General features: G+C 65.7%; 43 protein-coding genes and 1 pseudogene. 28 read left to right on the top strand and 16 right to left on the bottom strand.

The features are described 5' to 3' along the window. The coding region (locus CH256_RS15685) for a dihydroneopterin aldolase (protein WP_256989449.1) at window positions 1-262 on the bottom strand (262 nt) is incomplete at its 3' end. A 63-nt stretch (window positions 263-325) separates the two neighbouring features. Between CH256_RS15685 and folK the strand changes: the two genes are divergently transcribed. The 11 genes from folK to CH256_RS15745 all read left to right on the top strand — a co-directional run bounded on the left by folK (window position 326) and on the right by CH256_RS15745 (window position 11475). Then, a complete protein-coding gene (gene folK / locus CH256_RS15695) occupies window positions 326-868 on the top strand; it encodes a 2-amino-4-hydroxy-6-hydroxymethyldihydropteridine diphosphokinase (RefSeq protein WP_094670017.1) in 543 nt (180 codons plus the stop codon). Further along, a complete protein-coding gene (locus CH256_RS15700) occupies window positions 865-1335 on the top strand; it encodes a DUF3180 domain-containing protein (RefSeq protein WP_094670031.1) in 471 nt (156 codons plus the stop codon). Before folK ends, CH256_RS15700 begins: the two co-directional genes overlap by 4 nt. A gap of 90 nt (window positions 1336-1425) precedes the next feature. Continuing rightward, complete coding sequence (locus CH256_RS15705) at window positions 1426-2751, top strand: DUF6779 domain-containing protein (RefSeq protein WP_094670032.1); 1326 nt, start codon at window positions 1426-1428, stop codon at window positions 2749-2751. A gap of 114 nt (window positions 2752-2865) precedes the next feature. Next, on the top strand, window positions 2866-3777 hold the full coding sequence (locus tag CH256_RS15710; RefSeq protein WP_068053674.1) for a Rossmann-like and DUF2520 domain-containing protein: 912 nt from the start codon (window positions 2866-2868) through the stop codon (window positions 3775-3777). Beyond that, window positions 3774-4676 carry a pantoate--beta-alanine ligase gene (gene panC, locus CH256_RS15715; protein ID WP_094670018.1) on the top strand — a complete coding sequence of 301 codons (903 nt, stop codon included), beginning with the start codon at window positions 3774-3776 and terminating at the stop codon, window positions 4674-4676. The genes CH256_RS15710 and panC overlap by 4 nt, the downstream gene beginning before the upstream one ends. A gap of 9 nt (window positions 4677-4685) precedes the next feature. Then, window positions 4686-5117 (top strand): aspartate 1-decarboxylase, encoded by a 432-nt coding sequence (panD, locus tag CH256_RS15720; protein ID WP_068053679.1) that lies wholly within the window; start codon window positions 4686-4688, stop codon window positions 5115-5117. A 4-nt stretch (window positions 5118-5121) separates the two neighbouring features. Then, window positions 5122-5922 carry a type III pantothenate kinase gene (locus CH256_RS15725; protein WP_037195023.1) on the top strand — a complete coding sequence of 267 codons (801 nt, stop codon included), beginning with the start codon at window positions 5122-5124 and terminating at the stop codon, window positions 5920-5922. Window positions 5923-6095: 173 nt separating this feature from the next. Next, the gene (locus tag CH256_RS15730) at window positions 6096-6665 is read left to right on the top strand and encodes a cysteine dioxygenase (RefSeq protein ID WP_231893966.1); all 570 of its coding nucleotides are present in this window, start codon (window positions 6096-6098) and stop codon (window positions 6663-6665) included. A gap of 11 nt (window positions 6666-6676) precedes the next feature. Then, window positions 6677-7099: a rhodanese-like domain-containing protein gene (locus tag CH256_RS15735; RefSeq protein ID WP_068053696.1), complete on the top strand. Its 423-nt coding sequence runs from the start codon at window positions 6677-6679 to the stop codon at window positions 7097-7099. A gap of 36 nt (window positions 7100-7135) precedes the next feature. Beyond that, on the top strand, window positions 7136-8659 hold the full coding sequence (gene lysS, locus CH256_RS15740; RefSeq protein ID WP_068283965.1) for a lysine--tRNA ligase: 1524 nt from the start codon (window positions 7136-7138) through the stop codon (window positions 8657-8659). A gap of 275 nt (window positions 8660-8934) precedes the next feature. Then, window positions 8935-11475, top strand: a complete 2541-nt coding sequence (locus CH256_RS15745; RefSeq protein WP_094640916.1) for an ATP-dependent Clp protease ATP-binding subunit — start codon at window positions 8935-8937, stop codon at window positions 11473-11475. 134 nt (window positions 11476-11609) lie between these two features. Here CH256_RS15745 and CH256_RS15750 read toward each other — a convergent pair whose 3' ends face one another. Continuing rightward, the gene (locus tag CH256_RS15750; RefSeq protein WP_094670019.1) at window positions 11610-12938 is read right to left on the bottom strand and encodes a serine hydrolase domain-containing protein; all 1329 of its coding nucleotides are present in this window, start codon (window positions 12936-12938) and stop codon (window positions 11610-11612) included. 76 nt (window positions 12939-13014) lie between these two features. Continuing rightward, window positions 13015-14244 carry a lipase family protein gene (locus tag CH256_RS15755; protein ID WP_255183034.1) on the bottom strand — a complete coding sequence of 410 codons (1230 nt, stop codon included), beginning with the start codon at window positions 14242-14244 and terminating at the stop codon, window positions 13015-13017. Between the two features lie 101 nt (window positions 14245-14345). On the opposite strand from CH256_RS15755, the gene CH256_RS15760 reads away from it, so the two are divergent. Both CH256_RS15760 and CH256_RS15765 read left to right on the top strand, forming a co-directional pair. Next, the gene (locus tag CH256_RS15760) at window positions 14346-14783 is read left to right on the top strand and encodes an OsmC family protein (protein WP_068053702.1); all 438 of its coding nucleotides are present in this window, start codon (window positions 14346-14348) and stop codon (window positions 14781-14783) included. A gap of 175 nt (window positions 14784-14958) precedes the next feature. Beyond that, window positions 14959-17271 carry a putative bifunctional diguanylate cyclase/phosphodiesterase gene (locus CH256_RS15765; RefSeq protein WP_094670020.1) on the top strand — a complete coding sequence of 771 codons (2313 nt, stop codon included), beginning with the start codon at window positions 14959-14961 and terminating at the stop codon, window positions 17269-17271. A 6-nt stretch (window positions 17272-17277) separates the two neighbouring features. On the opposite strand, the gene CH256_RS15770 is transcribed toward CH256_RS15765, so the two are convergent. After that, complete coding sequence (locus CH256_RS15770; protein ID WP_068053714.1) at window positions 17278-17589, bottom strand: antibiotic biosynthesis monooxygenase family protein; 312 nt, start codon at window positions 17587-17589, stop codon at window positions 17278-17280. A 36-nt stretch (window positions 17590-17625) separates the two neighbouring features. On the opposite strand from CH256_RS15770, the gene CH256_RS15775 reads away from it, so the two are divergent. Together CH256_RS15775 and CH256_RS15780 are read left to right on the top strand one after the other, a co-directional pair. Then, on the top strand, window positions 17626-18363 hold the full coding sequence (locus tag CH256_RS15775; protein WP_094670021.1) for an alpha/beta fold hydrolase: 738 nt from the start codon (window positions 17626-17628) through the stop codon (window positions 18361-18363). Between the two features lie 5 nt (window positions 18364-18368). Further along, complete coding sequence (locus CH256_RS15780; protein ID WP_094670033.1) at window positions 18369-19178, top strand: alpha/beta fold hydrolase; 810 nt, start codon at window positions 18369-18371, stop codon at window positions 19176-19178. On the opposite strand, the gene CH256_RS15785 is transcribed toward CH256_RS15780, so the two are convergent. Further along, entirely contained in the window at window positions 19172-20536 is a 1365-nt protein-coding gene (locus CH256_RS15785) for an MFS transporter (protein ID WP_094670022.1), read from the bottom strand. The two genes, CH256_RS15780 and CH256_RS15785, sit on opposite strands and share 7 nt — an antisense overlap. 78 nt (window positions 20537-20614) lie before the next feature. Between CH256_RS15785 and CH256_RS15790 the strand changes: the two genes are divergently transcribed. Next, window positions 20615-21313: a TetR/AcrR family transcriptional regulator gene (locus tag CH256_RS15790; protein WP_094670023.1), complete on the top strand. Its 699-nt coding sequence runs from the start codon at window positions 20615-20617 to the stop codon at window positions 21311-21313. Here the strand turns inward: CH256_RS15790 and CH256_RS15795 are convergent. Then, window positions 21214-22098, bottom strand: coding sequence for an A/G-specific adenine glycosylase (locus tag CH256_RS15795; RefSeq protein WP_094670034.1), 885 nt, complete (start codon window positions 22096-22098; stop codon window positions 21214-21216). The two genes, CH256_RS15790 and CH256_RS15795, sit on opposite strands and share 100 nt — an antisense overlap. A gap of 90 nt (window positions 22099-22188) precedes the next feature. On the opposite strand from CH256_RS15795, the gene CH256_RS15800 reads away from it, so the two are divergent. From CH256_RS15800 to CH256_RS15810, 3 genes are all read left to right on the top strand, one after another. Beyond that, a complete protein-coding gene (locus CH256_RS15800; RefSeq protein ID WP_068053727.1) occupies window positions 22189-22815 on the top strand; it encodes a carbonic anhydrase in 627 nt (208 codons plus the stop codon). Between the two features lie 92 nt (window positions 22816-22907). Next, complete coding sequence (locus CH256_RS15805) at window positions 22908-23663, top strand: hypothetical protein (protein ID WP_094670024.1); 756 nt, start codon at window positions 22908-22910, stop codon at window positions 23661-23663. 15 nt (window positions 23664-23678) lie between these two features. After that, window positions 23679-24551 carry an SCO6745 family protein gene (locus tag CH256_RS15810; protein ID WP_094670025.1) on the top strand — a complete coding sequence of 291 codons (873 nt, stop codon included), beginning with the start codon at window positions 23679-23681 and terminating at the stop codon, window positions 24549-24551. On the opposite strand, the gene disA is transcribed toward CH256_RS15810, so the two are convergent. The 3 genes from disA to CH256_RS15825 all read right to left on the bottom strand — a co-directional run bounded on the left by disA (window position 24548) and on the right by CH256_RS15825 (window position 27839). Next, a complete protein-coding gene (disA, locus tag CH256_RS15815) occupies window positions 24548-25633 on the bottom strand; it encodes a DNA integrity scanning diadenylate cyclase DisA (protein ID WP_068053740.1) in 1086 nt (361 codons plus the stop codon). The genes CH256_RS15810 and disA overlap by 4 nt on opposite strands. 156 nt (window positions 25634-25789) lie before the next feature. Beyond that, window positions 25790-27187 carry a DNA repair protein RadA gene (gene radA, locus CH256_RS15820; protein ID WP_094670026.1) on the bottom strand — a complete coding sequence of 466 codons (1398 nt, stop codon included), beginning with the start codon at window positions 27185-27187 and terminating at the stop codon, window positions 25790-25792. A gap of 43 nt (window positions 27188-27230) precedes the next feature. After that, window positions 27231-27839: a hypothetical protein gene (locus CH256_RS15825; RefSeq protein WP_068053749.1), complete on the bottom strand. Its 609-nt coding sequence runs from the start codon at window positions 27837-27839 to the stop codon at window positions 27231-27233. Window positions 27840-28127: 288 nt separating this feature from the next. On the opposite strand from CH256_RS15825, the gene CH256_RS15830 reads away from it, so the two are divergent. From CH256_RS15830 to rlmB, 5 genes are read left to right on the top strand one after another with little or no spacing between them, the layout of a single operon-like run. After that, a complete protein-coding gene (locus tag CH256_RS15830) occupies window positions 28128-28616 on the top strand; it encodes a CarD family transcriptional regulator (protein ID WP_027494344.1) in 489 nt (162 codons plus the stop codon). Window position 28617: 1 nt separating this feature from the next. Further along, window positions 28618-29295, top strand: coding sequence for a 2-C-methyl-D-erythritol 4-phosphate cytidylyltransferase (gene ispD, locus CH256_RS15835; protein WP_094670027.1), 678 nt, complete (start codon window positions 28618-28620; stop codon window positions 29293-29295). Continuing rightward, entirely contained in the window at window positions 29292-29756 is a 465-nt protein-coding gene (ispF, locus tag CH256_RS15840; RefSeq protein WP_094640924.1) for a 2-C-methyl-D-erythritol 2,4-cyclodiphosphate synthase, read from the top strand. Before ispD ends, ispF begins: the two co-directional genes overlap by 4 nt. A gap of 23 nt (window positions 29757-29779) precedes the next feature. Then, the gene (cysS, locus tag CH256_RS15845; RefSeq protein WP_094670035.1) at window positions 29780-31195 is read left to right on the top strand and encodes a cysteine--tRNA ligase; all 1416 of its coding nucleotides are present in this window, start codon (window positions 29780-29782) and stop codon (window positions 31193-31195) included. After that, window positions 31195-32178 carry a 23S rRNA (guanosine(2251)-2'-O)-methyltransferase RlmB gene (gene rlmB / locus CH256_RS15850; RefSeq protein WP_068053760.1) on the top strand — a complete coding sequence of 328 codons (984 nt, stop codon included), beginning with the start codon at window positions 31195-31197 and terminating at the stop codon, window positions 32176-32178. Before cysS ends, rlmB begins: the two co-directional genes overlap by 1 nt. Before the next feature lie 2 nt (window positions 32179-32180). Here rlmB and CH256_RS15855 read toward each other — a convergent pair whose 3' ends face one another. Then, window positions 32181-32954, bottom strand: a complete 774-nt coding sequence (locus tag CH256_RS15855; protein WP_068053763.1) for an IclR family transcriptional regulator domain-containing protein — start codon at window positions 32952-32954, stop codon at window positions 32181-32183. Between the two features lie 144 nt (window positions 32955-33098). Here CH256_RS15855 and shiA point away from each other — a divergent pair, with 144 nt between their 5' ends. Both shiA and CH256_RS15865 read left to right on the top strand, forming a co-directional pair. Then, window positions 33099-34466: a shikimate transporter gene (shiA, locus tag CH256_RS15860; protein ID WP_068053766.1), complete on the top strand. Its 1368-nt coding sequence runs from the start codon at window positions 33099-33101 to the stop codon at window positions 34464-34466. Further along, window positions 34463-35299, top strand: coding sequence for a shikimate dehydrogenase family protein (locus CH256_RS15865; RefSeq protein ID WP_094670028.1), 837 nt, complete (start codon window positions 34463-34465; stop codon window positions 35297-35299). Before shiA ends, CH256_RS15865 begins: the two co-directional genes overlap by 4 nt. Here the strand turns inward: CH256_RS15865 and CH256_RS15870 are convergent. Genes CH256_RS15870 through CH256_RS15895 form a run of 6 tightly spaced genes read right to left on the bottom strand, consistent with a single transcriptional unit; the run spans window position 35289 to window position 40264 of the window. Then, window positions 35289-36143 carry a biotin-dependent carboxyltransferase family protein gene (locus CH256_RS15870; protein WP_068053772.1) on the bottom strand — a complete coding sequence of 285 codons (855 nt, stop codon included), beginning with the start codon at window positions 36141-36143 and terminating at the stop codon, window positions 35289-35291. The genes CH256_RS15865 and CH256_RS15870 overlap by 11 nt on opposite strands. Then, on the bottom strand, window positions 36140-36742 hold the full coding sequence (gene pxpB, locus CH256_RS15875) for a 5-oxoprolinase subunit PxpB (RefSeq protein ID WP_094670029.1): 603 nt from the start codon (window positions 36740-36742) through the stop codon (window positions 36140-36142). The genes CH256_RS15870 and pxpB overlap by 4 nt, the downstream gene beginning before the upstream one ends. Beyond that, window positions 36742-37500, bottom strand: coding sequence for a LamB/YcsF family protein (locus CH256_RS15880; RefSeq protein ID WP_094670036.1), 759 nt, complete (start codon window positions 37498-37500; stop codon window positions 36742-36744). Before CH256_RS15880 ends, pxpB begins: the two co-directional genes overlap by 1 nt. A 10-nt stretch (window positions 37501-37510) precedes the next feature. Beyond that, a complete protein-coding gene (locus CH256_RS15885; RefSeq protein WP_094670030.1) occupies window positions 37511-38389 on the bottom strand; it encodes a metal ABC transporter permease in 879 nt (292 codons plus the stop codon). Next, entirely contained in the window at window positions 38386-39219 is an 834-nt protein-coding gene (locus CH256_RS15890; RefSeq protein ID WP_094640928.1) for a metal ABC transporter ATP-binding protein, read from the bottom strand. The genes CH256_RS15885 and CH256_RS15890 overlap by 4 nt, the downstream gene beginning before the upstream one ends. A 31-nt stretch (window positions 39220-39250) precedes the next feature. After that, window positions 39251-40264, bottom strand: a complete 1014-nt coding sequence (locus tag CH256_RS15895) for a metal ABC transporter solute-binding protein, Zn/Mn family (protein WP_068053783.1) — start codon at window positions 40262-40264, stop codon at window positions 39251-39253. A gap of 409 nt (window positions 40265-40673) precedes the next feature. On the opposite strand from CH256_RS15895, the pseudogene CH256_RS15900 reads away from it, so the two are divergent. Beyond that, window positions 40674-41408, top strand: a pseudogene (locus tag CH256_RS15900) (substrate-binding domain-containing protein); the annotation flags it as partial. Window positions 41409-41547: 139 nt separating this feature from the next. Continuing rightward, entirely contained in the window at window positions 41548-43101 is a 1554-nt protein-coding gene (locus CH256_RS15905; RefSeq protein ID WP_373454833.1) for a glycoside hydrolase family 15 protein, read from the top strand. Window positions 43102-43311 lie beyond the last annotated feature (210 nt).

A 43311-nucleotide genomic window follows, 5' to 3' on the forward strand; every position in this document is an offset into this window, starting at 1 on the left:
TCAGCGGGATCGGGGCCGACGGCTTGTGCAGCACCACTTCCACCGCGTCGACGCGTGAGTCGTACGCCAACACGACCTCGGCGATCTCGGCCGAGACCGTCTCGATCAGGTCCCTGGACGGGCCCGCGACGACGGCCGCAGCGTGCTCGGCCAGTTCTCCGTAGTGCAGCGTTCGGGTCAGGTCGTCGGTCTCGGCCGAGATCGCCGAGGTCGTGTTGGCGTACGACTCACGCGTCGACGCGGTGGAAGTGGTGCTGCACAAGCCGTCGGCCCCGATCCCGCTGACGTTCGGGGACGTTGCCGTGGTGGCGTACCGGGAGCGGGCGTGACCCGCGCGGTGCTGTCCATCGGCAGCAACATCGGCGACTCCCTCGCCCACTTACGTTCTGTCACAACCGGATTGGGCTCCCGCCTGGTGTCCTGCTCACCGGTGTACCGTTCGGCTCCCTGGGGCGGCGTCGAGCAGCAGGACTTCCTCAATGCCGTCGTGGTGGTCGAGGACGATGCCTTCGACGCCTGGGATTGGTTGCGTTTCGGTCAGCGTCTGGAGGAGGCGGCCGATCGCGTTCGAGTGCAGCGGTGGGGGCCACGGAGCCTCGACGTCGACGTGGTGACGTGCGAGAACGTGATCAGCGAGGACCCTCGTTTGGTCCTTCCGCACCCGCGCGCGCACGAACGAGCGTTCGTACTGCTGCCGTGGCTGGACGTCGAACCGGACGCCACCCTGCGTGTGGGCGACAACGACATTTCGGTGTCCGAGTTGCTCGCGCGACTGAGTCCGGATGAGCGGACCGGGGTGACGAAGCAGGAATGGAGCCTGCAAGAACGACCCGTGGAGCACGACGGTGTCGGTGATGGGTCGTGGTGACCAATCCCACCAAGGTCTGGGACATCTTGGGTCTTTTCCTGGTGGCCGCAATCGGTACGTGGCTGTTGGTTCGGGTCTTCTACGGCTCGTTGCCGCCGATTCCGGTGTACGCCGGGGCGTCGTTGTATCTGGTGGCGGTGGTGCAAGTGGTGACTGCGGTGATCGTGCGCAACCGCATCGCCGAGCACCGGGTGGGCACCGGTCTGCACGATCTGCATCCGCTGACGGTGTTCAGGGCGTTGGTGTTGGCGAAGGCATCGATGCTGGTGGGGACTGCCGTCGTCGGCGTGTGCGTCGGATTTCTGGTGTACGTGCTGCCGCGTGCGGCGACGATACGGGCAGCGTCGTCGGACCGGGCCGGAGCCGTCGTTGCGCTCGTGGCCGGACTGGCCGTCGTCGCTGCCGCGGTGTGGCTCGAACAGTGCTGCCGTGCCCCGGAAGACCGTGACGACGAGCGTTCTCGGTAACCCTCGAAACATTTGATTGTTACCTCGGTTGTGTAAGTGATCGGTCGAGGATGACTATTTGCGAACGATTTGCCAGTTACCCTTGTGAACATGACAGATCAGACTCGCGCAAAGAAGGGACGCCGTAAGAGGCGTAGTGCGAGCCAGCTGTTCCTCGCGGCGCTCGTCGTGTTCGGCATCATCGCCAGTGTGTTGTTGCTCTTCACCGAGAGCGTGCAGTGGATGAGAGTCGGTGTTCTCTCGGCATTGTGGGCTGCGGTGATCGGTGCGTTCGCGATGACCAAGTACCGGCGTGAGGCGGCCGCAGATCAAACCAAGGCCAAGGACCTGCAGACGGTCTACGAGCTGCAGTTGGCTCGGGAGATCTCGGCGCGACGCGAATACGAGATGAGCGTCGAAGCTCGGGTTCGTGGCGAATCGCAGCTCGAGATCGACGAGGTCGCAGCGCTGCGCAACGAACTCGCTGCCCTTCGCCAGAATCTCCAGGTGCTCTTCGACGGCAATCTGCCCACCGAACGTGTGGCACTGCGGGCCGAAGCGATGAGGATGCAGGAACTCGGCGGACGCGGATACGACAGCTACCAGCCTGCGCCGTCCGGCCTGTACGTCCCCGGTCGCGGGAACGGCAACGGTGCGATGGCACCGGGAACCGGCCTCAACGGTGTCGGAACGCCCTACGACGAGCCGGTCACGGCCGAGACCTCGGTGGTGTACCCCGAGGATCCGGACGAGATGCCGCAGGCCACAGCCTCCGCACCGGCGGCGGCCGCCGAGGCGGATGAGGATCGGTACGCCGAGGATTCGTTCGCGGAAACGAGCTACGACACCGAGTCCTCCGAGGCGGACTCGTTCGAGCGAACCGGGGCGCAAGCACGTCCTTACGGCGCACCGAGGCCTGCGGGGCGCGTCACTCCGCCCAGCTCGCCTTTCACCGCATACGACTTCGAGCAGACGCGTCGACCCGTTGCCGAGCCGGAACCGGCGGCGGAGCCCGAGCCACAGGTCGAGGAAGAGACCTACGAGACCGGACACGCGGACGTCGATGCGGCCGGTTCGTATTCCACGGAGTCGTTTTCCACGCAGTCGTTTGCGGCGGAGCCGGCCGAGCAGTACGAAACCGAACCTGCAGCGGAACCGAGCGACGACGCCTTCTCTGCCTCGCGCGCCTCGTTGCGTGAATCGGCCGACGCGTTCTTCACGGCCGATCAGGACTACGAGACACCGGCCGAGGACACTGCCGTCTCGTCCCGGCGAGGTCGTAGGCGCGCGGAATCGGCCGACGACGAGGATGCGTCGGGCGCACACTCGAACGGTCGATCGGTTGCCGAGATCATGGCCGGTCTGCAAGGCGGAGGGTCCGGTGACGCGGCCGTGACCGATCCGGGTACCCGTCGCCGTCGTCGTCGCGCAGACTGAGAACCAGATCACACTGCTCTCCCATGGCCTGCGAGTGGTCGCGGTCGCTATTGTTCCGTGCAGGACGTCTGGTACCCGCCGAGCGGGACTGGAACGAACGAGAGGAATTTTTCGGTGACCTTTTCCGGCACCGGTGGTCTGTCGCCGGCTCGCCTGACGGTTGGTGTCGTCTCGGCGGGACGGGTCGGTACCGCATTCGGTGAGGCGCTCGAACGCGTCGGGCATGTCGTCGTCGGTGCTGCCGCGGTGTCCGATGCGTCCCTCGCACGGGTGCGTGAGCGACTTCCCGAGTCCCAGGTTCTGCCCGTCGACGAGGTTGCTCGTCGCGCAGAGCTGCTCGTTCTGGCCGTACCGGACAGCGAGTTGGCGTCGATCGTCGCAGGCCTGGCGTCCACCGGGGCGGTTGCACCGGGAAAGTTGGTGGTGCACACCTCCGGCGCGAACGGAATTTCGGTGCTCGGGCCCCTGGCTGCCCTCGGAGCCGTGCCGTTGGCCATCCATCCGGCGATGACGTTCAGCGGCGGCGTCGAGGACACCGACCGGATGACGGCGGCGTGTTTCGGCATCACTGCAGGCGACGAGATCGGCTATGCGGTGGCGCAGGCTCTCGTCCTCGAGATCGGCGGCGAGCCGGTGCACGTGCCCGAGAACAATCGAGCGCTCTACCACGCCGCGCTCGCTCACGGCAGCAATCACCTCGTCACTCTGGTGGTCGACGCGGTCGAAGCGCTCCGGGTTGCCCTGGCGGGACCGGGTTTTCCCGGTTCGGACTCCGAACGTGGTGTACCCGAGCGGGTTCTGGCTCCTCTGCTCGAAGCTGCGCTGGACAACGCGTTGCGCAACGGTCAGTCGGCGCTCACCGGACCGGTGGCTCGCGGCGACACCGCTGCAGTCGGCAAGCATCTCGACGTGCTCGAATCCGTGGATTCGCGGATCGCAGCCGGATATCGCGCCCTGTCGTTGCGCTCGGCGCAGCGCATCGGCGCCAAGGCAGACCTGATCGAACTTCTGGAAGGGAATCGATGACCCTCGCGGGCAGCTACACCAAGGGGCAGTTGACGGTTCACCACGATCCCGCGGTGATCACGTCGGTGTCGAAAGCGCTGCGAGGCGTCGGGAAGCAGGTCGCTCTGGTCCCGACCATGGGCGCGCTGCACGCCGGGCACCTGCAGTTGGTGCGGCAGGCCAAGCTCACCGGTGCCGTGGTGATCGTGTCGATCTTCGTCAACCCGTTGCAGTTCGGTGTGGGTGAGGACCTCGATTCCTACCCGCGGACCCTCGACGCCGACGTCGCACTGCTGCGCGAGGAGGGCGTCGAACTGGTCTTCGCGCCGTCGGCTTCGGACATGTATCCGTCAGGTCCGCGCACCACGGTCAATCCCGGACCGCTCGGCGCTGAACTCGAAGGACGCAGCAGACCAACGCATTTCGCCGGAATGCTCACCGTCGTGGCCAAGCTGCTGCAGATCGCGGCTCCCCATCGCGCGTACTTCGGGGAGAAGGACTACCAGCAACTGACGTTGATCCGACAGATGGTGCGCGATCTGAACTTCGACGTCGCGGTCATCGGGGTGCCGACGGTTCGCGAGCAGGACGGCCTCGCACTGTCCTCGCGTAACCGATATCTCGATGCCGAGCAGCGCGACGCGGCGATGGCATTGTCGGCCGCGCTGGTGGCCGGGGCGCACGCTGCGGCGGGCGGTCCCGAGGCCATCATCGCCACCGCGCGTGCCGTCCTCGACGAGGCACCGCTGGTGCAGGTCGACTATCTGGAGGTGCGCGACCCGCATCTCGGCCCCGCTCCCGAACGTGGAGACGGAAGACTGCTCGTGGCCGCCAAGGTCGGCACCACGAGATTGATCGACAACGTCGGTGTCGCCGTCGGCACCGGTTTCCTCGAGTACCCCGACGATCCGAAGAGCTGAGGGCACAACATGTTTCGAACGATGATGAAGTCCAAGATTCATCGCGCCACCGTGACGCACGCAGACCTGCACTACGTGGGCTCGGTGACCGTCGACCAGGATCTGATGGAGGCAGCCGATCTGCTCGAAGGCGAGCAGGTCACCATCGTCGACATCGACAACGGTGCTCGACTGGAAACCTACGTCATCACCGGCCAGCGCGGCAGCGGTGTCATCGGAATCAACGGAGCCGCAGCGCATCTGGTGAACCCGGGCGACCTGGTCATTCTGATCGCCTACGGGGTGATGAACGAGCAGGAGGTTGCCGACTATGCGCCGCGGGTGGTGTTCGTCGACGAGAAGAACCGTCCTGTCGAACTCGGCAGCGACCCGGCTCATGCGCCTGCGGGCTCGGGTCTGATCACGCCGCGCGATCTGCGGGCCGATTCCGTGCTGGTCTGATTCGATGCTCCTCGCGATCGATGTGCGCAACACCAGCACCGTCGTCGGTCTGTTCACCGGCACCGGCGATCACTCGAAACTGCTGCGGGACTGGCGAATTCGGACCGACCCCCATGTGACGGCCGACGAGCTGGCGCTGATGTTGCGTGGTCTGCTGGGTGAGGATGCCGAACGGATCACCGGAGTCACCGCGCTGTCGACCGTGCCGTCGGTGCTGCGGGAGATGCGGACGATGCTCGCGCGCTACTGGGATCACGTGGTGCACGTGATGGTCGAACCCGGTGTGCGGACCGGCGTGCCGTTGCTGGTCGACAACCCCAAAGAGGTCGGTGCCGATCGCATCGTCAATACCCTTGCCGCACACGACCTGTACGGCTCGGCGTGCATCGTGGTCGATTTCGGAACCACCACCTGTGTCGACGTCGTCTCGGCCAAGGGCGAATTCCTCGGCGGTGCCATCGCTCCCGGACTCGAGATGTCGGCGTCGGCCATGTCGACTCGCACGGCCACGTTGCGCGAGGTGGAGATGATTCGGCCTCGTTCGGTGCTGGGCAAGAACACCGTCGAGTGCATCCAGTCGGGCACCATCTTCGGGTTCGCGGGACTGGTGGACGGCCTCGTCGGGCGAATTCGACGCGAGGTCCCCGAGGTGACCGGAACGGATGTCGCGATCATCGGCACCGGCGACATCGCCGCGCTGATCCTGCCGGAATCGACCACCATCGAGCACCACGAACCGGATCTGACGCTCGAGGGCCTGCGACTGGTCTACGAACGCAACATGGCAAAGCGGCGGCCACGCTAGATATTTCAGCGGCGCCCGCGCTGAGTGTTTGGTGCGAGGCGTTTCGGACCAGCGCTAGCGCATCGCCGCCGCGTGTGTCAGAATCGTCGGCGTGATGACGTGCATGGCCACCCAGGAGTGTTGTCGAGGCTGAACCCTGCCTCGTTCGTAACACACCCCTGGAGTAGAGCTTCATGCTTTCCACACCTGTACTTTCTGCACCCTCCCGTACCCGATTGTCGTCGCGTTCGGTCTCGACTCTTCCGACCCGGTTGCGTCCACCCGACCTGCTGCGTATCACCGACCAGGGCGCATCCGACGTCCTCGAGGGCCGCTTCGACCACCTGCTCCCCGATGGTGACCGTTGGCCGAGCGAGGAGCGTTGGGCCGCCAGGCTGCATTCCGACGACGATCTCGACGTCTGGCTGATCAGCTGGGTTCCCGATCGTTCCACCGAACTGCACGACCACGCAGGGTCGCTCGGCGCGCTGACCGTTCTGAGTGGATCGCTACTCGAATATCGTTGGGCTGGAACAGGACTGAAGCAGCGTCGTCTCGACGCCGGTGACCAGGCGTCCTTCCCGCTCGGTTGGGTGCACGACGTGATGCACGATCCGACGTCGGCGACGACCGGGCCCACCCTCAGCGTGCACGCCTACTCACCGCCGCTGACGGCGATGTCCTACTACGAAGTGACCGAACGGTCCACGCTGCGTCGTACCCGTAGCGAGCTCACCGACGCACCCGAAAAGGCCGCACTGTGACCATCCAGACCATGACCATCGTCGAAATGCTCGAATCCGCGCGCGAGACCATCGATCGCATGACCGTCTTCGAGCTGCGCGACGCCGTCGCCCGCGGAGCCGTCGTCGTCGACATCCGCCCGCAGGCGCAGCGCGCCGTCGAGGGGACCCTGCCCGGAGCGCTCGCCATCGAACGCAACGTCCTCGAATGGCGTCTGGACCCGACGAGCGATGCGCGCCTGGCGATCGCCGTCGATCACGACGTGGAGTGGGTTGTCATCTGCTCGGAGGGCTACACCTCCTCGCTCGCGGCCGCGTCGCTCAAGCTGCTGGGTCTGCACAAGGCCACCGATCTGGTCGGCGGCTATCAAGCACTGAAGTCGGCAGGGTTGCTCGGGGTGTTGACGCAGGCCAAGCACTGCGTTCGCGAAGCCGAGGCCGTCGCAGCGCACTGATCGTCCTGACAGTCCTGGACTGTAAAGTGTCTGCGCGTGAGTGATACAGCTTCTACCCAGCCGGCCGACGACACCCCGGAGCAGCTACGGATTCGTCGCGCCAAGCGCGCTTCGTTGCTCGAGCGTGGGGTCGAGGCGTACCCGGTGTCGGTTCCGCGGACCCATTCGCTGCTCGAGATCCGAACCGAATTCCCCGAGCTCGAACCCGACACGACGACCGGCTTGATCGTCGGAGTCGTCGGCCGCGTCATCTTCGTGCGCAACACCGGCAAGCTGTGCTTCGCGACGCTGCAGGAGGGTGACGGCACTCAACTGCAGGCGATGATCAGCCTGGCCGGCGTCGGCGAGGACGCTCTGGCGGAGTGGAAGTCCGATGTGGATCTCGGCGACTTCGTGTTCGTGCACGGCGAGGTCATCAGCTCCCGTCGCGGCGAGCTGTCCGTCATGGCCGACGCCTGGCAGATCGCGTCGAAGTCGTTGCGGCCGTTGCCCGTCGCGCACAAGGAGCTCAACGAGGAGACGCGCATCCGGCAGCGTTACCTGGATCTGATCACCAACCCGGTCTCGCGCGAGACCGCCCGCAAGCGCATCGCCGTCGTTCGTGAACTGCGCAACGCACTCGAGCGTCGTGGTTTTCTCGAGGTCGAGACGCCGATGCTGCAGACGCTGCACGGCGGCGCGGCGGCTCGCCCGTTCGTCACCCATTCGAACGCGATGGACACCGATCTCTACCTCCGCATCGCACCGGAGCTGTTCCTCAAGCGCTGCGTCGTCGGCGGCATCGAGAAGGTCTTCGAGATCAACCGCAACTTCCGAAACGAAGGTGCCGACTCCTCCCACTCGCCGGAATTCGCGATGCTCGAGACGTACGAGGCCTACGGCACGTACGACGATTCGGCGAAGATGACCCGTGAGCTGGTTCAGGAAGTGGCCATGGCCGCGCTCGGATCCACGGTCGTGACGCTGCCCGACGGCACCACCTACGACCTCGGCGGCGACTGGACGACGCTCGAGATGTACCCGTCGCTGTCGGAATCGCTCGGATTCGACGTCACCCCCGACACCACCGTCGACGAGCTGCTCGCGATCGCCGACAAGGTGGGCGTCGAGGTGCCGCGCAAGGACGGCGTCCCGATCTACGGCCACGGCAAGCTCGTCGAGGAGCTGTGGGAACATCAGGTGGGCGACGCGTTGACCGAGCCCACGTTCGTCCGCGACTTCCCGGTCGAGACGTCCCCGCTGACGCGTCAGCACCGCAGCAAGCCCGGCGTCACCGAGAAGTGGGACCTGTACGTCCGTGGGTTCGAGCTGGCCACCGGCTACTCCGAGCTGGTCGATCCGATAATCCAGCGCGAGCGTTTCGAGGATCAGGCCCGTCAGGCCGCCGCCGGCGACGACGAGGCCATGGTGCTCGACGAGGACTTCCTCGCCGCGATGGAGCAGGGCATGCCGCCGACCACCGGAACCGGCATGGGCATCGACCGTTTGTTGATGGCGCTGACCGGCCTCGGCATCCGCGAAACGATCCTGTTTCCGATCGTCAAGCCGTCCCAGGCCTGATCGGACGGCAAAGGACTGTTCGCCAGCAGCGGACAGCCGATGGGAAACGTTTTGCATAGTGCCTGCGTTATGAACAGTAAGCAGCCACGGAAGTCCGTTCGAGTGGGCGGTTGCGCAGCATTTCAGGGGTGGAGGGTCGGCGTTCGTAACGTCGGCCAACTACAGTGAGAAGCAGTCTTACCTTCAAATGCACAAGCGACCGCAGTGTTATGGACACTGCAGCGCTAGAAGAACTGGCGGGCGAGCAACCACCCGCCAAGAAGTGAGGGAGAGCGATGTTCGAGAGGTTCACCGATCGCGCGCGGCGTGTTGTCGTCCTGGCTCAAGAAGAAGCCCGGATGCTCAACCACAACTACATCGGCACGGAGCACATTCTGCTCGGCCTCATCCACGAGGGCGAAGGCGTCGCAGCCAAGTCTCTCGAGTCGCTGGGCATCTCCCTCGAAGGAGTACGCAGCCAGGTAGAGGAAATCATCGGCCAGGGCCAGCAGGCTCCGTCCGGTCACATTCCGTTCACCCCGCGCGCCAAGAAAGTACTCGAGCTCAGTCTGCGTGAAGCACTGCAGCTCGGCCACAACTACATCGGCACCGAGCACATTCTGCTGGGACTGATCCGCGAAGGCGAAGGCGTCGCAGCTCAGGTTCTGGTCAAGCTCGGAGCCGACCTCAACCGCGTGCGCCAGCAGGTCATCCAGCTGCTCTCGGGTTACCAGGGCAAGGAGCCCAGCGAGTCCGGCAGTGGCCGCGGCGAGGCGGGCACCCCGTCGACGTCGCTGGTCCTCGACCAGTTCGGTCGCAACCTGACGCAGGCCGCGCTCGAGGGCAAGCTCGACCCGGTCATCGGTCGCGCGAAGGAAATCGAGCGCGTCATGCAGGTGCTCTCGCGTCGTACCAAGAACAACCCCGTCCTCATCGGTGAGCCCGGTGTCGGTAAGACCGCAGTCGTCGAGGGCCTCGCGCAGGCCATCGTCAACGGTGAGGTTCCCGAAACGCTCAAGGACAAGCAGCTCTACACCCTCGACCTCGGCTCGCTCGTGGCCGGCAGCCGTTACCGCGGTGACTTCGAGGAGCGCCTGAAGAAGGTGCTCAAGGAGATCAACACCCGCGGCGACATCATCCTGTTCATCGACGAGCTGCACACGCTCGTCGGCGCAGGTGCCGCCGAAGGTGCCATCGACGCAGCGTCGATCCTCAAGCCGAAGCTGGCTCGTGGCGAACTGCAGACCATCGGTGCCACCACCCTCGACGAGTACCGCAAGTACATCGAGAAGGACGCCGCCCTCGAGCGTCGTTTCCAGCCCGTCCAGGTCGGCGAGCCGACCGTCGAGCACACCATCGAGATCCTCAAGGGTCTGCGCGATCGCTACGAGGCACACCACCGCGTCTCGATCACCGACGGTGCCCTCGTCGCGGCCGCCACGTTGGCCGACCGATACATCAACGATCGGTTCCTGCCCGACAAGGCAATCGACCTCATCGACGAGGCGGGCGCGCGGATGCGCATCCGCCGGATGACCGCGCCGCCAGACCTGCGTGAGTTCGACGACAAGATCGCCGACGCACGCCGGGAGAAGGAATCGGCCATCGACGCACAGGACTTCGAGAAGGCTGCGAACCTGCGCGACAAGGAGAAGACCCTCGTCGGTCAGCGTGCCGAGCGCGAGAAGCAGTGGCGCTCGGGCGACCTCGACGTCATTGCCGAGGTGGACGACGAGCAGATCGCCGAAGTCCTGGGCAACTGGACCGGCATCCCCGTCTTCAAGCTCACCGAGGAGGAGACCACCCGTCTGCTCCGCATGGAAGACGAACTGCACAAGCGGATCATCGGCCAGGTCGAGGCAGTCAAGGCCGTCTCCAAGGCGATCCGTCGTACCCGTGCAGGTCTGAAGGACCCGAAGCGTCCGTCGGGCTCGTTCATCTTCGCCGGCCCGTCCGGTGTCGGTAAGACCGAGCTGTCGAAGGCTCTCGCGAACTTCCTCTTCGGCGAGGACGACGCACTGATCCAGATCGACATGGGCGAGTTCCACGACCGCTTCACCGCGTCGCGTCTGTTCGGTGCTCCTCCCGGATACGTCGGCTACGAAGAGGGTGGCCAGCTCACCGAGAAGGTCCGCCGCAAGCCGTTCTCCGTCGTGCTGTTCGACGAGATCGAGAAGGCCCACTCGGAGATCTACAACACGCTCCTGCAGGTGCTCGAAGACGGGCGTCTCACCGACGGCCAGGGACGCACGGTCGACTTCAAGAACACCGTGCTGATCTTCACCTCGAACCTCGGTACCGCAGACATCTCGAAGGCAGTGGGCCTCGGCTTCTCCTCGGGTGAAGGCACCGGCTCGAACTACGAGCGGATGAAGCTGAAGGTCAACGACGAGCTGAAGAAGCATTTCCGCCCCGAGTTCCTGAACCGCATCGACGACATCGTCGTGTTCCACCAGCTCACGCGCGACGAGATCATCCAGATGGTCGATCTCATGCTCAACCGAGTCGAAGGTGCGCTCAAGAACAAGGACATGGCGATCGAGGTCACCGAGAAGGCCAAGTCGTTGCTGGCCAAGCGCGGATTCGACCCCGTACTGGGTGCGCGGCCACTGCGTCGCACCATCCAGCGCGAGATCGAGGACGCACTGTCGGAGAAGATCCTCTTCGGCGAAATCGAAGCCGGCCAGATCATCCTGGTCGACGTCGAGAACTGGGACGGCGAAGGCGCAGGCGAGGACGCGAAGTTCACGTTCCGCGGCGAGAAGAAAGCCATCATCGTCCCCGACGAGGTCCCGGTCGACCTGGCCAAGGCCACCGGAGACAGCGACAGCGAGTAAATTTCACCAATCCCAACCAACGGGCGATCCTCTTCGGAGGGTCGCCCGTTGTGGTGTGTCCGCCCGGTTCCGTTCGCCCGCCCCGTCGGTCCGGCTACCACCCCAACCCCTTTGTGGATCAATGTGGCTTTCAGTCAGTCAGACTGCAACAAAGGCGCATTGATCCAGACCCGAGCGCCGAGGGCAACAGCGATCACAGCAAGTTCGGCGAGCAGGATCCAGAACAGCAGCGCGATGTCAGGAGCCCAGCGGGCCAGGGTCGAGATCGGTGCTCCGGCGAGTGCGGGCAGTGAGTAGTACAGCAGTCCGCCTGCGCCGAGGGCAGTCAGAACACGCGCGAGTGCCCATCTTCCGGGAGCGGCTCCGAATCCGAGGAGGGTTCTCGTGACACATATCGCCAACAACATCGCGAGTGCAGTCGATCCGATCAGGGCTATCTCGTAGAGACCGAGTCCGGCGGCGCGGGGTTCGTCGATACCGAGTCGGGTGAGTACGAGGGAGCGGGCCGCGGAGGCAAGGTTGTCGGCGTCGAGTTCGCCGTATCGGTTGGTCGCGAACACCACGGCCAGGTGTCGTTCCGGAACGAGTGCGACGTGAGTGAAATAGCCAGGGACGGCGCCGGAATGCCATCGCATCTCGGTACCGTCGGGCAGCGTCTCGACGTACCACCCGTATCCGTACGCCGTGCCCGAACCCGTCGGCACCGTATCCGAACTGTTCGACGCCGGTGCGGTCAGTTGCGTGGATGCGTAGCGGGAGAGCTCGGCGATGGATCCGCTCAGATAGCCGTAGCCCAATCCCGCGGAGTCGATGCCGGTGTCGATGCTGCGCGGGAAGGTGAAGAACGGTACGTGGCCGGGTGTGACGGCACCGGCAGTGTGCACTCCGGTCTCGCGGGCTACGACGTCGGCGAAGGGTTCGGCGGTGACCTTCTCGACGATGGCCTGCAGCAGTAGGTAATTGAGGCTCGAGTAGCGAAAGGGGCCGCGGTCGGCGACGGTGACGTCCAGGGTGGGGACGACGTCGAGCGCTCGCTCGGAACGTCCCCACACGTCCAGTTCGGTGACGTCGTGGGGGAGTCCGCTGGTGTGGTGGATCAGGTCGTCGATCGTGACATCGCCGGGAACGACCGAATCGACCTCGGGGAGAATCGAATTCACGGTTCCACTCGGATCGAGGCGATGTTGCGAGGCGAGTGAGTACACCGTCGCCGCCGTCACCGACTTCGATACCGAACCCCACACGAACGGCGTGCTCTCGTCGATCGGCGCCCCATCCCCGTCCACCCCGTACTCGACGTCCTCCAACACTTCGTCCTCGGCGACGACGCGGAACGCAACCCCCGGCAATCCGAGTTCCTCGGCGACAACCTGGATGTCCGACGCCATGCCGGGGTCCGGTGGGGTGGGGGAGCCCGCAGTCAGGACTGCTGCGACGGTGAGCAGGGCGTGGACGATGCGCATGGTTGGAGTGAACCAACCTCATCGAGGTCGACGCCTCGGTGAACACCCTGATTTCACACCTGAGATCAGCTGCTGCCTACCGGGTCTTTCCTGCAGGCTCCACTCCTGCAGGCTCCACTCCTGCGTGAATCAGCCCGGCGATCCAGGGCATCACGTCGGAGTAGGCCGCGAGAGCTCCGGGCAGGTGGTTCGCGCCCTCGACCGGTATGGCCGGGAGGTCGTATTCGCGGTAGGTGATGTCGGCACCCAGATCGCTCCAGCGTCGAAGCAGGGTGCGGCTCTGCTCGATCGGCACGGTGTCGTCCTCGACTGCGTGCGAGAGGTACACCGGCATGACAGGGGCGATGCGCCCGACGGTGTTGGTCTCGATGATGTCGGCCAGAACCGGGTTGCTCAGTTGATCGTCGAGGGGTCGTCCGTCGCGGGTCAGTTCGGTCGTGCGCACTGTCGCGGCGGCCGCGGGGTCGGTGGTACACCAGTTCTGTGCGGCGTCGAGTGCGGCGATTCCGTCGGAGTCGAAGAGGCTACGGATGCTGTCCGCCCGATCCGGGTAGGCGTTGATCATTCCATCGACGGCGAAGAGCACGGCGCTACCGAGACCGGTGTTGTCGAGTGTGTCGATGTTGAGCGTCGGATCTGCCGGTGGCGCACCGACATACGCTCCCCGGATGTTCAGCTCCGGGGCATAGGTGGCGGCGAGTTCGGCAGCGGCCCCCGACGCGAATCCGCCTTCCGAGTAACCGAACAACACCACGGGGGCGTCATAGTCGGCGGTTCTGGCGGCGTCGAGCAGAGCTCGGCCCGAGGCGATTCGGTTGAGGTACGTGTGTCCGCCTGGGGTGCCCAGGCCCTGGTAATCGGTTGCGACGACGCGATATCCGGCGAGCAGAAGCGGCAGGATGGCCGGCGACGAGCCGACTGTCCCGAGAACTACCGAACCGGCGCAACGGTCCGCTAGTCCGGAAGTGCCAGGCGCATAGGCGATCACCGGCCGCGGTCCGGGGCCGGTCCACGGAGCCGTGGGTGTCATCGAATAGCCGGAGACGACCATGGGGTCATCGTGGGTGTCGGTGGAGCGATAGAGAATGCGTTCGATGTCGAATCCGAGTCCGAACCCCTTGGGTGAGTTGACGGGCAGGGTTCGAAGCACCTCGCCGGGCGGCGCGGTGGCGGCCGTCGCGACCGGCGTGTCGTAGAAGTCCGTCAGAGGGCCTGCCTCGGCCGTCGGCGTCGAGAATCCGACGATCGACAGCATCGCGATTGCCGCGATCGTCGCCGTGCGCGAGAACTTTATCGTTTGTCGCACCCGTCGTGTCGACATCCTCGCACTCGGTAGCCCGGTCACCCCGCTGACGTTAGCCTGAGAAACAGGCCTACACAGGGTCGACAACGAAAGGATTCGGTTCGATGCCAACTCGCACTTCACGCACAGCTTGGAACGGAACGCTGGAACAGGGTTCCGGCCAGGTGGAGCTGTCCAGTTCCGGCGCAGCGACTTTCGATGTGTCATTTCCCAAGCGCGCCGCCGAGAACGCAGACGGCACCACCAGTCCCGAGGAACTGATCGCCGCGGCTCATTCGAGCTGCTACGCGATGCAGTTGTCTGCGTTGATCGCGGAGGCGGGCGGCACCCCGCAGAGCCTCGAGGTCACCGCCGATGTCTCGCTGGGGCCCGACGAGCCGGGCTTCAAGCTGACCGGCATCAAGCTGACCGTGCGGGGCGAAGTCGAGGGTCTCGACGCTGACGGCTTCGCGAAAGCAGCTCAGGCGGCAAAAGAAACTTGTCCTGTCAGCAAGGCTCTCACCGGCGTGGACATCACGCTGGACGCGGCTCTCGAGGGCTGAACGGACAAATCGCCCGAAGTGAGACTGGCGAACAATCGTCAGGTTTGAAATAGTTCGTTTCTCGACCCATCTGCAGGGTGGATCAGCAACGAATCGTGATCAAACGTCGGGTTCGATCGGCTGACGCGTACGTTCGGGGTATGCACCGACCGGCCTAGGAAGGATCAGCCCCACCATGTTGTGGACGCGCTTCCTGGGCCTCGGTGTTCTCGCAGTCGCGGCGTACGCGATAGCCCCCGTGGGGATACCCCAGAGTGCGTTGTACGCAATCGTGCTCCTGACCACAGTCGCTGCGTTCGTGTACCGATACCGTCGGGAACCCGGTCCGGACAAGCGGACCTGGAAGTACATGGCCGTCGGTGTCGGCTCCTGGGGCATCGGCGACGCGTTGGTGTCGATGGCGCAGGTCGGCGGCGGGCGTGTAGCGACGTTCTCCTCGTCCGACGTCTTCTACCTGATCGGCTATCTGGTGATCGCCATCGGTTTCGCCCGAGCCGCCGACGAGAACGGGCTCGTGTTCGGGGTCGAGGAGCTCCTCGAATGTCTGGTGGTTGCAGTCGGCTTCGGACTCGCCACCTGGGTCTTCGTCATCTCCGACGGTTCGTCGTGGTCGTTTTCGTCGGCGCTGGAACTGTGGCCGGCCACGGTCTACCTCACCGTCGACGCGTTTCTGCTGACGCTCGTCGGCAGTCTGTACCTGCTGACCCGGGCGACCACGGTGCCGTTCCTGGCAGCCGCGGCGGGAGTGGTGTTGCTCGTGGCTGCCGACTTCGCGTCCTATGCGGCGGTCGGCAGCCACGAGCTCTACCGTTCGACTCTCCTGAACACGCTGTGGCTGGCAGCCTACGTTTGTTTCGGGGTGATCGCCCTGCACATTCCGGAAAGAACGGTCTTGCGTGTGGACCGGTCCAGCCCGTTCAGATTCGGGCGCGTGAGATTTCTCGGACTCAGTGTCGCGGTCGCTGTGACGCCCTTCGTGATGGCCGTTCAGTTGGCGCGAGGGATACCCGTCGATCAGTGGGGTTGGGTCATCGTGGCCTCGTCGGCCTTGGTCATCGCCCTCGTCGGGTGCCGCATGGCGTGCTTCCTGACCACGCTGCGCCTACAGGCCGCAGTGCTCGAGGACGTGGCTCGCACGGACGCGGTCACGGGACTGGCCAGTCGACGGCTGCTCCGAGAGCGGTTGGACACGATGCTCGCCACGCGTGGTGAGTCGGACGTCTTCACGCTCGTGGTGGACATCGATCGCTTCGCCCAGATCAACGAGACCTTCGGGTACAGCGTGGGAGACAGTGTGCTGCGCGAGATCGGTCACCGCCTGGTCGCATCGGTGCGATCCGATGACCTGGTGGGTCGGCTCGGTGGGGATCAGTTCGTCGTCGCCATGCGTCGGCGTCCCGCCCAGATCGACGTGTCGGATACCGCTGAGCGGCTCCAATTCGCAGTCAGCAGAACAATGTTCGTGCACGACATCAACGTTGCGCTCGACGCGGTCGTCGGAATCGCGTCGACCGAGGAGCCGGACGTCAGTCGAAGCGGCATCGAGAATCCGGAGGCCGATCCGGTCGACGGTGAGGCGATGCTTCAGCGCGCCCACGTGGCGTTGACGGCCGCGAAGGCCGGCCACACTCGAGTCGGCCGCTACGAACCCGACATGGATCGCGACCGCCACGATCAGATGCGGTTGCTGGGTGAACTCGACACAGCCATTCGTGACCACCAGCTTCGAGTGTTCTTTCAGCCGTGCCTGGATCTGGAATCCGGCAGCGTGGACCGCGTCGAGGCTTTGCTGCGGTGGCAGCACCCGCGTGAGGGCCTGATCGGACCCTCGATGTTTTTGCCCGACGCCGAGCGCACCGGCATGTTGCCCGCCATCACCGCGCTCGTGCTGGACGAGGCGTTGGCGCAGTGCAGCGAATTGCGTCGACGCGGTGTCGATCTGTCTGTGTCGGTGAATCTTTCGGTGAGAAACCTACTCGACGAGACACTCACCGAGCAGGTCGCAGCAGCGCTGGCGAAATATGCGGTTCCCGCTCATGCCTTGGAATTCGAGGTCACCGAGACGACTGCGATGACCGATCCGGTGCGTTCGGTGAATGCGCTGACGTCTCTGCGTGGCCTCGGCGTCACCATCGCGATCGACGACTACGGCACCGGCTACAGCTCGCTGGCCTATCTGCAGAGTCTGCCGGTGCAGACTCTCAAGATCGACCGCTCGTTCGTGTCGAAGATGAACACCGACGACACCGACGCGTCGATCGTGCGCTCGACCATCGACCTGGCTCGGAGCCTCGGGGTGCGGGTCATGGCAGAGGGGGTCGAGGACGCGGGCACACTGGATGCGCTTCGCGAACTCGGCTGCGACGGTGCCCAGGGCTACTTCCTGGGAAGACCGATGCCCGCTGAGTTCCTGGCCGATGCCGTGGCAAAACTGGATTCGGAGATGCCGACGAAACTCGAGTGGAAGCTCGCGCGCCAACACATCTGAGCGGCTTCACGAAGAAGCAGGCACGTCCAATACGACCTCGAACTCGAGCAGCGACGCTCCGGACGACACCGGCTTCGGGGAACGGGCACCGGCATGAGCCTCCCGCGACGGTCCTGCCGACCACGCCTGGAACGACTCCTCGTTCTCCCACTGGGTGACGACGAAGTAGCGCGATTCGCCCTTGACCGGCCGCAGCAGTTGGAACCCGAGGAAGCCGGGGGAGCCGTCGACCGACCCGGCGCGCGCGGCGAATCGCTTCTCGAGTTCGGGGCCTGCGCCCTCGGGTACGTCGATCGCGTTGATCTTCACAATGGCCATGCTCGCGAGATTACTCCGCCGTTATGCTCGGCGGTGATGCTCTACGACGAGGGTGGATCCGGCCGTTCGATTCTGCTGCTGCACGGGCTGATGGGCAGTGCCGCCACCTGGCGTAGGCAGGTTCCGTGGCTTCGACAATTCGGGCACGTGCACACCTACGACGCACCGGGGCATCGTCGCCCTCCGCCGCCGGAGCCCACCACCGAGTACTTCGTGGCCGACCTGCTCGAGCATCTCGACCGGCTGGGTCCCAGCGTGCTGATCGGTCATTCGATGGGCGCGCTGCACGGGTGGTGTGCAGCCGCGCAGCGACCGGACCTGGTGACTGCGCTCGTGGTCGAGGACATCGCCCCGGACTTTCGGGGCCGCACCGCAGACGACTGGGCCACGATGATGCGGGCCTGGCCCCAGCCTTTTCCCGACGCCGACGCAGTACTCGCATTCTTCGGAGATGTTGCGGGACAATATTTTCTGGACTCTTTCGTTCGCAGCGAAGACGGCTGGCGATTGCACGGCGAGGTGGACTTCTTCGAGTCGATCTCGCAGGAATGGGGGACGCGGCATTTCTGGGACGAGTGGGAGGCCGTCACCGCTCCGGTGTTGCTGATCGAAGGTGAGCACACCATCACCCCGGTCGGTCAGATGCGGCAGATGCACTCGGACAAGCCCGGATCGACTCACGTTCGGATCGAGAAGGCGGCCCACCTGATTCACGACGAGGCTCCCCAGCGGTATCGCACGGCGGTCGAGGAGTTCCTGCGCGCACTAAGATGATCCGAATGCCGCTCGCGAAGCTCAACGGAATCGACCTCAACTACGACGTCACCGGCGACGGCCCGCTCGTGGTGTTGGTGATGGGCACCGGAAGCCCGGGACGAGTCTGGCGAACCCATCAGGTCCCGGTCCTGGTGAAGCAGGGGTACCGGGTCGTCACGTTCGACAATCGCGGAATCGCACCGTCTTCCGAGTGTGCGAGCGGGATGACACTCGACGACCTGGTCGCCGACACCGCTGCCCTCGTCGAGCACCTCGGTGGCAGCGCAGCACGCGTCGTCGGCACCTCCATGGGGGCCCGCGTTACCCAGGAATTGGCCTTGGCCAGGCCGGATCTGGTGTCGCATGCAGTGATGATGGCCACGTTCGGCAAGACCACCACCTTTCGTGCGCAGATGTCGAAGGGCGAGAGGGACCTTCACGACGCCGGGGTCGAACTACCCGCGTCGTACCGGGCTGCGATGACTGCAATGCAGAACTTCTCGCCCAAGACGCTGGCCGACGACAGCGCGATCGGTGATTGGCTGGCGATCCTCGAATACTCGGGCGGCAAGAAGACGGCGGGCATGCGAGCGCAGATCGGACTCGAAATGCGAGCGGGGACAGATCGATTGGCCGCATACCGGGCAATCAGGGCGAAATCTCTGGTGATCGGATTCGCCGACGACCGCATGATCCCCGTGCAGCAGTGCCGCGACGTCGCCGACGCGATACCTGGTGCTCGATACGTCGAAATCGCCGATACCGGTCATTTCGGCTACCTCGAACGCCCCGACGCAGTCAACGCGACTCTCGTCGAATTTCTCGCTCAGTAGCGAACTTTCGATGACGGTGTGCGGAGGAAGACCACAGAGCACGCCGCAGTCAGCGCCATCGCCGCTGCCATCGCCGAGTAGGCGAATCGAAAGTCCGTGAGCCCGGCGACGATGGTGAGCAGTGCCAACCCCATCGCGCCACCGAACTGCTTGGACGTGTTCATCAATCCCGACGCGGCCCCGGCGTCGGAGTTCGTCACCCCGCTGGTCACCGCCGTGGCCAGCGGGGTGTTGAGCAGACCGCCGCCGAGTCCGATCAGAATCGCAGGTAGCCCTACTGCCGCGAAGTAGCCCTGCGAGTTCGAGGCCGCAGCGAGGCCGAGCAGGCCGGCGGCGGCCAGGGTCGCGCCGGCAGCGGCAACCAGGTGCGAGGGGCATCTGCGCATCAGACGCGGAGTGACGCCGATGCCGACCACCACGAGAGCGGTGGTCAGCGGCAAGAACCCCACCGCCGCCTGCAATGGGGAGAGCTGCAGGCGTTGTTGCATCTGAAAGGTCAGGTACAACCAGATCGGTATCTGGAACACCGCACCGGTGAGCAGTGTCAGCAGATTTCCCGCGACCACGGTGCGATCGGCGAACAGCCGCAACGGGATCAGTGGTGCTGCCGATCGACGCAGTCGGAGTACGAATCCGATCGATCCGGCCACGGCGAGAACGGCCGTCGACAGGGACAACGCTTGCGAGTCGCCGGCTCCGAGTCGGGTGACCGCCACGGTGGACGCGCCGAGGGCCAATGCTCCGAAGGCCGCACCGATGATGTCGAGCCCGGGCCGATGCGCCTCGGTGCCCACTCGCCGAACGTCGAGGTATCGACGAGCCGATATCAGCAGGACGATGCCGATGGGCAGGTTGATCAGCAGCACCGATCGCCACGAAACGTATTCGGTCAGCGCACCGCCCACGATGTTGCCGATTCCGCCGCCGGCAACGCTCACTGCCGTCCACACCGCGACTGCACGTGTGCGCAAGGGTCCCTCGGCGTAGGTGACGGTCAGCAGAGTGAACGTCGCGGATGAGACGACCGCTGCCGCCAGGCCTTGGACGACACGTGCGGCCACCAGCACCCATCCGGTCGGGGCCAGTCCGCCGACCACGCTGGCGGCGACGAACAGGGAAACGCCGAAGAGGAAAACCCCGCGGATGCCCCGGGTGTCGGCTGCGCGGGCTCCGGCGAGCAGGGCCGCCGCGAACGCGACGGTGTAGCCGCTGGCGACCCACTGCACGTCTCGATCGTCGATGCTCAGTGCTCGGGCGATCTGGGGCAGAGCGATGTTGACGACCGAGGAGTCGAGCACCACCAGCAACTGGGCCAGGCACGCAACGGCCAGGACGCCCCACGAACGCTCCCGTGTCATGCTCGACTCCCTCGGTTGGTACAGGTGTATAGCAGTCGCTTGATACAGTTGTATCAAACAGTGGAAGGTGGGCGGAAGATGGCCGGCGAAGATCGACGAGAGCAGATTCTGGCGGCCGCAGAGCGGGTCGCGACCGTCGATGGGCTGGAGGCGCTGACGATGCGGAGCGCCGCCGCGGCAGCTGGGGTGTCGCTGCGTCTGGTTCAGTACTACTTCCGCTCCAAGGCAGGGCTGCTCGACGCCGTTCTGACGCGCTTCTCCGAGCGCGGCTACGCGGACTCTCGATCCCGGATCGATGCGATCGCCGACACGTCGGCAGCTCGACGCCTGCAGATGTTCGCCCGTTCGGTGTTGCCGACAGACGACGAGGGCCGGCGCTTCCATCGGCTGGGAGTGTCGTTCGCATCCCTGGCGATACGGGAACCTGACCTGGCTCAGACCGCGTATCGCGCCAATCTTGCTGTGTTGGAATCGGTTCTGGCCGGCATGATCGGCGACGCCGCAGCGGAGAGCGGCTCGGATCGGATCGACGCAGTCGCGGAGGCTCGACTACTCATGTCCGCGTTGCACGGTTTGGCAACGATGACGATGGTCGGGCAGATCGACGAGATCGAGGCGGCCGATCTGGTGGACCGATTGCTGCTCGGCAGAACGTGGTTCGACGCAGCCGTCGGAAGTCAGCCGTCCGAACCCTCACCTGCGAGGGCGAACAATCCCGACTCCGTTTGTTCGATCAAGCCGTCGGTCAGCAGTGAATCGAGAGCTCGGTCGCGTTGAGTCGGGTCGGTGGGCCAGACGATGTCGAGTTGTGCCCGCTCGACGGGGCCGGTGCTCTCGCGTAGCACCGACATGAGCTTGCCTCGAACCTGACGATCCGTGCCTGCGAACTTCTGGACCTTCTTGGCAGGCCCGGTGTGCGCGGGCCTGCCGGCCTCGATCCAGGCGCACTCCGGGAGCGGGCACAGCAGGCATGCCGGATTCTTGGCCGTGCAGATCAGCGCGCCCAGTTCCATCAACGCCGCCGAGTAGCGGGCGGCCCGCGGGACGTTCTCCGGGAGCAGCTGTTCGACGTCGGCGAGATCCCTTGTGTTGGAGGGATTTCCAGGCTCGGCGTTGCCGTGCAACGCACGCGCGACGACGCGTCGAACATTGGTGTCGACCACCGGAACTCGCTGGCCGTAGGCGAAACACGCCACTGCGCGCGCGGTGTAGGCCCCGATGCCCGGCAGGCCCGACAGTGTTTCGACGTCTCCGGGCACCTCGTCGCCGTACTCCTCGGCGAGCACGCGGGAGCACTCGTGCAATCGCAGTGCTCGACGCGGATAACCCAACTTGCCCCACGCGCGGAGCACCTCGGCCTGAGAGGACGCGGCCATCGCAGACGGGACCGGCCAACGCTGCACCCACTGCTCCCAGATGGGCGCGACCCGCACCACCGGCGTCTGCTGCAGCATGATCTCGCTCATCAGGATCTGCCATGCGCTGACGCCGGGTCGTCGCCACGGCAGATCGCGTCCGTCGGTGTCGAACCACCCGAGCAGAGCGTCGGCATCGATCGGCAACTGGTCGCCCTTCTCGTCGTGTCTGTGATCGGTCCCAACAGTAGTCAACCCGACTCGCCGGTAACTCGATCCACGTGCACAATGAGACTCATGCCTGCTTCGAATCCGATCGCTGCCTGGAAGTCCCTCAAGGAAGGCAACCAACGGTTTGTCTCCGGAGAGGTCCTGCACCCGTCGCAGGGCATCGAGGATCGTGCCCGCCTCGAGAGTGCTCAGCACCCCAGTGCCATCCTCTTCGGCTGCGCCGACTCGCGTGTTGCTGCCGAGATCATCTTCGACCAGGGCCTCGGCGACATGTTCGTCGTGCGTACCGCCGGTCACGTGGTGGACTCCGCGGTGCTCGGCTCCATCGAGTACGGCGTCGCTGTGCTGAACGCGCCGCTGATCGTGGTGCTCGGCCACGATCACTGCGGTGCAGTCAAGGCGACCGTCGACGCCCTCGAGAGTGGCGACGTGCCCGGTGGCTACATCCGCGACGTCGTCGAACGCGTCACCCCGTCGGTGCTCTCGGCCCGCCGCGACGGCTACCAGGCTGTCGACGAGTTCGAGGCACGCCACGTCGAGGAGACCGGCAATCTGCTGATGCAGCGGTCGCGGATCGTCGCCGAGAAGGTCGAAGCCGGGGAACTCGCGATCGTCGGCCTCACCTACCAGCTGTCGAAGGGTCATGCGCAGTTGCGTGAGGTCATCGGCGACATCGGCGAAATGCCCGCCTGAACCGACTCGAACCCCAACCTCGGTGAGGTCGCCGACGCGACACGCCGCGCGGGCTCAGGGATAGCGTGGCTCCGGCCGCATACGGTTGATTCGTGTTGGAACCGACCGGGCCTTTGCCTCCCGAAATCTACTGGCGACGCCGCGCTCTCGCCATCGGTGCGGCCGTTGTCGTCCTCGGACTGATCGTGTGGTTCATCGCCTCGCTCAGTGGCGGTTCCGACGACACCGAGGCTGCTCCCGCGGGCGTCGTTGCGGCTCCGGCAACGACTTCGGCCCTGCCGTCACCCAGCTCGTCTGCCACCGACGCCGATTCCGGCGGTTCGGGCGGCTCCGGCGACGGTGCGGGCGGATCCGGTGGCTCCGGTGGCTCCGGTGGCTCCGGTGGAGCGACCGACTCCGCTGCCGGTGGCGGAGCGGCGGCAACCACCAGCGGCGCTCCGGCCCCGGTGATCTCCAACCAGTGCCCGGATCAATCGCTCGCAATCAAGGTGACGCCGGAGAAGGCCACGTACCGTCTGGGTGAAGAGCCCGTGTTCACCGTGGTCATCACCAACATCGGCTCCACCGAATGCCAGCGTGACGTCGGTGCCGGATTGCAGCAGGCGCTCGTCTACACCCTCGACAATCAGCGCATCTGGTCCAACGTCGATTGCTTCCCCAACGCCGCGTCGGATCTGCGTACCTTCAAGCCCGGCGAGCAGGCCGGCTTCACCGTCAAGTGGTCCGGCACCAACTCGGTACCCGGCTGCGGCGAAGAGCGCATTCCCGTCGGCGTCGGTGCTTACCAGGCGATCGCCCAGCTCGGCGAGCTCAAGAGCGTGCCGGAGCCCTTCAACATCACCGGCTGAGTACGGTCGAATCTCATGACCACCTCGCCCGCACTCGCCCGCTCCGCCTACAAGACATTCGAGCCCTTCCACGTCACCGCGTACTTCAACCCTGAACTGGGTGCGGCATACGAGGACACCGGTCTCGACGGTCATGCCTGGTACGTCGGGGCTCGAGCTGCCCCGATGGGTCCGTGCGCGCCGAGTGTCGTCGCAGCGGCGTTCTACAACTTCAACCCGGTGCTCATCGAACGCGCCTGGCCGGCCGCTGTTGCCGTCGGTTTGGACTCGGTGTCGAATCGCCGGTGGACACTGCTCGATTCCGTCCTCGGCACCGCGCTGGGTTCGCTTGCCGCCGACCCCGGCCTGACCACGCTCGCAGATCGTCTCCGCGTCATCGGCGACGCAACCTCGTTCGCCGGTCGGCCACTCGCCGCAGCGTGGCATGCGGCCGAGCACCCCGACGTACCGCATCTCGCGCTCTGGCACTCGATCACCGTCCTACGCGAGTGGCGCGGCGACGGTCACCTCGCCGCCTTGATCGACGCAGAACTCGACCCGACGGAAGCCGCCGTCTTCCACGAGGCCGACCGCACGACCCCGCAGCCCGGCCGTCGAGCACTCGGCAAGCGCATCACGCAGCTGACCCGGCAGTGGTCCGAGAGCGAATGGGGCTCTGCTGCAGAACGACTCGCCACTCGCGGATTGCTCACCACTTCGGCGGACGGCGAGACGTTGACCGAGGACGGACTCGCTCTCGATCGGCACATCGAGGATAGGACCGACATGATGGCGTCGGCCGTATGGCGAGACGTCGAGGACGCCGATCAGTTGATCACCAGCGCACGACCGTACGTGAAGGCCGTGATCGACGCAGGCTTCCTCCCCGGAACGAAGAAGGCGTCCTAGTCGTAGGGTCCCGAGATCGAGGCCTCGGCCAGTCTGGACAGGCCTTCGCGGATGTGGCGAGCCCAGAGTCCACCGATACCGTCGACGGACTGCAGGTCGGCTGCGGTGGCCGCGAGCAACCCCTGCAGAGTGCCGAACGCGCCGACCAGTCGGTGAATCTGGCTGAACTGCAACCGCGGAACTCGGGTGAGTACCCGGTACCCACGGGGACTCATCGGGGTGTCGAGGGCCTCTATGGTCGCGGGATATCCGAAAGCGCGGGCCAGCGTCGTCAGATCCAGCAGATCGACGTCGGTCAACTTGTCCAGTGCGGCGAGCGCCTTCTCCACTCCGGTGGTGCTCGACGGTTCGTTGCCGGCCAGGTAATCACGCACGATCAGTTGGCGATCGACGTCGTTGTCGCCCAACAACTCTTCGAGCTGAAGAGCGAGCTGGCGGCCGTCGGTGCCGAGTTCGAGGACGTTCTGCTCGATCTCCACCGACACTCGCCGCACCATCTCGAGGCGCTGCGCGACGGTGAGGGCGTCGCGCAGTGTCACGAAGTCCTCGATCTCCACCACCGAGAGTTGACGGGTGTTGTCGTCGAGCCGGGCCTTGTAGCGTTCGAGAGTCGCGACGGCCTGATTGGCGCGCGAGAGAATGGTTGCCGAGCCTTCCACGACGTGCCGGATGCCACCGATGTAGACGCTGACGATGCTCATCGACTGGCTCACCGAGACGACGGGATAGCCGGTCTGCATGGCGGTTCGCTCGGCGGCGCGGTGCCGGGTACCGGATTCGACGGTGGGAATCTTGTGGTCGGGGACCAGCTGAACGTTGGATCGGACGATGCGCTTGCCGTCGGTCGAAAGCACTACTGCGCCATCCATTTTCGACAGTTCGCGAAGCCGGGTGGGGGCGAACTCGACATCGAGCTCGAACCCGCCGTCGCAGATCGCCTCGACCTCGTCGTCGTAGCCGAGGACGATCAACCCGCCGGTGCGGCCGCGAAGGATTCGCTCGAGACCGTCGCGCAGTGCGGTTCCCGGTGCGAGCCGGGCGATCGTCTCGCGCAACGCTGGGGACGGCGTGGTGCCCTCCATCGGCCAACCCCCTCGTGTCTTGGCAGCGGCTACGGCGCGGGCTGCGAATTTCTGTGCGTGCGAAACAAAGAGTACTGCGCTGCCACGTGCAGGCAGCCAGGCAAAGGATACTGCGCTGCTACATGCGGGCGGTCGGACAAAGAATACCGCCCGGTGTCATACGGGCCGCATACGCGTGTAGGTCAACGCCTCGCCGACGTTGGTGACGGTCTTGACCTTGATGCCGTCGGGTATGGGACCTGCGTCCTCGGGGACGATGGCGTAGTTGAACCCCAATCGGGCGGCCTCGGCGAGACGGCGACCCAGCCCGGCGACGCGGCGCACCTCTCCGGCCAGGCCGACTTCGCCCAGAATCACCATGCCCGCGGGAAGTGGTTGATCGCGAACCGCCGAGGCCACCGCCGCGGCGAGCGCGAGATCGGCGGACGGTTCGCTGGTGCGCATCCCGCCGACCGTCGCCGCGTAGACCTCCGCCTTGGACACCTTGACGCCGCAGCGACGTTCCAGCACGGCCAGGATCATCGCGACGCGGGCGTGATCGAGCCCGCTGACCGCGCGCCGGGGCGATGGCATCGCGGTGTCGACGATCAGCGCTTGCAGCTCGGCCAACAGCGGCCGTTTGCCGTCCATCGTGACGGTGACGGCGGTGCCGGGCACGGCGTCGTTCCGATGATGCAGGAACAACCCGGACGGATCACTGATGCCGACGATGCCGGTCTCGCGGAGCTCGAAGCAACCCACCTCGTCGGAGGCCCCGAACCGGTTCTTGACGCCCCGAATCATCCGCAGTGTGGAGTGCTTGTCGCCCTCGAAGTTGAGCACCACGTCGACGAGATGCTCGAGAGATCGCGGACCGGCCACCGCGCCTTCCTTGGTGACGTGCCCGACGAGCAGTACCGCGACGCCGGTGGTCTTGGCCAACGTGGTCAACGCGCTGGTGATGGCGCGAACCTGGGTGACGCCGCCGATGACACCGTCGACGTCCGCAGCGAGCATCGTCTGGACCGAATCGACGATCAGCAGGCTGGGCTTGACCTGCTCCACGTGGCCGAAGACGGTGGCGAGGTCGGACTCGGCGGCGAGGAAGACGCGTTCGTGTACCGCGCCGGTGCGATCGGCACGCAACCGTACCTGCCCCGCCGACTCCTCGCCCGTGACGTAGAGCGCGCGTCGATCCGGTGCCGAGCGGGCCCATCGGTGCACCACCTCGAGCAGCAGCGTCGATTTGCCGACTCCGGGTTCGCCGGCAAGGAGGACGACCGAACCTGGAACGAGGCCGCCACCGAGCACGCGATCGAACTCGTCGATCCCGGTGGTGTTGGCCTGCGAGGTGGCACTGCTGATGGTCGTCAGAGCCGCAGCGGGCGTGCTGGGAATCATGGCTCCGCCGCCCGAACGAAGGGACGATGCGCCTGCCCGCGTCGCGAGCGGAGCCGCAGTGGCCTGGACCTCTTCCATCGAGCCCCAGTCACCGCATTCGGGACAGCGACCGACCCACTTCGAGACCGAGTGACGGCACGCAGAGCAGCGGTAGCTCGACTTCAGTTTGACCACGTCGGCAGCCTAACGATCGGCACCGACAGGATCGGGGCGGCGGTTATTCGCCTTCGCTGTGCTCGGTGACCGCGGACGGGTCGCGCTCGAGCTCGATACCGGCATCGACGGGAACGTTGACGACGACCTCGCCCGCGTTCGCGAACTCGAACGTGACCGGCAGCGTCAGGCCCGGTCGAACGTTCTCGGAGATGTCGGCCATCTCGACCTTGATCAGCTGGATCGGCAGCAGCGGATCGTCGAGCTGAACGTCTGCGGGCGAACCTGCGCCGAGCGCGGTCTGCGGAGCGATCTCGTTGCTGCCCGCTTCCGCCTCGTCGACGATGGTGACCTGTGCCTCGGGGGAGGAGATGCCGGTCAGCTCGTCGGCCACACTCGTGTTGGCGTTGATGGCCGTGAAGCCGAGCTCGACGGTGCCGCCGGGCTCGATGCTGTACTCCTCGGAGGTGGGGTACACCACGTGCACGTTGCGGAGCTGGATGTCTCCGACGTCGGCGGAGTTACCGTTGACCGCGGCGACCTGAGTGGCCGTCTGGGAGATCTGACCTGCGCCGCACGCGGTGAGGGCGAGCGCGCCACCGGCGAGAAGAGCGAGGGCGGCGGCCGTCCTGCGATGGCGGCCAAGCGGTGTCGCAGCGTCGATTGCAGTCACTTCGGTCGTCCTCCATGTGGTGCCGGGCCGGCTCGGTCCTTCTCGTCCACTAGGCAGAGTAGTAGTTCTGGTCCACCGGCCGCTCGTGGGGTCTGCCGACGGCCCGATGACGCCAGGTGAGGGTGCCTGTCGGGAGTGGAGACAGTGGAACGAACCGACCGAAAATGTGGCGTCGAATACATGTCGAATCCTCTGTGTCAACCCCTGATTCGGCACCGCTATGCCCCTGACCTGCACCGTTGATATGGGCCGTGGTATTCTGGATAAATCGAAAGGGGCACTTGTCACATGATTTTCAAGGTCGGAGACACCGTCGTTTACCCCCATCACGGAGCGGCGCTGATCGAAGCGATAGAGACACGCACCATCAAGGGTGAACCGAGAGAGTATCTGGTTCTCAAGGTCGCGCAAGGCGACCTCACCGTTCGAGTTCCCGCGGACAACGCCGAGTACGTAGGCGTTCGCGACGTCGTCGGGCAAGAAGGTCTCGACAAAGTCTTTCAGGTGCTCCGCGCGCCGCACACCGAAGAGCCCACCAACTGGTCGCGCCGGTACAAGGCCAACCTGGAGAAGCTCGCTTCCGGTGATGTGAACAAGGTTGCCGAGGTCGTCCGTGATCTCTGGCGGCGCGAGCAGGACCGCGGACTGTCGGCAGGCGAGAAGCGCATGCTCGCCAAGGCACGGCAGATTCTGGTCGGCGAGTTGGCACTGGCCGAAGGAACCGACCAGGCCAAGGCCGACACCATGCTCGACGAAGTTCTCGCTACAGCTTCCTAGAGTGAACGGTACTTCCGGCGACGTGGTCGCCCTGGTACCCGCTGCAGGCAAAGGCCTTCGGCTCGGATACGACGAGCCGAAGGCATTCGTCTGTCTGGGTACGGACTCTCTCCTGACGCGGTCCGTCGACGGCCTCCGGGCGTCGGGTGCCGTAGACCGCATCGTCGTCATCGTGCCGGCCGAGCTGCTCGACGCGGCCCGCCGTCATGTCGGCGACGACGTCACCGTCGTTGCCGGAGGCCTCGAGCGCACCGATTCGGTGCGCGCCGGTCTCGCCGCCGTCGGCGACGCAGCCGTCGTTCTCGTCCACGATGCCGCCCGCGCCCTCACCCCACCGACGCTGATCGCCCGCGTGGTGGCCGAGGTGCGCGCCGGCCGCTCCGCCGTCATCCCGGTTCTCCCGGTCGTCGACACCATCAAGGAAGTCGACATCATGGGCGCAGTGGTGGGTACCCCGGACCGCGCGAGCCTGCGCTCGGTACAGACCCCGCAGGGGTTCGACGCCGACGTCCTGCGCCGCGCGTACGACGCGACCACCGACATCTCCACCGACGACGCGGGCCTGGTCGAGCGCATCGGCGAGACCGTGCACACCATCGTCGGTGACGCCCTCGCGTTCAAGATCACCACCCCCCTCGACCTGCTGCTGGCCGAGGCACTGACGAGAGGCGATTCATGAGAGTCGGCATCGGTACCGATGTGCACCCCATCGCCCCCGGCCGGCCCTGCTGGCTGGCCGGATTGCTGTTCGACGACGCGGACGGACTCGACGGGCATTCCGACGGCGATGTCGCCTCCCACGCCCTGTGCGACGCGTTGCTGTCCGCGGCCGGACTGGGCGATCTCGGATCGGTGTTCGGGACGGGGCGTCCGGAATGGGACGGGGTCAGTGGAGCTGCCATGTTGACCGAGGTCAAACGCCTGCTCGACGCCGATGGATTCGCGATCGGCAACGCTGCGGTGCAGATCATCGGCAACAGGCCCAAGATCGGACCGCGCCGCGCCGAGGCCCAGGAAGTCCTCTCGCGGGTACTCGGAGCGCCGGTATCGGTGTCTGCGACCACCACCGACGGGCTCGGGCTGACCGGTCGGGGCGAAGGAATCGCGGCCATCGCGACCGCACTTGTCATGACGAGGTAAAACCACCGGTAGCATTGCTGGTCGTGACCCTTCACCTACACGACACCGAGACGAGGGCCCTGCGGGAATTCACCCCCTTGGTCCCTGGCCATGCATCGGTGTACCTGTGTGGGGCGACGGTGCAGGGTGAACCTCATATCGGTCACGTGCGCAGTGGCGTCGCGTTCGACGTACTGCGCCGCTGGCTGTTGGCGCACGACTACGACGTCGCCTTCGTTCGCAACGTCACCGACATCGATGACAAAATCCTGAACAAGGCGCGCGACGCCGGCCGGCCGTGGTGGGAATGGGCTGCGACGTACGAGCGGTCCTTCACCTGGGCGTACGACCGACTCGGCGTACTTCCGCCGTCGGCCGAGCCACGCGCCACCGGCCACATCACCCAGATGGTCCAGATGATCGAGCGACTGATCGAACGCGGCCATGCCTACGCCGACGAGTGCGGTGACGTCTACTTCGACGTGCAGAGCTTCCCGAGCTACGGCGCGCTGTCCGGTCACAAGCTCGACGACGTGCACCAGGGCGAGAGCGTCGCCGAGGGCAAACGCGACCCTCGCGATTTCACGCTGTGGAAGGGCGCGAAACCGGGTGAGCCGTCGTGGCCGACGCCGTGGGGCCCCGGACGGCCCGGCTGGCACCTCGAATGCTCCGCGATGGCGGAGAACTACCTCGGGCCGGATTTCGACATCCACTGCGGCGGAATGGATCTGGTGTTCCCGCACCACGAGAACGAGCGGGCCCAGTCCATGGCGGCCGGTGACGGCTTCTCGCGGTACTGGCTGCACAACGGCTGGGTGACGATGGGCGGCGAGAAGATGTCGAAGTCTCTCGGCAACGTGCTCTCGGTACCCAATGTGTTGAAAAAGGTTCGGCCGCAAGAACTTCGGTTCTATCTCGGTGGCGCGCACTATCGTTCGATGCTGGAGTACTCCGACACTGCGCTCGACACCGCGGCCGTGACCTACCGGGGTATCGAAGGGTTCGTTCGACGAGCCGTCGAACGTGCCGGCGAAGTGCCGCTGGGTAAGTGGACCGCCGGATTTGCCGAAGCCCTCGACGACGACCTCTCGGTTCCCAAGGCGTTGGCCGAGATTCACGCGACCGTCACTCTCGGCAACACTGCACTCGAATCCGGTGACCTACCGGCAGCGGTGGAGCACGCAGGCAGTGTCCGGGCGATGCTCGACATCCTCGGTGTCGACCCACTCGATCCGCACTGGGCCAGCGACAGCGGTTCCGACGCAGCAGCTCTCGGTGCCCTCGGCGTCCTCGTCGAGGCCGAGCTGGAGCGTCGAGCAACGGCGAAGGCGACCAAGGACTGGGCCGCCGCAGACGAGATACGGACGAGACTGGCCGAGGCCGGAGTAGACGTGACAGATACACCCAACGGGCCCGAATGGTCGCTGGGTACGAGCAAGACCGACGAAGCAGGTTTGTGATGGCAGGCAATTCGAGTAGGCGCGGCGCGATCCGCAAGGACGGCACCAAGAAGGGGCAGGTCGCCGGATCGGGCGGCAAGCGTCGGAAGGGTCTCGAAGGCCGCGGCGCGACGCCTCCCGCCTCCGAGCGCACCAAGCACCCCGCCGCGCGTCGGGCCAAGCTCGCCGAGAAGTCTGCCCAGAACCGTGGCGGTAACACCGGTGGCCGCGCGGGTGGACGACCGGCCGGACGCAAGGCCGAAGACGGTCCCGAGGTGGTGCTCGGTCGCAACCCGGTCGTCGAGTGCCTGCGTGCAGGCGTGCCCGCCACTGCACTGTGGGTTGCCGTCGGAACCGACAGCGACGATCGGCTCAAGGAAGCCGTGCAGCGTGCAGGCGATGCGCGGATCTCCATCCTCGAAGTTCCCCGCTCCGATCTGGACAAGCTCAGCGCCAACGGATTGCACCAGGGTCTGGCCCTGCAGGTGCCGCCGTACCGCTACGCGCACCCCGACGATCTGATCTCGAACGCGCGCACGCACCAGGAACCCGCACTGCTCGTCGCGCTCGACAACATCACCGACCCGCGCAACCTCGGTGCCGTCGTGCGATCGGTGGCGGCGTTCGGCGGCCACGGCGTCGTGATCCCGCAGCGACGCAGCGCGAGCGTGTCCGCAGTGGCATGGCGAACCAGTGCCGGCGCGGCAGCTCGCCTGCCGATTGCACGAGCAGTCAATCTGACTCGCACACTGAAGGATTGGCAGTCCAAGGGCGTGACCGTCGTCGGCCTCGACGCAGGCGGCGACACCGAACTCGACACCTTCGACGGCAAGGGCCCGGTGGTCATCGTCGTCGGGTCCGAGGGCAAGGGCCTCTCGCGTCTGGTCAGCGAGACCTGCGACCACATCCTGTCGATCCCGATGGCCGGCCCGGTGGAATCGCTCAACGCATCCGTCGCGGCGGGCGTCGTATTGGCCGACATCGCGCGGCAGCGTCGCGGGTAGTTCTACGTTCTGATGCGGCCTGCGGTCTCGTGCATCGCGGGAACGACGATATCGACCATGTCCGTGGCGCTGTAGTTCTTCGCGTGCAGTGACGTGTTCAGTGCTGCCACGACGGTGCCGTTGCTGTTACGCAACGGCACTGCGGCAGCACGCATTCCGACGTCCAGTTCGTCGACCACCTCGGACCAGCCGGCGTTGCGCACCCGAGTGATCTCGGCGCGCAGTGCATCTCGATCCACGAGCGTGCGCGGGGTCAGAGCTTCGATGGGGGCGTCGGTGAAATAGCGTTCGAGGTCGCTCTCGGGGAGGGCCGCGAGCAGCACTCGACCCGATGACGTCGCGTGCGCGGGGAATCGAGTGCCCAGCGTGATGACGACCCGCAACATGCGCGAGGACGGAACGCGCGCGACATAGACGATGTCGAATCCGTCGAGAATGGCCACCGAGGTCGTTTCGCCCAATTGCCGTGCGAGCGCCTCGATGTGGGGTTCCGCCAGACGGGGTAGGTCCATGCCGGACAGGAACGAGAAACCCAGATTCATCACCCGCGGGGTGAGGGTGAACTGACGGCCGTCCTGGCGGACGAATCCCAGTTCTGCCAGCGTCAGCAACAGTCGACGGGCGGTCGCTCGGGTGACTCCGACGGCCTCGGCGACCTCGGTGAGGGTGCGGGCCGGGTGCGCGTCGTCGAAGCACTGCAGCACGCTCAGGCCGCGTTCGAGTGACTGCACGAACCAGGCGGGGCGTTGGTCGTCGGGAGCGATCTCGGCCGTCATGGTTCGAGTCTGCCTCATTGCTCTGTTCGCGCCGCATCACATCGCTCGGTGCTTGTGGTCTTGACCACAGATGGCGCATCTGGTTACAGTTGTGCGAATAACAAACAACTGTGCGCTATACGCACAAAATCGAAGGGCCGACAAGTGAACGTTGACGTCGCAGTCGCGGACGGATCCAGAGCACGGAAGGCTGCCATCGGCAGCTTCGTCGGTGCCGTGGTCGAGTGGTACGACTTCCTGCTGTACGGCATCATCGCCGCGCTGGTGTTCAACTCCCAGTTCTTTCCGAGCGTCTCGCCCGCGGTCGGCGTGATGGCCGCGTTCGCCACCTTCGGCGTCGGCTTCCTCTTCCGTCCTCTCGGCGGGATCTTCTTCGGCCACTTCGGTGACCGCCTCGGGCGCAAGCGCATGCTGATCTGGACGATGCTGCTGATGGGCGTCGCAACCGCGTTGATCGGCCTGGTTCCCAACTTCGAGTCGATCGGTTGGTTCGCGCCGCTACTGCTCGTGCTGCTGCGTGCGATCCAGGGCTTTGCGGTCGGTGGCGAATGGGGCGGCGCATCGCTGATGGCCGTCGAAAGTGCGCCGGCGAAGAAGAAGGCGTTCTACAGCAGCGGCGTCCAGGTCGGCTACTCCGTCGGTCTCATCCTCGCGACCGGCGCGGTCACCATCATGAGCAACCTGCTCAGCGACGACGCATTCACCAGCTGGGGCTGGCGCGTACCGTTCCTGGCCAGCGCCGTCCTCGTGCTGTTCGGCCTGTGGATCCGATCCGGTGTCGAAGAATCGCCGGTGTTCGAGCAGGCGGTCGAGGAGAGCGGCGAGAAGAAGAAGCTGCCGGTCATCCAGGCGATCACCGAGCACCCCGGTTCCTTCCTCAAGATCATCGCGCTGCGCATGGCCGAGCTGTTCACCATGTACATCGTCACCACGTTTGCCCTGAGCTACACCGTCAACGAACTCGGCTACGAGCGTCAGTTCATGCTCAACGTCGCGCTGCTGGTCGGTGCCATCGGCATCCTGAGCATCCCGACCTACGCGGCCATCGCCGACCGCTTCGGCCGCAAGCCGATCTTCGTCACCGGTGCCGTCGTCGGCGCACTGGCGGCCGTACCCTTCTTCCTGTCCCTGCAGGCAGCCTCGGTCGTCGCCATCGTGATCCTCGCCGTCATCCTGGTCAATGTCTCGCACGACATGGTGGTCTCGGTGCAGCAGCCGCTGTTCACCGAAATGTTCGGCCCCGAACTGCGCTACAGCGGAGCAGGTGTGGGCTATCAGGTCGCCAGCGCGATCGCCGGTGGCTTCACCCCCTTCATCGCAGCCGCTCTGGTCAGCTGGAACGACGGCTCCTGGCACTACGTCGCGGCGTACCTGGCCCTGGGCTGCATAATCTCGGCCGTGGTCGCAGCACTGATGAAGAACATGGGCTCCTCGGATGTCACCTCCATCTCCGATCAGGCCGCCCCTGCAGCAGAAGCCGTTGTTGCAGAGCGCGTCTCGAAGTCGGTATGAGCTCACTGACCCTGGTCGGCTCGCACGCGTCCACCGCGATGTCACCCGCGCTGTGGACGCGTGCGTTCGAGATCGCCGACGTGCCCTCCCGCTACGACGCCTGGGAGGTCGCCGACGTTGCCGACCTACCCGATGTCGAGGATGCCCTGCGGGGCGGCCGTACCGATGCCGCGAACGTGACCATGCCCTGGAAGCATTGGGCTGCAACGGTTGCCGACGAGGCGGATCCCGATGTGGTGGTGTCGGGGGTGGCGAATCTGTTGTTCCTGCGATCGGGTGCGCTGTTCGCCATGAACACCGACATCGCGGCGGTGCGAGCGGCGACCTCGGGACGTACCTTCGGCTCGGCGCTCCTGCTCGGAGCAGGTGGCGCCGCGCATGCGGCCGCGTTCGCGCTACAGGGCCACATCGAGAGGCTGGTGGTCTCGGATGTCGACAGTCGTGCGGCGGAAGGTCTCGTGGGCGAACTCGACGGGTACGACGGTTCCGCCTCGGTCGTCGACTGGTCGGATCGAGCTGTGGATCTGGAGTGCTACGACCTGGTGATCAACGCGACCCCGATCGGCCGCGACGGCTCGGAAGATCAACTGGCTTGGGGTGCAGGTGAACTCGGGCCAACGGCGACGGTGTACGACTTCGTCTATGCCGACACGCGCAATGCCGCCGAGTCCTACGCGGCGGACCGAGGAATCGAACTGATCGACGGATGGACGCACCTGTTCCACCAGGCCGACGCCATGGTTCGCCCGCTCGGCCTACCTGATCGGATGTCGGATGCACTGCGTCGCAGCATGCGTGAGATCTGCCCCGCTGCAGCCGGGATCAACCGATAGCGCGGAAGTGTATCTGTGTTCCCGGCGTCAGCTGCGCGGCTGCGGAGACGTCTGCCGCAGTGACAACCGCGATCACCGGATAACCGCCCGTGACGGGGTGGTCGGCGAGAAACAGCACCGGCTGCCCGGACGGCGGAACCTGAAGCGCACCCAGAACCATTCCCTCACTGGCCAATTCGTCGTCTCTCGTGCGGCGCAAGGGTTCGGCACCGTCCAGCCTGATTCCGACGCGATCGGAATCCTGCGTGACGGTCCACGACTGCTCGAGCAGAATCGATCGGGCGCGCGCGGTGAACCAGTCTGCACGTGGACCGAAGGTGATGCGCAGTGTGTCGGGCCACGCGGGCGGTGGAACGAACTCTGCTGCAGGCCACTCGGCTTTGTCGTTCCCGACGGGCAGGGCGGTACCGGGGGAGACCACAGCCGGGCCGAGACCGGACATCGTGTCCGTCGACCGACTGCCGAGGACGGTAGGAACGCCGATCCCGCCCCGCACCGCCAGGTAGCTACGTAGACCGCTTGTTGGCGTGGACAGCTCCAGTTCCTGCCCGGCTCGGAGGAGGATGGTCGAGTACAGACCCTGCTCCGCACCGTCCACGCGGCAGACCACGTGCGCCCCGGTGACGGCCACGATCGCGTCGAACTCGGCGCGGACCTTAAGCCCACCGAACGTCACTTCCAGTGTTGCGGCCTCGGAAGTGTTGCCCACCAGCCTGTTCGCTGCATCGTGCGAGAGCAGGTCTGCCGCCCCCGAGCGACCGACCCCGATCGACGCATGCCCCGGGCGACCGCGATCCTGCACGGTGCACAGCGGTCCCGTCTGCAGAACGGTGAGGGCTCTCATGCCTGCTCGAATCGGACGGTGGTGCCGGGCCGGAGCAGCGCCGGTGGGTCGCGGTCGAGGTTCCAGAGTGGTGCGTCGGTGCGTCCGATCAGCTGCCAACCGCCCGGCGAGGAGCGCGGATAGATACCCGAGAACTCACCTGCCAGGCCCACCGAACCGGCTGGGACGCTGGTGCGCGGCGACGAGCGCCGCGGAACGTGTAGCCGCGCGTCGGTGCCGACGAGGTAGCCGAAGCCGGGCGCGAAACCGCCGAACGCAACGGTCCACGTCTGATCGACATGTGCCGCAACGACCTCCGTGGTGGACATGTCGGTCAGACGGGCCACCTCGTCGAGATCCTCGCCGTCGTAGACAACCGGGATCGTGACGGTCTCCGAGTGATCTCCATCGGTCGTCACGGCGGGTGACACTGCCGCGATCCAGTCCAGTATCGGCTGCTTCGGCCCGTCGAACATCACCAGCACGGTCCGAGCAGCGGGAACCAGATCGACGACGCCGGCCGGTGGGTCCAGCGTGAGCGCACGGTAATACGCCATCGTCTCGTTCAGTCCGTCGAATTCGACGAGTGCTGCACCCTCGCCGGCAGAGAGGATGCGCATCAGACGAAAGCGGTGATATCGATGTCGTTGGCGCGGAGCAACTCCGAGACGGCAGTGGCCATCGCGACCGCGTCGGGGGAGTCGCCGTGCAGGCAGATCGATTCGGCCCGAACGTCGATTCTGGAGCCGTCCACCGCTTGCACGGTGCCGTCGGTGATCATGGTCAATACACGCTGGGCGACGGCGTCGGGATCGGACAGTACTGCGCCGGGTTCCGAGCGGGACACCAACGTTCCCTGCGGGGTGTAGGCGCGGTCTGCGAAAGCCTCTGCGGCGGTGCGTAGTCCGGCTCGTTCGGCTTCTTCGAGGAAGATCGAACCGGGGAGCCCCAGTACCGGCAGCGTGGGGTCGTAGGCGAGGACGGCGTCGACGACGGCCTTGGCCTGGCCGTGATGGTGCACGATCGCGTTGTACAGCGCCCCATGTGGTTTGACGTAGGCGATGGCCGATCCGGCGACCTGGGCGAGGCCGTCGAGTGCACCCATCTGATAGATCACGTCGGCAGTGAGGTCGGCGGGGGAGACGTCGAGAAAGCGTCGGCCGAACCCGGCGAGGTCGTGGTACCCCACCTGCGCTCCGATCCGCACGGCTGCGTTCGAGGCCGAACGGCACGTACTCAGCAGAGTGGTGGGATCACCGGCATGGAAGCCGCATGCAACGTTGGCGCTCGACACCAGGGCGAGCATCGCGTCGTCGTCGCCGAGAGTCCATGCACCGTAGCTTTCGCCGAGATCGGCGTTGAGATCGATGGACGTCACCCTCGACATCCTAGGCGGCGACGAGCCGTCCGGAATTGGCCTTGCGGGTTCCGCCGATGGCGCGGCAGACGAGGTAGATGACGAAGGAGATGGTGGTGACGAACGTCGAGACCGGCAGGCCCGGGGCGAGGGAGAGCAGGATGCCTCCGACGGCGGCGACCTCGGCGAACAGAATGGACAGCAGAGTCGCCTTGAGCGGGCTGGCCGTCACTCGCGCGGCAGCGGCAGCCGGGGTGATGAGCAGCGAGAGCACCAGCAGTGCGCCGACGATCTGGACGCCCAATGCACAAGCGACGCCGACGAGTACGGCGAACACGACCGAGAGGGCACGAACGGGAACGCCGCGGGCCAGCGCCACCTCGGGGTCGGTGCTGGCGAACAGCAGCGGCCGGTAGACGACGGTCAGCACGATCAGTACCAGCACCGCGCAGACCAGCAGCAGCTGGATACCGCTTTGTCCGACGCCGACGATCTGGCCGATGAGCAGCGAGAAGCTGGTTCCGGTTCGGCCGGGGTAGAGCCAGATGAACAGCACCGACAGGCCGAGGCCGAAGGACATGATGACGCCGATGACCGAGTCGCGGTCGCGGGCCTTGCTGCCGAGCAGCGCGAACATCACCGCTGCGACAACGGATCCGACGATGGCCCCGAGGCCCACCGTGATTCCGACGAGCAGGGCTGCGGACGCACCGGTGAGCGAGAGTTCGCTGGATCCGTGCACGGCGAACGCCCACTGACGGCTGACGATCAACGGTCCGAGGGCACCGGCGAGCAGCCCGAGAATGGCGGCCGCGATGAGTGCCTGCTGGACGAAGTCGTATGTCAGCAGGTTGGCGGTGGTGTCGAAGTCGAGTATCTTCGAGAATGCGTCGAGAACCTTCTCGTTCATGCCTTGTCTTCTCTGTCGTGCGGCACGGGTGGGTGGTGTGCGCCGGCCGAGCCGAGCGCATCGATGGAATCGCCGGTTCCGACGACGATGAGCCGGCCGCGGACCTTCAGGACCTCGACCTCGGTGCCGTAGAGCTCCGAGAGGACCTCGGTGGTCATGACGTCCTCGGGAGTTCCGATGCGGAACCGGCCGTCGACGATGTAGACGATGCGGTCGACGAGGGGGAGGATCGGGTTGATCTCGTGCGTCACGAACAACACGGCGGTCTCGTGCTCCCGCCGTCGGCGATCGATGAGGCTCGAGACGAGAGATTGGTTGGCGAGGTCGAGGCTGAGCAGGGGCTCGTCGCACAGCAGTACCGACGGATCGCCGACGAGTGCCTGGGCGATGCGCAGTCGCTGCTGCTCACCGCCGGACATCGAGCCGACCGGCGCACCCGCGAACGAGTTGGCGTCGACCTGATCGATCGCTCGCTGCACCGTCTCCTTGCGCCTTCGTATGCCGCGCAGGCCCATGCCCCACCGATGGCCGTCCCAGCCGAGGCCCACGAGGTCGCGTCCGCGCAGCGGCAGATCGTCGTCGATGTTGCGCTGCTGGGGGATGTAACCGACGCCCGACTGGCCGCGACGGACGGGATTGCCGTCGATCGCGGCGGTGCCGGACGTGAGGTGATTCTGGCCGAGCAACACTTTGAGCAAGGAGGTCTTACCCGAGCCATTGGGGCCGAGAACGGCGACGAACTCACCCTTCTCGACCGTCAGGTCCAGGTTCTGCCACAGCGTGCGCTCGCCGAACGCCAGTCCGGCATCGCGCAGTTCTACAGCAGGCATGTACTACAGCTTTCCATCACGCCGGTTCGGGTCAGGAGGCGGTGGTGAGCGCGGCCTGCAGATCCGTTGCAGCCTTGGTCTGCCATTCGAGATACGTCATGCCGGCAGGCAGCGTTTCGGTGACCTCGACGACGGGGATGCCGGCCGCCTCGCTGGTGGAACGGATGTCCTGGGTGACCGCATCCTCGGTCTGGATGTTGTAGATCAACGCGCGAACCGAGTTCGACGTGAACAGATCTCGCGTCGCAGCGATGGAAGCGGGCGAAGGATCGTTGCCTTCCTCGATGGAATCCTTGAAGTCCTCGGGGGTGCGATCGTCGAGATCGGATTCCTCGATGAGGTAGTGCGCGATCGGTTCGGTCTGTGCCACCGGTGCATTCGGGAAATCAGCGGCGATCTGCGCGGTCACGTCGGTGATGGCGTGGACCTGCTCGTGGAAGGTCTCGGCGTTGGCGGTGTACTGCGCGGCGTTGTCGGGGTCGAGCTGACCGAGCTTCTCGGCGATCTCCTCGGCGGTGTGCGCGGCGACCTCGGCGTTGTACCAGACGTGCTCGTTGACCTCACCGTGTGAATGGCCGTCCTCGCTCGCCGGTTCGGCTGCTGCTTCCGAGGTGGGCTCGTCGGAGGAGTGATCATGGCTGTCGTCGAGCAGCGTGAAAGCGTCGACGGACGGTACGTTCTGGCCCTCGGAGGCGAGGATGTCCTCGATGAACTCGTCGTAGCCGCCACCGTTGTAGACCACCAGCGAAGCCTCGGCGACGGCGGCAGCATCGGCCGGGCTGGCCTCGTAGGAGTGCGGGTCGGCAGAGGGATCGGAGATGATCGACGTCACTGTCGCCAAGTCGCCTGCGACTGCCTCGGCGACGCTTCCCCACACGTTCGTGGATGCAACGATCGTGATCGGTCCGTCGACGGCGGTGGCCGGTGCGGACTCGGTGCTCGCGGATTCGGTGGAGCTGCACGCGCTGAGCGTGAGCGCTGCGGCGCAGGTCAGGCCCAGTACGGCCGTGAGCTTGGTCCGGGACGCGCGATGGTTGGACGACATCGATGTACTCCTGATGAGCGGAACTTGACGCTAATGGAAACCGTTACCGTTGTACTCTAGCGCGCAGTGGGGTGGCGGATCGAATCGGATGAACGCGACCTCGAGTTTCTCTGCGCCGCGTTGTGGGACTAACGTCCCGGTTATGGCCAGGTCAAGCGAACCGCGACGTCAGGCGACGTTGGCGTCGATCGCTGCCGAGCTCAAGGTTTCTCGCACCACTGTCTCGAACGCCTACAACCGACCCGATCAGCTCTCCCCGGAGCTTCGCGAACGCGTGCTCCAGGCCGCGAAACGCCGCGGCTATGCCGGTCCCGACCCGGTCGCCCGATCGTTGCGCACCCGTAAAGCAGGTGCCATCGGGCTGCTCCTCACCGAAGCACTCAGTTACTCCTTCCGTGACCCAGCCGCGATGAGCTTCCTCGCCGGACTCGCCGAATCCTGCGAAGCCGCCGGACAGGGCCTGCTGCTCATCCCCGCCGGAGCCGAACGCGACGACGTGCAAGCCGCCGCTGTCGTCCAACAAGCCGGAGTCGACGGATTCGTCGTCTACTCCGTCGCCGACGACGACCCCTACCTCGCTGCCGTGCGCGAGCGCCACCTACCGATCGTCGTGTGCGACCAGCCCCGCAACATCCCCGAAGCCGCCCTCGTCGCCATCGACGACCGCGGCGCGATGAAAATGCTTGCCGCACATCTGATCGCGCTGGGCCACGAACACCTCGCGGTACTGTGCATGCGTCTCGGACGCGACCGCCGCGATGGCGTCGTACCCCCGGGGCGGTTGGCGGACAGTCACTTCCACGTCCAACGCGAACGCATCGCCGGAGTTCAGGCCGCCATGATCGACGCCGGACTCGACCCCGATACCCTCACCGTCGTCGAACGCTTCGACCACACCGTTCGCTCCGGCCACTCCGCCGCCGCCCAAGCACTGCAGGCCAACCGCGAGACCACCGCACTGCTGTGCACCACCGACGTCATTGCCCTCGGTGCACTCAACTTCGCCCGGGTCTCCGGAATCGATGTGCCGAGCCAACTCTCGGTCACCGGATTCGACGGCATCTCCGACGCCATCCGCGAAAACCTCACCACTGTGCGCCAGGACGCCGAGGAAAAAGGCCGTCGAGCAGGCAAACTGGTTCTCTCGTCCTCGCACTCGGGCATCGTCGCCGCCGAAACTCTGCCGACCGAACTCTTCCGCGGCCGAACTGCCGGACCGCCGCCGAAACAACCGCCCGCCATCGCTTCCGTTGAGCCAGCAGTACGTGGACGGCACGATGACGGTGCAGACCAAGTGGGCCAGCCTGCAGGTCACGGATTATCTGCCGCACGACATCGGCCAGGGCCAGACCGCGCTGACCCGCGTCATCACCGGCAAGGCCACCGCCGTGGTGACTTTCGCGCCGCGTCCGGAGTTCGGAAAGGCCTGGGCCTCACTCGAACCCGATGTGGACGGCCTGCGCATTCTCGGTACGGCAGATCCGATGGTGCTGCGCAGTCCCGGCGTCACCTGGAACATCGTGTCCGACGGTTCGCAGCAGGCCGCGCACGCCGAGGTCGATCCCTCGAACGGGCCGATCGTTCTCGAATTGCGGCTCGGCACAGACGATCTGAGCGAGCATCCGTGGGACGAGGTGGAGCGTCGCCGCGCGTCGGAGGCATACTGGAAGGACTGGGCCGACGGCCTGGACCTGCCGCCACTCAAGCGCGATCTGATGAAGCGATCGGCACTGACCCTCCGCGGCCTCGTCCACGCGGAGTCCGGCTCGATCATGGCCGCGGCCACCACCTCGCTACCCGAAGACATCGGCGGAGTGCGCAACTGGGACTACCGCTACTGCTGGCTGCGCGACGCCGCACTGACCGCAGCCGCGCTGGTCGACGTCGGCTCGACGGCCGAGGCCGAGAACTACCTCTCCTGGATTCACGGGGTACTCGAGTCGGTCTCCGGCCCCGAGCGTCTGCACCCGCTCTACACCATCTGGGGTCTGGGTCTACCGCCAGAGGCCGTCATCGACGAGCTGCCCGGCTATGCCGGCTCGCGTCCGGTGCGCGTGGGAAATGCTGCGAATCAACAGGTTCAGCTCGACGTCTTCGGCCCCATCGTCGAACTGGTGTCCGCCCTCGCCCACGCACGCAAGGCCAAGGGGTCCGAGAACGGCCTGTCCGACGACGATTGGGAACTCGTCCGCGCCATGGTCGAGGCCGTCGAGCGTCGCTGGTTCGAGCCCGACCACGGCATCTGGGAGATTCGAGACAACCCCCGGCACCACGTCTACTCCAAGGTGATGGGTTGGATCACCGTCGATCGCGCTATCGGTCTGGCCGAAACCTTCGGTCGTACAACAGAACCCGGTTGGGCATCGTTGCGCAATACCATCCGCGAGGAAGTACTCGCCAACGGCTGGAACGAGGAAGTGCAGTCCTTCACCGCCGCGTACGACGGCACCGACCTCGACGCCGCGACGCTGTTCATCGGATTGTCCGGACTGATCGACCCGGCAGACCCCCGCTTCGCTGCCACCGTCACTGCCACCGAAGCCGAACTGCGCAGCGGCTCGACGGTCTACCGCTACCGCCACGACGACGGCCTGCCCGGCGGCGAGGGCGGCTTCCATCTCTGCGCCGCCTGGCTCGTGGAGGCCTACCTTTTGGTGGGACAACGCGCCGAGGCCGAAGCACTGTTCGCTCAACTCGTCAGTGCCGCAGGCCCCACCGGACTGCTCAGTGAGGAATACGACCCCATCGCCGAACGATCACTAGGCAACCATCCCCAGGCCTACAGTCACCTGGGCCTGCTGCGTTGCGCGAGATTGCTCAGCGCTGAGCCTGCCTGACCCCTGCCCCCGCTTCTGGATCAATGTGGCTTTGTTGCACTCAGACTGACTGAAACCCACATTCATCCCGATGCGGGTTCGGCTGACATGGGATCAATGTGGCTTTGTTGCAGTCTGAGTGACTGGAATCCACATTGATCCCAGGGCCGGGGCACGCGAACGCGTGCTCCAGGCCGCGAAACGCCGCGGCTATGCCGGTCCCGACCCGGT

The sequence above is a fragment of the Rhodococcus sp. 05-2254-6 genome, assembly GCF_002258565.1.
Lineage (GTDB): Bacteria > Actinomycetota > Actinomycetes > Mycobacteriales > Mycobacteriaceae > Rhodococcoides.

Coding starts and splice junctions, on each gene's coding strand:
- CH256_RS15705 (WP_094670032.1), top strand. CDS start 1,426: ATGACAGATCAGACTCGCGCAAAGAAGGGACGCCGTAAGAGGCGTAGT.
- panC (WP_094670018.1), top strand. CDS start 3,774: ATGACCCTCGCGGGCAGCTACACCAAGGGGCAGTTGACGGTTCACCAC.
- panD (WP_068053679.1), top strand. CDS start 4,686: ATGTTTCGAACGATGATGAAGTCCAAGATTCATCGCGCCACCGTGACG.
- CH256_RS15725 (WP_037195023.1), top strand. CDS start 5,122: ATGCTCCTCGCGATCGATGTGCGCAACACCAGCACCGTCGTCGGTCTG.
- CH256_RS15730 (WP_231893966.1), top strand. CDS start 6,096: ATGCTTTCCACACCTGTACTTTCTGCACCCTCCCGTACCCGATTGTCG.
- CH256_RS15735 (WP_068053696.1), top strand. CDS start 6,677: ATGACCATCGTCGAAATGCTCGAATCCGCGCGCGAGACCATCGATCGC.
- CH256_RS15745 (WP_094640916.1), top strand. CDS start 8,935: ATGTTCGAGAGGTTCACCGATCGCGCGCGGCGTGTTGTCGTCCTGGCT.
- CH256_RS15750 (WP_094670019.1), bottom strand. CDS start 12,938: ATGCGCATCGTCCACGCCCTGCTCACCGTCGCAGCAGTCCTGACTGCG.
- CH256_RS15760 (WP_068053702.1), top strand. CDS start 14,346: ATGCCAACTCGCACTTCACGCACAGCTTGGAACGGAACGCTGGAACAG.
- CH256_RS15765 (WP_094670020.1), top strand. CDS start 14,959: ATGTTGTGGACGCGCTTCCTGGGCCTCGGTGTTCTCGCAGTCGCGGCG.
- CH256_RS15770 (WP_068053714.1), bottom strand. CDS start 17,589: ATGGCCATTGTGAAGATCAACGCGATCGACGTACCCGAGGGCGCAGGC.
- CH256_RS15775 (WP_094670021.1), top strand. CDS start 17,626: ATGCTCTACGACGAGGGTGGATCCGGCCGTTCGATTCTGCTGCTGCAC.
- CH256_RS15780 (WP_094670033.1), top strand. CDS start 18,369: ATGCCGCTCGCGAAGCTCAACGGAATCGACCTCAACTACGACGTCACC.
- CH256_RS15785 (WP_094670022.1), bottom strand. CDS start 20,536: ATGACACGGGAGCGTTCGTGGGGCGTCCTGGCCGTTGCGTGCCTGGCC.
- CH256_RS15790 (WP_094670023.1), top strand. CDS start 20,615: ATGGCCGGCGAAGATCGACGAGAGCAGATTCTGGCGGCCGCAGAGCGG.
- CH256_RS15800 (WP_068053727.1), top strand. CDS start 22,189: ATGCCTGCTTCGAATCCGATCGCTGCCTGGAAGTCCCTCAAGGAAGGC.
- CH256_RS15810 (WP_094670025.1), top strand. CDS start 23,679: ATGACCACCTCGCCCGCACTCGCCCGCTCCGCCTACAAGACATTCGAG.
- disA (WP_068053740.1), bottom strand. CDS start 25,633: ATGGAGGGCACCACGCCGTCCCCAGCGTTGCGCGAGACGATCGCCCGG.
- CH256_RS15830 (WP_027494344.1), top strand. CDS start 28,128: ATGATTTTCAAGGTCGGAGACACCGTCGTTTACCCCCATCACGGAGCG.
- ispF (WP_094640924.1), top strand. CDS start 29,292: ATGAGAGTCGGCATCGGTACCGATGTGCACCCCATCGCCCCCGGCCGG.
- rlmB (WP_068053760.1), top strand. CDS start 31,195: ATGGCAGGCAATTCGAGTAGGCGCGGCGCGATCCGCAAGGACGGCACC.
- CH256_RS15855 (WP_068053763.1), bottom strand. CDS start 32,954: ATGACGGCCGAGATCGCTCCCGACGACCAACGCCCCGCCTGGTTCGTG.
- CH256_RS15865 (WP_094670028.1), top strand. CDS start 34,463: ATGAGCTCACTGACCCTGGTCGGCTCGCACGCGTCCACCGCGATGTCA.
- CH256_RS15870 (WP_068053772.1), bottom strand. CDS start 36,143: ATGAGAGCCCTCACCGTTCTGCAGACGGGACCGCTGTGCACCGTGCAG.
- pxpB (WP_094670029.1), bottom strand. CDS start 36,742: ATGCGCATCCTCTCTGCCGGCGAGGGTGCAGCACTCGTCGAATTCGAC.
- CH256_RS15885 (WP_094670030.1), bottom strand. CDS start 38,389: ATGAACGAGAAGGTTCTCGACGCATTCTCGAAGATACTCGACTTCGAC.
- CH256_RS15890 (WP_094640928.1), bottom strand. CDS start 39,219: ATGCCTGCTGTAGAACTGCGCGATGCCGGACTGGCGTTCGGCGAGCGC.
- CH256_RS15895 (WP_068053783.1), bottom strand. CDS start 40,264: ATGTCGTCCAACCATCGCGCGTCCCGGACCAAGCTCACGGCCGTACTG.